General features: G+C 45.9%; 48 protein-coding genes (2 of these 48 only partly in view). 14 read left to right on the top strand and 34 right to left on the bottom strand.

Annotated elements, in window-relative coordinates:
* On the bottom strand, positions 1 to 710 hold the 5' portion of the coding sequence (locus A8709_RS22415; protein WP_065855338.1) for an ABC transporter permease. Its footprint begins 175 nt before the window's first position; 710 of the gene's 885 nt are visible here — the first part of the coding sequence; its start codon is at positions 708 to 710; the stop codon falls past the left edge of the window.
* 295 nt (positions 711 to 1,005) lie between these two features.
* A complete protein-coding gene (locus tag A8709_RS22410; protein ID WP_065855336.1) occupies positions 1,006 to 2,553 on the bottom strand; it encodes an ABC transporter substrate-binding protein in 1,548 nt (515 codons plus the stop codon).
* Between the two features lie 229 nt (positions 2,554 to 2,782).
* Here A8709_RS22410 and A8709_RS22405 point away from each other — a divergent pair, with 229 nt between their 5' ends.
* The 4 genes from A8709_RS22405 (at position 2,783) to A8709_RS22390 (ending at position 8,198) form a co-directional block, all read left to right on the top strand.
* Positions 2,783 to 5,137: a helix-turn-helix domain-containing protein gene (locus tag A8709_RS22405; protein ID WP_065855335.1), complete on the top strand. Its 2,355-nt coding sequence runs from the start codon at positions 2,783 to 2,785 to the stop codon at positions 5,135 to 5,137.
* Between the two features lie 246 nt (positions 5,138 to 5,383).
* A complete protein-coding gene (locus A8709_RS22400; protein ID WP_065855333.1) occupies positions 5,384 to 6,427 on the top strand; it encodes a GntR family transcriptional regulator in 1,044 nt (347 codons plus the stop codon).
* The gene (locus A8709_RS22395) at positions 6,420 to 7,898 is read left to right on the top strand and encodes an alpha-N-arabinofuranosidase (protein WP_065855331.1); all 1,479 of its coding nucleotides are present in this window, start codon (positions 6,420 to 6,422) and stop codon (positions 7,896 to 7,898) included. The genes A8709_RS22400 and A8709_RS22395 overlap by 8 nt, the downstream gene beginning before the upstream one ends.
* Before the next feature lie 75 nt (positions 7,899 to 7,973).
* Positions 7,974 to 8,198, top strand: a complete 225-nt coding sequence (locus A8709_RS22390; protein ID WP_244163289.1) for a DUF6171 family protein — start codon at positions 7,974 to 7,976, stop codon at positions 8,196 to 8,198.
* Between the two features lie 74 nt (positions 8,199 to 8,272).
* Here the strand turns inward: A8709_RS22390 and A8709_RS22385 are convergent, their stop codons facing one another.
* The gene (locus A8709_RS22385) at positions 8,273 to 9,115 is read right to left on the bottom strand and encodes a phytanoyl-CoA dioxygenase family protein (protein ID WP_065855327.1); all 843 of its coding nucleotides are present in this window, start codon (positions 9,113 to 9,115) and stop codon (positions 8,273 to 8,275) included.
* 196 nt (positions 9,116 to 9,311) lie between these two features.
* On the opposite strand from A8709_RS22385, the gene A8709_RS22380 reads away from it, so the two are divergent.
* The gene (locus tag A8709_RS22380) at positions 9,312 to 10,190 is read left to right on the top strand and encodes a helix-turn-helix domain-containing protein (RefSeq protein ID WP_065855325.1); all 879 of its coding nucleotides are present in this window, start codon (positions 9,312 to 9,314) and stop codon (positions 10,188 to 10,190) included.
* A gap of 91 nt (positions 10,191 to 10,281) precedes the next feature.
* Here the strand turns inward: A8709_RS22380 and A8709_RS22375 are convergent, their stop codons facing one another.
* The 4 genes from A8709_RS22375 to A8709_RS22360 all read right to left on the bottom strand — a co-directional run bounded on the left by A8709_RS22375 (position 10,282) and on the right by A8709_RS22360 (position 15,877).
* Positions 10,282 to 11,364 carry a Gfo/Idh/MocA family protein gene (locus A8709_RS22375; protein ID WP_065855322.1) on the bottom strand — a complete coding sequence of 361 codons (1,083 nt, stop codon included), beginning with the start codon at positions 11,362 to 11,364 and terminating at the stop codon, positions 10,282 to 10,284.
* A gap of 191 nt (positions 11,365 to 11,555) precedes the next feature.
* On the bottom strand, positions 11,556 to 12,272 hold the full coding sequence (locus A8709_RS22370) for a response regulator transcription factor (protein WP_065855320.1): 717 nt from the start codon (positions 12,270 to 12,272) through the stop codon (positions 11,556 to 11,558).
* Between the two features lie 119 nt (positions 12,273 to 12,391).
* Complete coding sequence (gene pnpS, locus A8709_RS22365) at positions 12,392 to 14,188, bottom strand: two-component system histidine kinase PnpS (protein ID WP_065855319.1); 1,797 nt, start codon at positions 14,186 to 14,188, stop codon at positions 12,392 to 12,394.
* 138 nt (positions 14,189 to 14,326) lie between these two features.
* Complete coding sequence (locus tag A8709_RS22360; protein ID WP_065855317.1) at positions 14,327 to 15,877, bottom strand: fumarate hydratase; 1,551 nt, start codon at positions 15,875 to 15,877, stop codon at positions 14,327 to 14,329.
* A 117-nt stretch (positions 15,878 to 15,994) separates the two neighbouring features.
* On the opposite strand from A8709_RS22360, the gene A8709_RS22355 reads away from it, so the two are divergent.
* A complete protein-coding gene (locus A8709_RS22355; protein WP_065855315.1) occupies positions 15,995 to 17,131 on the top strand; it encodes a polysaccharide deacetylase family protein in 1,137 nt (378 codons plus the stop codon).
* A gap of 180 nt (positions 17,132 to 17,311) precedes the next feature.
* Here the strand turns inward: A8709_RS22355 and A8709_RS34725 are convergent, their stop codons facing one another.
* The 5 genes from A8709_RS34725 to A8709_RS22335 form a co-directional block, all read right to left on the bottom strand.
* A complete protein-coding gene (locus A8709_RS34725) occupies positions 17,312 to 17,452 on the bottom strand; it encodes a hypothetical protein (RefSeq protein WP_208607731.1) in 141 nt (46 codons plus the stop codon).
* 1,333 nt (positions 17,453 to 18,785) lie between these two features.
* Positions 18,786 to 20,894 (bottom strand): 3-keto-alpha-glucoside-1,2-lyase-like domain-containing protein, encoded by a 2,109-nt coding sequence (locus A8709_RS22350; RefSeq protein ID WP_065855313.1) that lies wholly within the window; start codon positions 20,892 to 20,894, stop codon positions 18,786 to 18,788.
* Between the two features lie 181 nt (positions 20,895 to 21,075).
* Positions 21,076 to 21,948 carry a carbohydrate ABC transporter permease gene (locus A8709_RS22345; protein ID WP_065855311.1) on the bottom strand — a complete coding sequence of 291 codons (873 nt, stop codon included), beginning with the start codon at positions 21,946 to 21,948 and terminating at the stop codon, positions 21,076 to 21,078.
* On the bottom strand, positions 21,945 to 23,534 hold the full coding sequence (locus tag A8709_RS22340; protein WP_065855309.1) for an extracellular solute-binding protein: 1,590 nt from the start codon (positions 23,532 to 23,534) through the stop codon (positions 21,945 to 21,947). Before A8709_RS22340 ends, A8709_RS22345 begins: the two co-directional genes overlap by 4 nt.
* Before the next feature lie 29 nt (positions 23,535 to 23,563).
* Positions 23,564 to 24,490 carry an ABC transporter permease gene (locus tag A8709_RS22335; protein ID WP_065855307.1) on the bottom strand — a complete coding sequence of 309 codons (927 nt, stop codon included), beginning with the start codon at positions 24,488 to 24,490 and terminating at the stop codon, positions 23,564 to 23,566.
* A 276-nt stretch (positions 24,491 to 24,766) separates the two neighbouring features.
* Between A8709_RS22335 and A8709_RS22330 the strand changes: the two genes are divergently transcribed.
* A complete protein-coding gene (locus A8709_RS22330; protein ID WP_065855305.1) occupies positions 24,767 to 27,076 on the top strand; it encodes an AraC family transcriptional regulator in 2,310 nt (769 codons plus the stop codon).
* Positions 27,077 to 27,221: 145 nt separating this feature from the next.
* Complete coding sequence (gene yfbR, locus A8709_RS22325) at positions 27,222 to 27,818, top strand: 5'-deoxynucleotidase (RefSeq protein ID WP_065855303.1); 597 nt, start codon at positions 27,222 to 27,224, stop codon at positions 27,816 to 27,818.
* A 580-nt stretch (positions 27,819 to 28,398) separates the two neighbouring features.
* Here the strand turns inward: yfbR and A8709_RS34965 are convergent.
* From A8709_RS34965 to citZ, 6 genes are all read right to left on the bottom strand, one after another.
* The gene (locus A8709_RS34965; protein ID WP_141692626.1) at positions 28,399 to 28,623 is read right to left on the bottom strand and encodes a hypothetical protein; all 225 of its coding nucleotides are present in this window, start codon (positions 28,621 to 28,623) and stop codon (positions 28,399 to 28,401) included.
* A 41-nt stretch (positions 28,624 to 28,664) separates the two neighbouring features.
* On the bottom strand, positions 28,665 to 29,099 hold the full coding sequence (locus A8709_RS22320; protein ID WP_065855301.1) for a hypothetical protein: 435 nt from the start codon (positions 29,097 to 29,099) through the stop codon (positions 28,665 to 28,667).
* 271 nt (positions 29,100 to 29,370) lie between these two features.
* Positions 29,371 to 30,945 carry a DNA-binding protein gene (locus A8709_RS22315; protein ID WP_141692625.1) on the bottom strand — a complete coding sequence of 525 codons (1,575 nt, stop codon included), beginning with the start codon at positions 30,943 to 30,945 and terminating at the stop codon, positions 29,371 to 29,373.
* 185 nt (positions 30,946 to 31,130) lie between these two features.
* The gene (gene mdh, locus A8709_RS22310; RefSeq protein ID WP_065855299.1) at positions 31,131 to 32,072 is read right to left on the bottom strand and encodes a malate dehydrogenase; all 942 of its coding nucleotides are present in this window, start codon (positions 32,070 to 32,072) and stop codon (positions 31,131 to 31,133) included.
* A 48-nt stretch (positions 32,073 to 32,120) separates the two neighbouring features.
* Positions 32,121 to 33,419, bottom strand: coding sequence for an NADP-dependent isocitrate dehydrogenase (gene icd, locus A8709_RS22305; RefSeq protein WP_065855298.1), 1,299 nt, complete (start codon positions 33,417 to 33,419; stop codon positions 32,121 to 32,123).
* A gap of 154 nt (positions 33,420 to 33,573) precedes the next feature.
* Positions 33,574 to 34,686 (bottom strand): citrate synthase, encoded by a 1,113-nt coding sequence (gene citZ / locus A8709_RS22300; protein ID WP_065855296.1) that lies wholly within the window; start codon positions 34,684 to 34,686, stop codon positions 33,574 to 33,576.
* Positions 34,687 to 34,985: 299 nt separating this feature from the next.
* Between citZ and A8709_RS22295 the strand changes: the two genes are divergently transcribed.
* Positions 34,986 to 36,524 (top strand): Ppx/GppA phosphatase family protein, encoded by a 1,539-nt coding sequence (locus A8709_RS22295; RefSeq protein WP_065855294.1) that lies wholly within the window; start codon positions 34,986 to 34,988, stop codon positions 36,522 to 36,524.
* On the opposite strand, the gene A8709_RS22290 is transcribed toward A8709_RS22295, so the two are convergent.
* Positions 36,490 to 38,649 carry an RNA degradosome polyphosphate kinase gene (locus tag A8709_RS22290; protein ID WP_084225307.1) on the bottom strand — a complete coding sequence of 720 codons (2,160 nt, stop codon included), beginning with the start codon at positions 38,647 to 38,649 and terminating at the stop codon, positions 36,490 to 36,492. The genes A8709_RS22295 and A8709_RS22290 overlap by 35 nt on opposite strands.
* A gap of 184 nt (positions 38,650 to 38,833) precedes the next feature.
* Between A8709_RS22290 and ytvI the strand changes: the two genes are divergently transcribed.
* Positions 38,834 to 39,970 (top strand): sporulation integral membrane protein YtvI, encoded by a 1,137-nt coding sequence (gene ytvI / locus A8709_RS22285; RefSeq protein WP_065855292.1) that lies wholly within the window; start codon positions 38,834 to 38,836, stop codon positions 39,968 to 39,970.
* A 45-nt stretch (positions 39,971 to 40,015) separates the two neighbouring features.
* Here ytvI and A8709_RS22280 read toward each other — a convergent pair whose 3' ends face one another.
* From A8709_RS22280 to A8709_RS22245, 8 genes are all read right to left on the bottom strand, one after another.
* Entirely contained in the window at positions 40,016 to 40,408 is a 393-nt protein-coding gene (locus A8709_RS22280; protein WP_065855290.1) for an FxsA family protein, read from the bottom strand.
* 3 nt (positions 40,409 to 40,411) lie between these two features.
* Positions 40,412 to 40,861, bottom strand: coding sequence for an acyl-CoA thioesterase (locus tag A8709_RS22275; protein WP_065855288.1), 450 nt, complete (start codon positions 40,859 to 40,861; stop codon positions 40,412 to 40,414).
* A gap of 130 nt (positions 40,862 to 40,991) precedes the next feature.
* The gene (gene pyk, locus A8709_RS22270; RefSeq protein WP_065855286.1) at positions 40,992 to 42,746 is read right to left on the bottom strand and encodes a pyruvate kinase; all 1,755 of its coding nucleotides are present in this window, start codon (positions 42,744 to 42,746) and stop codon (positions 40,992 to 40,994) included.
* Positions 42,739 to 43,719, bottom strand: coding sequence for an acetyl-CoA carboxylase carboxyltransferase subunit alpha (locus tag A8709_RS22265; protein WP_065855284.1), 981 nt, complete (start codon positions 43,717 to 43,719; stop codon positions 42,739 to 42,741). The genes pyk and A8709_RS22265 overlap by 8 nt, the downstream gene beginning before the upstream one ends.
* Positions 43,709 to 44,575 carry an acetyl-CoA carboxylase, carboxyltransferase subunit beta gene (accD, locus tag A8709_RS22260; RefSeq protein WP_065855282.1) on the bottom strand — a complete coding sequence of 289 codons (867 nt, stop codon included), beginning with the start codon at positions 44,573 to 44,575 and terminating at the stop codon, positions 43,709 to 43,711. The genes A8709_RS22265 and accD overlap by 11 nt, the downstream gene beginning before the upstream one ends.
* Before the next feature lie 66 nt (positions 44,576 to 44,641).
* Positions 44,642 to 44,830 (bottom strand): hypothetical protein, encoded by a 189-nt coding sequence (locus tag A8709_RS22255; RefSeq protein ID WP_028554922.1) that lies wholly within the window; start codon positions 44,828 to 44,830, stop codon positions 44,642 to 44,644.
* A 261-nt stretch (positions 44,831 to 45,091) separates the two neighbouring features.
* Positions 45,092 to 45,592: a phosphatidylglycerophosphatase A family protein gene (locus A8709_RS22250; protein WP_065855280.1), complete on the bottom strand. Its 501-nt coding sequence runs from the start codon at positions 45,590 to 45,592 to the stop codon at positions 45,092 to 45,094.
* A gap of 121 nt (positions 45,593 to 45,713) precedes the next feature.
* The gene (locus tag A8709_RS22245; RefSeq protein ID WP_065855278.1) at positions 45,714 to 49,346 is read right to left on the bottom strand and encodes a DNA polymerase III subunit alpha; all 3,633 of its coding nucleotides are present in this window, start codon (positions 49,344 to 49,346) and stop codon (positions 45,714 to 45,716) included.
* A 125-nt stretch (positions 49,347 to 49,471) separates the two neighbouring features.
* Between A8709_RS22245 and A8709_RS22240 the strand changes: the two genes are divergently transcribed.
* The 3 genes from A8709_RS22240 to A8709_RS22230 all read left to right on the top strand — a co-directional run bounded on the left by A8709_RS22240 (position 49,472) and on the right by A8709_RS22230 (position 50,669).
* Positions 49,472 to 49,804: a YtrH family sporulation protein gene (locus A8709_RS22240; RefSeq protein WP_065855277.1), complete on the top strand. Its 333-nt coding sequence runs from the start codon at positions 49,472 to 49,474 to the stop codon at positions 49,802 to 49,804.
* Complete coding sequence (locus A8709_RS22235) at positions 49,801 to 50,292, top strand: sporulation membrane protein YtrI (RefSeq protein WP_065855275.1); 492 nt, start codon at positions 49,801 to 49,803, stop codon at positions 50,290 to 50,292. Before A8709_RS22240 ends, A8709_RS22235 begins: the two co-directional genes overlap by 4 nt.
* 83 nt (positions 50,293 to 50,375) lie before the next feature.
* Complete coding sequence (locus tag A8709_RS22230; RefSeq protein WP_065855273.1) at positions 50,376 to 50,669, top strand: YtpI family protein; 294 nt, start codon at positions 50,376 to 50,378, stop codon at positions 50,667 to 50,669.
* On the opposite strand, the gene A8709_RS22225 is transcribed toward A8709_RS22230, so the two are convergent.
* From A8709_RS22225 to A8709_RS22195, 7 genes are all read right to left on the bottom strand, one after another.
* Positions 50,666 to 51,994: a DRTGG domain-containing protein gene (locus tag A8709_RS22225; protein ID WP_065855271.1), complete on the bottom strand. Its 1,329-nt coding sequence runs from the start codon at positions 51,992 to 51,994 to the stop codon at positions 50,666 to 50,668. The two genes, A8709_RS22230 and A8709_RS22225, sit on opposite strands and share 4 nt — an antisense overlap.
* 191 nt (positions 51,995 to 52,185) lie before the next feature.
* Positions 52,186 to 52,464, bottom strand: a complete 279-nt coding sequence (locus A8709_RS22220; RefSeq protein ID WP_065855269.1) for a hypothetical protein — start codon at positions 52,462 to 52,464, stop codon at positions 52,186 to 52,188.
* A gap of 126 nt (positions 52,465 to 52,590) precedes the next feature.
* Complete coding sequence (nfsA, locus tag A8709_RS22215; RefSeq protein ID WP_065855268.1) at positions 52,591 to 53,319, bottom strand: oxygen-insensitive NADPH nitroreductase; 729 nt, start codon at positions 53,317 to 53,319, stop codon at positions 52,591 to 52,593.
* 839 nt (positions 53,320 to 54,158) lie between these two features.
* Positions 54,159 to 55,214, bottom strand: coding sequence for an acyltransferase (locus tag A8709_RS22210; protein ID WP_167357152.1), 1,056 nt, complete (start codon positions 55,212 to 55,214; stop codon positions 54,159 to 54,161).
* Between the two features lie 165 nt (positions 55,215 to 55,379).
* Entirely contained in the window at positions 55,380 to 55,949 is a 570-nt protein-coding gene (locus tag A8709_RS22205; protein ID WP_065855264.1) for a ferric reductase-like transmembrane domain-containing protein, read from the bottom strand.
* Positions 55,946 to 56,917 carry an FAD:protein FMN transferase gene (locus A8709_RS22200; RefSeq protein WP_065855262.1) on the bottom strand — a complete coding sequence of 324 codons (972 nt, stop codon included), beginning with the start codon at positions 56,915 to 56,917 and terminating at the stop codon, positions 55,946 to 55,948. Before A8709_RS22200 ends, A8709_RS22205 begins: the two co-directional genes overlap by 4 nt.
* Positions 56,918 to 56,943: 26 nt before the next feature.
* Entirely contained in the window at positions 56,944 to 57,303 is a 360-nt protein-coding gene (locus tag A8709_RS22195; RefSeq protein WP_065855260.1) for a hypothetical protein, read from the bottom strand.
* 236 nt (positions 57,304 to 57,539) lie between these two features.
* On the opposite strand from A8709_RS22195, the gene A8709_RS22190 reads away from it, so the two are divergent.
* On the top strand, positions 57,540 to 57,671 hold the 5' portion of the coding sequence (locus tag A8709_RS22190) for a YheC/YheD family endospore coat-associated protein (RefSeq protein WP_065855258.1). The gene runs 1,257 nt beyond the window's last position; 132 of the gene's 1,389 nt are visible here — the first part of the coding sequence; its start codon is at positions 57,540 to 57,542; its stop codon lies off the right edge, out of view.

Here is a 57,671-nt window from a genome sequence, read left to right as displayed (position 1 = left end):
ATGCCTGATTCACGCGGCAGGTTGTAAAATAATCCCCAGTCTCCAAATGCGGCATAAAATATTTTCCCCGCCTGCAAAAGCAGCAGAGTCAGTGTGATCGGAGCAAGCAATGGAACCGTAATCTTGAGCGCTTGCTGGAATCTGTTTGCGCCATCCATCTTGGCCGCTTCGTAATAATCGCTGGATATTCCGGTGATACCTGCAGCAAATATAACCGCAAAGTAACCGACGTTCTTCCAGACATAAGCTGCGGGAAGAATAAACCGCCAATACATAGGCTCCGCATACCATTGAACAGGTTCGATTCCGAAAAATTGAAGCAATTGATTAATAATTCCTTTATCCATACTCAGAAAGGAAAACAGCAAGTATTCAGCTACTACCCATGACAACAAATACGGAAGCAAGATAATGCTTTTGTAGGCGCCAGCCAGAAAGCGATTGCCTATTTCATTAATCAGAATGGCAACAACTAACGCGAGACCTAGGCCAAGAATAATAAAAATCAGATTATAAAATAGCGTATTAAACGTAATTTGAAACACAGCATCCGATTGAAAGAGGAACTTGAAATTTGTGAAGCCGATCCACTTGCCTCCTAGGATGCCTTTGATTGGGTTGTACTCTTGAAAAGCGATGACAACCCCAAACATAGGAAGATAGTAGATGACGAGGATAAACAAAAGGCCGGGTAACATCATGGCGTACATGATTTTGTTCCTAATAAGTTCACTTATAATAGGTATAGAGCGACGAGTTGCAATTGATTGGCGTGATGGTGTTTTTTTCCTCTGCTTTGCTTGTAAGTTTAGTTCATTCATGGGTATTCTCCCTTGCTTGTTGGTGTAAGCCGATCATAAATCTGCATCCTGTCCAAAGAAACAACAAAAATGAAAGATACCTTTAATTTCTTAATAATCCGCTTCATCAAAAAATGTTTGATCTCTAGAAAATGAAAAAAGTCTCCAAATCCCATATGGGTTTGAAGACTTTTTTCGCCTTAACTCATTTTCCGTTAGCTTTACGCCATTCATCCAACTGCTTCTGCTTCTCGGCGATCACCTTGTCGAGACCGGACTTCTTCAGCTTGTCAATAAATTCTGGCTGAATTTTGTCAGGATCGGCTGTTCCAGATGTCAATGCCGATAAATATTGATCGATCACGAGCTGGCACTGCGCGATTTCCGATTTGACAGCTTCCATATTAAAAGTAAACCCGAGGATCGGAGACAAGTCGGATGATTTATTCAATTGATCCCATTTTGCATTCGCATCCGATACATCGCTCTCCGTGTTCCATAGGATCAAATTATTCCCGAATACCCATGGAAAGTTCGGAGCATATCCGCTATCCTTGATCCGCTCTATACGGGTATCGGATATCTTCTTATAATGTTTGCCTTCTATCCCGTAGTTTAATAAATTGGCAACTTGCGGATCGCTGTTCATCAGTTCAATAAACATCATAGCACGTTCCGGATTTTTGGACGTTCTAGAAATCGAAGTGATGGTCGACGCGGCACGGTCCGTCGTAATGATTGGCTTGGTAAACCGTTTTCTATACCATTCCACTCCCGTTATTGCCTTAAGCCCCCCGTCATTCAAAGGATCTTCCAGTGAATCCGTCGATTGATATGCTGGCATCGCCATCGCGTATCTGGCGGCTTTTCTATCGGCCGCTATCTCTTTCGTTGTAGCCGCATCTTTTCGAAAGTCCCCTTTTTCGTACCATTTTCTGGTTTGAGCGATGAGATTCTTGAACTCCGGGCTATCGTATTGATCGACTACTTTCAACTCTTTATCCTTTAAATGAACCCAACCTGGCATTTTCTGATCACCGATCGTATCGAAACCGTACAAAGGTGCAGCACCTACAAATATGTCTGCAGTCGTCGAGTATTCCAGCGGAATTTTGTCGGGCTCCCCTTTTTTCACAGCATCCAGAAAGGGCTCTAGATCTTCAAAGGTTTTTGCATGTTTCCAATCAAAGTTATACTTATCAGCGAGTTCTTTTTGCACATCGAATCCATAACTAGTAGCCATCACCTGGTAGTTAATTACACCGTACAGCTTCCCGTTCACTTTAGCGGCATTCCATATATTATCCGGAACACCAGCTTTTGTTTGCGGGCCAAACTTCCCAAGTAAATCGTCAATTGGAATATAGGCTCCCTTCGCAACATTTTGGAAGTAGTTGTTGATCCAAGTCGATGTGAAAGCCAAATCGAATGATTCCCCCGAAGCGATCATAAAGTTCATCTTCTGATCGTAATTCCCAAGGTCAATCATGTTCAACTTAACGGTTGCATGAATTTTGGGCCCAATGATCCGGTTCAACTCATCATTAACTGCTTTCAAGTCACGTTGAGGAGGGGAAGGGAAATAATAGACCAATTCTACCTGAGGCAAATCATTCTGGCTTGGACGGCTGGCTTCTTGGTCTTGTTCAACAGGCTTTGCTTTGGCGGAATCCTTGGCATTACATCCTGATATGAAGGATGCCACTGCGAACAAGATTGCTATAAGTAACTGAGAACGCGCTGACTTTATCATCAAACTGAAGCCTCCAATAACTGATAATAAGGATCTATGTGCGAGTATTCTACATTTTTTAGTGTAAGTAAGCAATACATGAAACCAGCATGGTTGACCATCAAAAAATGTACTTTCCTTCAAAATGTATAGTTATTCATGCTTCTCGAACACGCTCAGAAGGAGAAAACAGATGCCTTAGAGAAGTGTGAAGTAGCAGCAAACTATCTTTAAGGAGGGCAACTCAGAAATGGCATTCTTGCTTAAATCTCCTCGCAAGACCTTATTTGCGAAAATGCTATTAACACTTACAATAACGGTTACTTTATTGATAATTGGACTATCTTCGCTTCTATATCGAAACTTCTTTGCGACATCTTTGGACAATATCAATCGAATGAATACTTCGATCCTATCTCAAACCAGTTACAGTATGAAATACATGGATACTTTAGTTAGTAAATTTACGAATACCGTCATTATGAGCCCCTATACTTCCGTTTTACTGCATAATCAGGAAAACGATATGTATACACTTGGTGAAGCATTGCGCAATTTGGATAACCTTTCTCTGCCGCACGACTATGTATACTCGGTATACACGATTAATCTTGCTTTGAATCGTATCACCTCGACAGAGACCGGAAATTTTTACACCAAAGATAATTTCTACGATCAAGACGTGCTCTCTTTATTACAATCGACGGACATGAATACGCTTGCTGAAATGCCAATTTCCAGAAAAATCCCAAACCCGCAAGACGTTACAGCTTCAGAGGCTGCTAATGTGTATACCTATATCATGCCTGACAATCCCGAAACGAAACCATCCCAACGCATTGCAACTGTCATCAATGTCAAAGCAAGCGTGCTCCGTGATTTAATCGCATCTTTGAATGCCAAAATGGCGGGGACCAACAACGAAATTATCGTCATTGACTCCAAAGGGACAATTGTGAACCATACTTCGGAAAGCATGTTTCTGCAAAACGCTAGCCAAGAACCGTATATTCAAGCTTTACTTGCAGCCGATCAAGACTCGGGAAGCTTTAAAACAAAACTAGGCGGTCTTGATTATCAGGTTACCTATGTTTCTTCCGATAAACCAAAATGGAAATTTATTAGTTTAACATCCTATTCAACATTTATCGGCACCGTGGATTCCATCAAAACCTCTACGCTCTGGATATGCCTAACGATCCTTGGGTTCGGTTTATTTTTATCGTACTTTATGTCTAGATCGCTTTATATTCCTGTCGGCAGGCTTGTAGAAACCGTGAAAGGGCATCTCACAAGCTCCCCTCAGAAGGAACATCAGACGAATGATATCTATTTTCTGCAAGATGTTTTCACGGAAATGATTACAAAAAACAATGAATGGGAACATAAACAAAGAGAGCAGCTCCCTCCACTAAAAAACAAATGGCTTCAGGATATACTGCTCGGAATCAGATATGTCGATCAAAAAGAGATGAAAGCTCATCAAAAAGAGCTTGGTATCCATTTGAATATGAATGGTAAACTTCGATTGCTGCTTCTTCGCTTAGATAACTACCGCTTTTTCCTTAATCAATATAGTGAAAAGGACCGTTGGCTTTTAAAATTCGGCCTCGCTAACATCGCAAATGAAATCGTGTCAGAGGAATTTAAACTGGAGACTATTTACCTGGAAAACGACCAGCTCATGCTGCTATTGGAAATTAGCCCCTCAGATCATGTAGATACTACAGAATCTACCCTGAAGCGGCTCATTGAAATCGCACAAAACGCTTCAAAACAGTATATGAAGCTCTCGTTTTCCGCGACGCTAAGCATCCCGGTTGATTCCTACTTGCAGCTTAACGAGGCTTATTCCGATACATTGGCCCTCTCTTCGTATCGAATTATCGCAGGTCATGGCAGTTACCTGACACCAACGTTCCGAAATTCCATCAACGAAACACTGATCTCTTTCCCCGAGAGTAAAGCTAAACTATTACTTGATTCCTTGAAATTGGGACATTTGGAAAGATCAAAGGAAGCTTACAGCGACTTCATTAGCCAGCTTTCCGGAACGACCTATGAAAACTTACTATCGTCCATTATGCAGCTCAGCTTCATGCTAAAAACTACGTTTAATATTATATTGGAAAGCCCTGATTTTCAAAAATCCGATCTATTTCAAATCATTTCCAGAAACATAGAGCAATTTGAAACGATCGAGGAGATTCATGAAAACCTCTCAATCATATTCACGGAAATCATCCGAGTCATGGAACAAAATAAACAGAGTAAACACAGTTCGATCATTACAAGAATCATGAAAATCGTAGAGGATCAATATCGTGATAAGAACTTAAGTCTGCGCCTCATCGCCGACGAGTTTCAAATGTCCAACGTTTACTTAGGAAAATTATTTAAGGAAGCAACAGGCAAATCTGTTTCCGAGTATATTACAGACGTTCGAATGAATCATATTAAAGACCTGTTGGACAACAGTAATCTATCAACTAAGCAAATTTTAGATCAATGCGGTCTGGAAGAGACCAACTATTTTTATACCATTTTCAAGAAACGTTTCGGCGTATCTTTATCGCAATATAAACTCGAGAAAAATAAGACGTGACGCGGCTCCACAGAAAAACAAAAAGGTATATTCCCTCTTTTGAGTAGGGAATATACCTTTCTTATACAACAACAAACAACATTTAGAATTCATAAATAACCCCATCACTGAAATTTGACTTGGCCTTACCTGAGGAGGAGGAGAGGAGAGGTGGAAAAAAATCTAGACACCCCCGCACCCAAAATGGTATGTTATTGGTATTACATAGATTAAAAATGGTCTCGCCCAGATTGGTGGTTTATTCCCATGGAGAAATCTCCACTTATCAAAGAAAAATTAATCGAACAGCTCCGCCTTCAAATCCAATCGTTACAAAAGGACCAACTCGTCAAAATCCCGTCTGAACGCGATTTAGCTGAGCACTTCGCGAATAGCCGAGTAAGCGTCCGCGCAGCGATCAAGACCTTAGTCCAAGAAGGCCTTCTTGTCCAATTGCAAGGCAAAGGCACCTACATCGTACCAGCTGTTCTCCTGGACACCTTGTATGTGATGTGCTCGCCCGACATCAAAGGAAATGATCCCTACTACACGAATTTCCTTGTTGAAATTACGAATTTAGCTGCCAAGCAAGCGATCAAGATTGCGATGGTGAATCCAGATCAACCCGATGCAACATCTCTTCCTAGCCCGCTCATTCTGATCGGACAGATGGATGATGCACAACTTGATCGTCTCAACCTGGCATCGGGCCAGCTTTTCTCCATTCAGCGCTATGCGCACCGGGAGGATATCATCCAAATTTATTTTGATGATTATCGGATCGGCAGCAAAGCAGCCAAAACACTTTACGATGCTGGGCATCGCACATTTACACTGTTAGCCGGACCAGATAAGTACGATTCCTCTCGGTTACGTAAACAAGGCTTTCTAGCTTTTTGTCAGCAGCACGACACGAACGTTCAAATCATTACGGAGAAAATGAACTGGGAAGGCGGCCGCCGTACGGCCGATCTGCTTCTCGCCTCCGAGCTGCCGCATGCGATCTTCGCCGTAAATGATTGGATGGCCGCTGGTTGCATACAAGGCCTCCGCGAAAACAACCGGTCCGTTCCGGGCGATGTTTCGATCATTGGTGTCGATGATATCCCGCTTGCGTCCCAAATATCACCGCGGTTAACGACGTTCAGCTTGGATGCCAAGCATCTCGTCGAGGAATTACTTTCTGCGATTCATCGCCATCACGCACAGGAATTGAACACGAAGGAACAAATCATACTTTCGGCTGCTCTCATCAGTCGAGAGTCGGTCGCCAATATGAACCACGAAGGAGCAGATCCCACTCATGGCTAAGTTGACTATTCATGCGGATTCACCGCTGCACACGATTAACCGAAATATTTATGGTCATTTCTCCGAGCATCTGGGGCGCTGCATCTATGAAGGAATCTGGGTCGGACTCGACTCTCCAATCCCGAACACAGAGGGTATGCGTAACGACGTACTCGACGCTCTGAAAAAGCTGCAAATCCCAGTCCTGCGCTGGCCTGGCGGTTGTTTTGCAGACGAATATCATTGGAAAGATGGCGTAGGTCCCGCCGAGAAACGCAAACGGATGATCAATACGCACTGGGGCGGCGTGCTGGAGAATAACCATTTTGGAACGCATGAATTTCTACGTCTTTGCGAATTAATCGGTGCTGAGCCGTATATCAGCGGCAATGTTGGAAGCGGTACCGTGGCCGAAATGTCCGAATGGGTTGAATATATAACCTTCGATGGTGAGTCCCCGATGGCGAACTGGCGGCAAGAGAACGGCCGTGAGAAGCCTTGGAAGTTAACTTATTTTGGCGTAGGAAACGAAAATTGGGGCTGCGGGGGCGATATGCGTCCCGAATATTACGCCGACTTGTATCGCAGATACGCTTGCTATGTGAGGAACTACGGGGATAATAAGGTTTTCAAAATCGCTTGTGGCGCCAACGGTGCTGACTACAAGTGGACCGAAGTCTTGATGCGCGAAGCGACCAAATATATGGATGGCATTTCGCTTCATCATTACACGATTCCAACGGGTGTCTGGAAGGATAAAGGATCTGCAACTGATTTTAGTGAACAAGAATGGTTTAATACCTTCTCCAACACGCTAATCATGGATGAACTTTTGACTCGTCATTCGGCCATTATGGACACCTATGATCCTGATAAAAGAGTCGCCTTAATCGTAGACGAATGGGGTACTTGGTACAATGTCGAGCCTGGCACGAATCCTGGCTTCCTCTATCAGCAAAACACCATTCGCGATGCGCTCATCGCCGGTATTAATCTCAATCTTTTTCATCACCATAGTGATCGTGTTCGTATGGCCAACATCGCCCAGGTCGTGAATGTGCTGCAAGCTGTTATTCTCACAGAAGGTGCAGACATGCTGCTTACGCCGACTTATCACGTCTTCGATATGTACAAGGTGCATCAAGATGCCAGCTACATTCCCGTTGAAACTGACAGCCCTGCCTACGAAATGGATGGCAAACAAATCACGCAACTTAGTGCTTCCGCTTCGAAAAACGCACAAGGACAATTGCATATCTCACTCTGTAATTTGCATCATTCAGAGCCGCTTGTCGTTCAATGTGATATGAAGGGACAACATACTAATACAATTTCAGGACTCATCATTACCGCTGATACGATGTACGACCATAACACCTTCGAGGAGCCAGAAGCAGTAAAGACAGTAACTTTTACAGATTATCATTTCGAAAATGACCAACTGTTCGTTACCCTTCCAGCCCGCTCCGTGGTCACACTTTGTCTTAACTAGGGGCACTAAGAGATGGATAAATTAGCTGAAAATAGAATTGACTCCGGCTCCGATTGCAAAGGATGCTCAGCCACCGTGCATGTGACGCCGGAGGAGATCGCCAAGCTTTTCGGCGAAACGCTTCGCGTTCGCAACCTGAAGCTAACCACGGAAGCTGAATATGACCGTCGCGTGGCTGTCTGCGCAAGCTGCAGCGATTATCAATGGGGCACAACATGCCGCTACTGCGGCTGTTTGATGGGTGTGAAAGCGAAGCTTAGCAGCGCACGCTGCCCTAATCCACATGGTAGCAAGTGGTAACGCCACCTGAATGCATCTGATCTACATGCGAAAAAATCGCTCCCCACATACGATAAAGTGGGCGAGCGATTTTTTTACTCACGGCTATACAATAACGGATTCAACACAGAAGCTGCTACATCGCCCGGCTTCATGTCTGGAAACCAACGCTTCAAGTCATTCTCGCGCGCTTTGCTATCTGGCTCCGCGACCCGCGAACCATCCGCATAATAGATGATCGTCATCACCTTGCGCATCGTATCTGTCGGATTGCCAGGCGCACTGTGCAGCGTCCAACCTGCATGGAATGTAGCATCTCCTGCTTGCATCGCGCCATGTGACACCGTCTTGAAGCCTTTCCCCTCGATATAGCCAGCCAACGTGCGGTGCGATTCATCCGAAATGAGCAACCTATTGATATACCCGATCAGATGCGATTCGGAAGCAAAGGTCATCGACCCGACCTCTTCCGAAATCGGAACGAGCGGCATCCACATTGTAATCGTCTTATCTGTATCCAGCGGCCAAAAGTTTTGATCCTGATGCCACGGGGTATGACCGCCATGTGGCTCCTTGAATAGCGCTTGATCATGATAAATCCGAACGCCATCTACACCCATTAAGTCAGCAGCAATTTGGGCAAAACGCTTCGCGAACACAAACCGCTGTATCTCTTCACTCTTTTCCCATAAATTCGAGATCTGAATAAACGCCTTTCCATACGTATCTCGCTGCTCCAGCGGCTTATCTTGCTCATTCAGTGACTTCACCCAGTCCGTAATAATAGGTTCATAACTCGCTATTTCCGCATCACTGGCCACCCCTCGAAGTACGATATGACCATCGCGTTGATAGCTTTCTCTTTGCTCTATTGATAGTGGATAATTCTCTGCCAACAAAGGTAATTCATTCACTTGATTGTCTTCGACATGGCTCATTCGCGCAGCACCTCGTATTGTATATTTATAGCTTTATTATAAGGAGCTGCCATGTAATAATCTTTGTCAAAGCCGTTTATTGATTTGTCAAAAACAACTGGATTTTCTTCCTCACCTTAACTACAATGAGAAGCATACATCCCCCAACTAAGCTTGCGAGAGCTGCTCTTCGCACTACGGAAAGTGAGGCACAATCATGCGCAATGAATTGTTGAATGCTGCTCCTATCGTCCCTTACATTCGGGAATGTGACTTTGCCGTTCGTAAGCCCTGGAACTATCCCGAGCGGCGACTGCTCGATTACTTATTGGTTTTCATTCAAGAAGGCACTTGTTGCTTTTGGGTGGACGATCAGAAATATATGTTGGTCCCTGGTCAATTCTGCCTCGTGCAGCCTGGTAGTCTGCTTTCCTTAGAGGGCCTTACGAATACGGTTACCCCGTACCTTCATTTTGACATTGCCTACAACCAAGAACGTGAAGACAGCCTCCCCACCCGGCCAGGACAAATTGATTTATCTGCTTTTACTCATCTGATGCAGCCTACGCTCCTTGACCTATTCGGCATAGGTGTACCTGTAGAAGTAGAGCCTTTAAACCCGACACGACTCAAAGAAACCCTTCTCCAGACCATTGAGCTCACCAATTTGCATAGTCCCATTGCCACAATTCGCGTTCAGCATCTTATGATGGATATCATTCTATCCCTTATAGAGCCCTATGTACGAGACGTTCCAGCACCTGTTCCCAGCTTAAATTGGATTACATCTTACTTCTCCAACCATATGAGCCAACCCATTTCTGTGGAGGAGATGGCGAATCGCTCCAATTTATCCGTCTCCCGATTCAGCTTCCTTTTCAAACAACGCTATGGGGTAGCGCCTCACCAATATTTATTAAACATGCGGGTTAATCACGCCAAGGAATTACTTGCGAATACAGAACTCACCCATGACGAGATTGCGGTTTATTGTGGGTTCGCAGATTTACATCATTTTTCTAAAATGTTCAAACAACGCACAGGCACCACGCCTGGTGAGCACCGTAGAACAACGAAAAATCCCTCCCTCCGCTAAACTTAGCAGAAGAAGGGATCGCTCACAGCCATAACTATTTCCCAGGAAATTGGTTTACTTACATGCCTTTTACCTATTTCCTATTTATCTATTACTCAAAATAAACAGCTTTACCTGTTCTCGCCGACTCATAAATAGCTTCCAAAATTTCAGATACCACACAGGCTTGCTCTGGTGTTACGACAGGATCTGTATCATTTTCAATCGCGGCAATCCACAATTTCATTTCCAGATCTGACGCACTCTCTGCCTTGCCATCATAAAAGGCAACTCCGCCAGCGTTCAATTCTACCTCTGTCGTGAACAAACGGCTGTGCTTCTCGCCGTTGATGCGAAGTCCGCCTTTCATGTCAGCTCCGCCTTCAGTACCGGAAAGCGTACATTTGGCTTCATCTACTTCCAATGTATTTAACGCCCAGCTTGATTCAAGAATAATTGTAGCGCCATTTTTCATTGTAATCATGCCAAATGCCGAGTCTTCAACCGTGAACTTAGCTGGATCCCACGGACCCCAAGCATTTGCTGCATTTTCGCGTTGCGACAGCTTATGATAGGAAGTACCGAGCACAACCGCTGGCTCATAGTTATTCATCATCCACATCGTTAGATCCAGTGCATGCGTACCGATATCGATCAACGGGCCTCCGCCTTGTTTCTCTTCATCGAGGAATACGCCCCATGTCGGAACTGCGCGGCGGCGAATCGCATGTGCTTTCGCGAAATAGATCTCACCTAGCTCGCCTTCGGAGCAAACTTTATATAAATGCTGGCTATCGCCGCGGAATCGGTTGTTATAACCAACGGTTAATTTCTTGCCCGTACGTTTCGCTGCTTCAACCATACGTCTTGCATCTGCTGCTGTTTTCGCCATTGGCTTCTCGGACATGACGTGTTTGCCAGCTTCAAGCGCAGCGATCGTAATCTCTGCATGTGAATCATTTGGTGTACACACATGAACGATATCAATTGAGCTATCTTGCAGTAACTCGCGATAATCCTCATACACACGTGCTTCACCTTTGCCATACTTCGCAGCCGCTTCTTGGGCTTTCTCCGAAACGATATCGCAGAATGCTACCATTTCTACATTGTCCAACTTGCTTAGACTTGGCATGTGCTTGCCATTGGCAATGCCTCCACACCCGATAATCGCAATACGGTACTTCGTTGACATGATGTTCCTCCTTATATGTTACCCTAGTAAATGTTGTTAGTTCATGTAACCGCTTGTATAACTTCATTATACCCAATGCCTCGGTGAAAAGAATTCTCGATTTAGCGAAAATTGTATGCGATTGTGCTATGGAAGGCGGATCAGCTAGCGGCAAAAAAGCATGGCCGCCGCGTTACCAGCACCCATGCTTCTTATTTTTTGATCATTGTGGCAACCAACTTATAGCCAACACCGCGAATCGAGTCAATCTGTACCGATTGTTGATTCATCTCCAGCTTCTTACGCAAGGAACTCACATGAACATCCACCGTACGCTGTCCTCCGATGTAATCGAAGCCCCAGACGATATTCATGAGATCATCCCGCGTCACTACAACACCTGGCCGCTGTACAAGGTACAGCAGAACTTCAAATTCTTTCGGTCTTAGCGGAATGGACTCTCCATTCAACACCACTTCGTATTTCTCCGGATAAATCCGCAGCTCACCCGCTTGAATGACTTTCTCATTCGATTTGTTCATATCGGCAGCCGCTTCATCCGACTGAGTGCGCCGTAAGACCGCCGCTACACGGGCAAGCAGCTCAGCTACCCCGAATGGTTTCGTGATATAATCATCTGCACCGTGCTTTAACCCTTGTACGACTTCATCCTCAGCGTTGCGAGCCGTTAGAATGATAACAGGCGTACGATTCCCCTTTTGTCTAAGCTTGGCCAAAACTTCGAATCCGCTTAACCCGGGAAGCATAATATCCAAAATAATAAGGTCATACGACTGTTGTAACGCCTCTTGCAGGCCGTCTCCACCATGATCGATCACCTTCGTGTCATACGATTCCTGGGAGAGATTATAAGAAAGTAATCGAGCTAATGTCGGCTCATCTTCAATAACTAGTATCTTTTGTGCCATGGGATCCCCCGTATTTACAGTTTATTAACATTGCACAAGTTGAGTGTACCACATATTTGTAAAAACATTGTAAAGACTTCATCATCGTAGTGTAAATACGCACCAATTTCACTCTTTTTTTAATGAATAACGGGTAATTCAATGGTGAATTTCGTTCCAATCCCGACTTCGCTTTCAACGCGAATCGTACCTTTGTGCATCTCAACGAGATGCTTTACAATTGACAAGCCAAGTCCTGTTCCGCCTGAACTGCGGGATCGTGCTTTATCCACGCGATAAAATCTTTCAAAAATACGCGGTAAATCCTTTTTAGGAATACCCATCCCCGTATCCGTTACGATAATGCGTAAACGTTCATAATCCCCGTCAGCGTTAGGATCTAGAGGTTCAACACGCAGCCTGACTTTACCGCCATCTTGCGTGTAAGCTATCCCATTCGAGAGAAGGTTAATGATGATTTGACGCAGTCTGTCCTCGTCCGCTTCAATATACATATCTTCTTCCACTAACATGCTCAGCTCAATATGCTTCTTCTCCGCCTCTTTGCGCAAGACACTAAACGATCTTTCTAGAAACTCTGGCAAATAAATAGGCGAGAAATTCATCGGAATCCGCTTCGACTCAATCTTCGATAATTCTAGGATATCACCAATCAACCGGTTTAAACGCTCACTCTCATCAAAAATGATATGAAGGAACGACACAGCCGTTTCCTTATCATTCAAAGCGCCTGCCAGCAGCGTCTCAGCAAATCCTTTAACAGCGGCGATCGGCGTTTTGAGCTCATGTGAGACATTCGCTACGAATTCACTTCGCATCCGTTCCAGTCTTCGAACCGCCGTTATGTCATGCAGCACTATGAGTACACCTGACCATTCCTCATCCTCATGGGCGATAGGACTCAAATGGATATCCAAAATACGTTCTGCCGGATAATAAAACATCATCTCATCCGAAATGGGCTCCTGCAGCTCGATGCATTCTTGAATCAACTTCGTAAACTCGTATTGCTGCTTCGCTTCATTGTATTTCTTGCCTAGCAGTTCCTGAGAGGAGAACCCAAGAATCGTTTCTGCTGAGGGATTGAGCAGCATAATCCGCTCTTCGCGATCAATCATCATGATCCCGCTCATCATATTTTCCATGACACCCTGCAGCCGGCGTTCATTCTCCTGAATTCGCGCCATCTGTCCTTGTAAGCTTTCGGACATCCGATTAATCGCCAATCCTAATTGCCCAACTTCATCATTGCTGTACGAGGGAACGCGAGATTCATAATTCAAATTCGTGATCTGCTGCGCGACCTTTGTCATTTTCTCAATCGGATGTGTAATCCCCTTGGCAATGCGATAACTGACAATGCCCGCGATGAGAAATAAAATAATCAGACCTAGAATAAGGAAATACCATAAACTTCGAATCGATTTATCTACTTGCTCCAAACTCATTGATATACGCAAATACCCAATCGTAACCTTGGCTGCATTTTTTACCGGAATGGCCGCATACAGCATCTTCTCTTTCAACGTATCGCTATAACGCGTCGTATAACCAATGCCATTTGCAGCTGCTGCCACAATTTCGGGTCGTGTTAGATGGTTGTCCATTTGCTCGGGCAATTGATCCGAATCGCCAAGCACTTTGCCATCTGCACGAACGTAAGTCATACGCGAATTCGTTGCTTCTTTCAGCTTATGGGCTTGTGTTGTGTAATATTTGACGAGTTCTTCATCTGTTCCTTGATAATCCCAATTACCGCTTAAGGCAATGACATGAAGCTCACGCTCCATATTCTCCTTCAAAGACTTCACATGCGAGTTCTCCAACACCTGCGCCATGAAAATACCAGCAACCAGCATCGAACATCCAATTAACAAGATTAAAATAAAGGTAAGCTTTGCACGGAACTTCGTCATGGATGCGTAAACCTCCAAAAGGATTGTGTGCCGATTACTATGTCATTCACATAAGAAAAAGGGCTACTCTAAATAGTAACCCTAATTTCCATGTCTAATCCAGTATTTTTTTTGTAAACGCAGCGAAAGCTTACATTCTTATTTAAAAACAGGCTCTTTCAGCGCAGCCAGCTTCTCTAATGAGTTCTTCTCAACGTCTGCATGCAAACTGTTACCATGTGAATCCATGGTTACAATCGCTGCGAAGCCTTCTGTCTCCAAGTGCCACATCGCTTCTGGAATTCCGAATTCCATGTAATCGACGCCTTCAACCTTTTTGAAACACTGTGCGTAGTACTGTGCAGCACCACCAATTGCATTCAAATACACACCGCCGTGCTCTTTCAAGGCTGCTAACGTTTTCGGACCCATGCCGCCTTTACCGATGACAGCGCGAATACCGAACTTTTTAATAATATCGCCTTGGTAAGGCTCCTCACGAATACTCGTTGTCGGTCCTGCCGCCTTCACGTGCCACTCGCCCGCTTCATCCTTTGCCATAACTGGACCACAGTGATAAATAGCCGCACCATTCAGATCGATCGGAGCATCGTGATCCATCAAGTATTTGTGCAGAGCATCACGACCTGTGTGCATCGTTCCGTTAATCACAACCACGTCGCCAACTTTCAAGCTGCGAATTTGCTCTTCCGAAATCGGAGTCGTAAGTACAATCTCGCGTCGCTCTTCTTGCGGTGTGTTTCTAGCTTCTTCTGCACTTGCCTCAAAAGCTTCTTGGAAAGAAACTTCCGTGCCTCGCGGATAGGACCAGCCATTGATTTCACCCGTTTCGGCATTCAAAATCACGCCTTGACGGCGGAACGCCCAACAGTTATAAGCAACGGACACGAAGAAACTAGCAGGCAAACGGTTCATCACGCCAACTTTACAACCAAGTAGAGTCACTTGTCCGCCGAAGCCCATCGTACCTATACCTAGCGTATTGGCATGTTCCATCACGTACTCTTCCACTTTACGAAGATCCGGATGCGGGTTCACATCATCTACATGACGGAATAATTGATGCTTCGCCAGCTCATAGCCGCTTGTCCGGTCGCCGCCGATTCCAACGCCAATAAAGCCTGCGCTGCACCCTTGTCCTTGTGCTTGGTAGACCGCATGCATCACGCATTTGCGAATACCGTCGAGGTCACGTCCTGCTTTGCCAACGCCTTCAAGCTCAGCCGGTAGACTGTATTGAATGTTTTTGTTCTCACAGCCGCCGCCCTTTAGGATCAGCTTCACTTCAACATCTTCACGTTCCCATTGTTCAAAATGGATGACAGGCGTTCCTGGTCCGAGGTTATCCCCGCTATTTGCACCCGTAAGCGAATCTACGGAATTCGTCCGAAGTTTAGAAGCTTTCGTCGCGTTCGCAACGGCCTCAAGAATATGTTTCTTCATAACAATTTGGTTTGCCCCAACTGGACAGTGTATAATAAACGTTGGCATTCCTGTATCCTGACAAATCGGGGATACATTGGTTTCCGCCATATGAATGTTATCAGCAATTCTAGAAAGAGATAACGCGGAACGCGTGCCATTATCCTCTTTGATTTGAGCGGCTTGTACCGCACGACGAACATCACCTGGTAAATTCGTGGATGTTTCCACAATTAAATCATAAACACTTTGATAAAAATGTTGCATAACGACTTCTAGCTCCTCTCAATTACCCGCATAATCTTAAAGAATATATACCATTATATCATACCTCATAGGAACAGTTCGACGGTTCTTGTGAGCAAAACAAGGAGATTCGCTGACATGTATAAAAGAATTGCTATTTCGATTCTCGTAAGCTTGATAGGACTCACCCTGCTCCTGACGCCCTTACAGGCTAAGAAGTCCGAAACGATTTACTATCAGGATCAGGTCGCCGTCCTTATGTATCATCACATTCATGATAAGGATACAAGCTCAAGTACGATTACGAGTGCCTTATTTCAGAGTCAATTGGAGACGCTGCTCAGTAAAGGCTATCATTTTATTTCTTTAGATGAGTTCAAAAAGTATATGGCTGGCGCGACTGTTCCTTCGAATGCGGTTCTCGTCACTTTCGATGATGGCTATCAAAGCTTCTATACATCGGCCTATCCGATTCTGAAAAGCTTACGCATACCCGCTGTCAACTTCGTCATTACAACTGACTTAGCCGCCCCTTTAGCATCGTATATACCATCGATGTCCAAGGAACAGCTTAGTGAAATGACACACGCGACGAATTTCATCGATATCGGTTGCCATACGGACAACCTTCACCATAAAAATCCGGATGGACAAGCGGCACTCGTTGGCAAGCTTGATGGCGAGAACGATGAGGCCTACAGGCAGCGTGTATCGGCTGATGCGCAAGCGTGCGTCAGCAAGCTTGCTCCGCTTACGGATGCGCCGCTCGACACGATGGCGTACCCGTACGGCATCGTGTCGCCTGAGGCGACAGAGCTTGTAGCGAAGGCGGGCATCCGCTACGCCTTCACGATCTCGCCGGAGATGGCAACGCGCGGCGACGATCTCATGCTGCTCCCGCGGATCAACGCGGGCAGCCCGAACATCACGCCGGAGCTGCTGCTGCGCTCGATCCAGCGCCGGGTGTTGGCGCAGCCGAATAGCGCGCCGCTGCGCGTGGACGCCGCCGCTGCTGCTGTGCAGCTTGGCGGCAGCGCAACGGCGGATGGCGGAGAGCTTCGCCTCCGCCTCGGGCAAGAGGCATTCACCCTGCAGGTGAATGCGAAGACGGCGACGCGCGGCGATGCGCGCGTCCGGCTGCAGCAGCCCGTGCTGCGTGAGCACGGGCAGATCACGATCGCGCTTGATGATCTGCAAGCGCTGATCGGGCAGCCGCTCGTCTACACCCCGGCCACCGGCAAGGTGGCTGCGCGGGTGACGCCGAGCGTGAAGTAGCGCTCGCGGCGCTCGTTGCAGCCGCTGCGCACAAAGGTCCGCCATTAAGTAGGATTAACTGCTTAATGGCGGCTTTTTTTTATATGCTCTTACTTCATGCATGCTAGTCGAGTTTCAGAAAACTCCGGCCTCTCTAGCGGCCCCTAAGTCGATTATATCGACTTGCACTTGCATTCCGGCCTATCTGACAGCCCCTAAGTCGATTATATCGACTTGCACTCGCTCTCCAGCCTCTCTGACGACCCCTAAGTCGAATATATCGACTTTCACTCGCTCTCCGGCCTCTCTGACAGTCCCTAAGTCGATTAAATCGACTTGCACTCGCGCTCTAGTCCCCCTATCCAGCCGGATGTATAATATATCTGACACCCTTAACTATCTCTACTCTTGTCCCGCTTCTGCCCCCCAGTTACTCGGCATTTCCGTCTATCTCTACTCTTTCCCCTGCTCCTCCACCCCAGTTACTCGACATTCCCGTCTATCTCCACTCTTTTCCCTCCTCCTCCACCCCAGTTACTCGACTTTTCCATCTATCTCCACTCTTTTCCACTCTCCTACACTCGAGTTACTCGACATTTCCATCTATCTCCACTCTTTTCCTCTCTCCTCCACCCCAGTTACTCGACATTCCCGACTATCCCACTCTTTTCCACTCTCCCACAACCCAGTTACTCGACATTTCCGACTATCTCCACTCTTTTCCTCTCTCCTCCACCCCAGTTACTCGACATTTCCGTCTATCTCCACTCTTTTCCCCTCTCCCACACCCCAGTTACTCGACATTTCCGTCTATCTCCACTCTTTTCCCCTCTCCCACACCCCAGTTACTCGACATTTCCATCTATCTCCACTCTTTTCACCTCTCCTCCACCCCAGTTACTCGACTTTTCCATCTATCTCCACTCTTTTCCACTCTCCTCCACCCCAGTTACTCGACATTTCCATCTATCTCCACTCTTTTCCTCTCTCCTCCACCCCAGTTACTCGACATTCCCGACTATCTCCACTCTTTTCCACTCTCCCACAACCCAGTTACTCGACATTTCCGACTATCTCCACTCTTTTCCTCTCTCCTCCACCCCAGTTACTCGACATTTCCGTCTATCTCCACTCTTTTCCCCTCTCCCACACCCCAGTTACTCGACATTTCCGTCTATCTCCACTCTTTTCCCCTCTCCTCCACCCCAGTTACTCGACATTCCCGTCTATCTCCACTCTTTTCCCTCCTCCTCCACCCCAGTTACTCGACATTTCCGTCTATCTCCACTCTTTCCCCCTTCTCCTCCACCCCAGTTACTCGACATTTCCATCTATCTCCACTCTTTTCACCTCTCCTGCACCCCAGTTACTCGACATTTCCGACTATCTCCACTCTTCTCACCTCTTCCTCCACCCCAGTTACTCGACATTCCAGTCTATTTCCACTCTTTTCCCCTATCCCACACCCCAGTTACTCGACATTCCCGTCTATCTCCACTCTTCACCTCCGCCCTCCACTCCATTTACTCCCCCCTCCGCAACTAAAACAAAAACGCCACCAACTCCAATAAAAAGGAGCTAGCAGCGCATTCTTCACACGTACAATCATTCCTACTACTTGATAGTCATGGCTTCCACGTCTCGCGTTCCGCCTTGCAACCCGATCCTGTATTCCCTACTGTACAGTCACATCATCGAATTTCGCATTAGCGCGATGTGCATTCAGTCCTATTTTACCTGAGCTGAAACTAGCATCGGTTGCCGACAATTCCAAATTGCCGTTGACCCAGAATTCGAGATTCCCGCCATTCAGGACAGCCTTCATGTTGTACCATGTACCTGTCGAGAACGCATAGTTTTTGGTGGCTAGCGTTGTGAACACGCCGGCGACCTTTTTCTGGATTTTCAACTCTCCGGTCAATTTGTAATATTGAAAGCTATAATTGTTGTTCGCATCTTGATAGCGGGCGTCGATTCCCACACCAGCGTAGCCGCCGGCATCAAATGCGTCTACTTTCACTTTGGCATTCACGGTGTAATTGGTCCAAGCTGTATTCCCATTCAACGCATGCGTATCTGCTGTCGCCGAATTGCTTTGTTGATATACTTTGGACCCATCGGTGACCACTGCCCAAGTCCCGGCTGTCGTCGTCCAGCCACTTGCCGTGCCAGATTCGAAATTGTCACTGAATGTCGCTGGAGGCGGCGGAGTTGTTGTCGTATTTACTAGTTTTATCACATCAAAATACAATTGATATCCCGTACTTGCTGCATTTTTACCCGTGACCGTGTACTTGAAGGTATGATTGCCAGCTGTTGCAAATGTCACAGTTCCCATATCTGTTTTCTTGTAACCAAGACCATTCTGAGGATGAGCTGGTGCCGCTTCGAACAAGGATACGCTGCTGCCCTGATTCACGCCATCAATCGCGAGTTGGAAATCCCCAGCACCCGGGCCCGTTGCATTGTAGCTGTATAATTTATACGTCCCGGCCGTTGGCACATTCACATTTAGTTGTACATAATCACCCACTGCTGTGGAGGTCATCCGCATACCGAACCCATAGTTGACGGAATATGGCACCGTATAATCCGAATAGAAGCCTATGCCAGCTGTATGTGTCTGATACGGCCATTGATACGAAATGATATACGTGAGAGGTTTCGGTGCTGGCGTCCCCGTGAAATTCCAATCCCAGCCGTAATTGTTATCCGGAACAGATTCCGCTGGATAGGTAGGTTCAATTACCGTCCGATTCGTGACCGTATTGGTGACTGTTAATGGCGCTGAACGCCGACGCGTCAATTCGAGATAAATCGCATTACTTCCGATAATATAAGGGCTGTAAGTATCCATATCGAGTGCCGAAGCGTAATAGAACCAAGTCAAATCCGGATTCGTATACAGAGGTGTCCAGTCTTGCAGCGTCAAACTTGTTGCTGAGGCAATTGTGTTGTTATACACCATCAGGTATTTCCCAATGACAGAGCTGTAGAACACATAGCCATTCGTACCATCTGCCAAATCCGACGCATTTCCGCCTCGGCCTGGCTCATTCCATGCCCCTAAATAAAAGTTCTTCCAGGCATTCGGGTCACCGAGTTGACTGATTGGGGCACGTGCCACCCGCTCACTTTTAAACATCCCATCCGCAAAAGCTTGTGATCTCAAATCCGCCCATGCATGCGCATAGAAAATGTAGGCATAGCCCCCTGCTTCATCCACATAGAAATTGTGATCGCCTGCACCGAAATCATAGTAATTTCCTGTGTAGTCCACATAGCCATGGATGTCAGAGTTGTCGCTGGTAATGATATCGCCGACTTTTGTAACCGTCGCTAGTCCATCCGTCGATTTATACATCTTGATCTTCCGATAATGATGCGCACCAACGCTGCCCAAGAAATAATCATACTCCACATGTGCCGTCACATAGAAGGTACTGGTAGCGTTATCATAATACAGGCCAACAACCCAATCCGCCGCATCCATTCCTGTCACTGTATTTTCTGTCGCTGTAGCAAGACCCGTATAAGTAGTTGCTTTTCTCATTTTAAAAGCATTACCCCGGCCCCACACCGAGTATAAGTAACCATTCGCTGTGGCAAATCCCGGTCTTGCGTCACCGCCGCCCCAGGTCATATTAGTGACGGTGCCCATGGTCGTTTTATAAGGCGTATTCGCTGTGGTTGCATGTGCCGTACCGGCCTCGAACGTAAACAAGCCAATTAGTAAAGTACATAAGATAAAACTTGACCAGATACTGATTGCCTTTTTCCTCACATTACATTCCTCCTAATTTTTCAAATCAACAACCATGCCGTACAGTATGTCTTTCCCACTCCATTTCTTCATTCCCTTTGTACACGCGTGCTCATCAGGAATTCCTCCCGTACATGTCTGAATATGGACGATATACAAGGAGGAGTTCCAACGATGAGACTCGAGCAGGGTATCTATTTTCTTATCCTTTTACAGCCCCTAACGACAACCCTTTCACAAAATAACGCTGCAAAAAGGGGTACAACACTACGATCGGCGCTGATGCCAATACGACCGTAGCCATTTGCGTTGAAACCGGCATCGGTAAAGCTTCGCCTGCACTTAATTGGGAGTAGATATCACTCTGCCCTATAAGAACGACCTGTCGCAAAAGAATTTGCAACGGCCATAACGACGATTTGTTTAAATACAGTATTGCTGAGAAGTATTGATTCCAGTTGCTCACCGCATAAAATAACGTAAACGTCGCAAGCGATGGAATCGAGAGTGGCAGTACGATTTTGAAAAAGATACCGAGATCATTACACCCGTCAATGGTGGCTGACTCAATAATACTTTCATGTATCGATTCGAAAAATTCTCGCATCACCAATAAATTAAAAGCGGAAACAGCTGTTGGAATGACTAGCGCCCATAAGGTGTTCATTAATCCTGTTGCTTTGACGACCAGATAGGTTGGGATCATCCCACCGCTGAATAGCATCGAGAACAACACCATGAACAGCAGCATGCGTCTTCCACTAAAACGCTGCCTCGAACAGACATAGGCTAACAAGGAGGTGACTGCTAAATTCACAATCGTACCTACCACTGTTATCCAAACCGTATTTCGAAGGGACGAGAAGAACACACCCGTATTAAAAATGTAGTGGTAGGCCTTCCAATCCAACTGTTTCGGCCACAGAATGAAATTGCCTGATACAATCTCATTCAATGAGGCAAATGACATCGCTACAACATTTACAATCGGCATCAGACACAGGAGCGTCAGCAGCGTCAAGATCACAATGACGATTGTATCCATCAGCCTATTGGAAAGGTTTGACGTTCTCATTTTCTTGCTTTCCAAGCATCGTTCATTTCGGCTAAGGCATCTTTACCGCCTCTTGCTTTCCAATCTTCGAACATTTGATCCAAATAGTCGACTGGCTTCTCACCCACGATGATTTTCACAACGCCATCAACTGTGTTTTTGTAGAGCTCTGCTCCTTTATCTGCATACGTTTTGGAGAATAAACCAACGTCTTGGGAGGAATACGGTTTACCCTTCATCGCATTAGTGAAGGAATCTTGTTTCAATTTCGTAGTTTCTGGCGTATCCGAAGCACTTAGAATCCATTCGCCTTCTTGGGCATGATTCGTTAATTGATATTTGTTAGGACCTTCGGTTTTGCCTAGATCCGTAGCAACCTTCGCGCCATTTTCCGTTTTGAAATGAACGCCGTCAACGCCCCATTTGAAGAAGTTAGCCCCATCATCACCTATTTGATCATCCAAAATTTTCAGCATTTTCTCAAGCTTGCCTGTATCCTTCAGCAGATCTTTATTCAAGGCGAATACACCGAAGAAACCTGCGCTTTTCACATAACCGCCCTCAGAACCATCCGGTGCTTTCAACGGTGGAATCGCAATCAATTGGAATTTAGGATCTGCTGCTCTCGCTTTCGTTAAACGCTCTGGCGTGAAGCCCGTATAACCCCAGCTGGCAACCACACCTGCCTTACCAAGCAAGAAGTCATCTTCCACTTGTTGATCCTTTTTAATCGCAAAATCCTTCGCAATGAGTCCATCTTTATATAATTTGGCTAAATAGCCGATCGCTTGCTTGTTATTTGGCGCAAATTCTCCTGGTACGATGCCGCCTTTGCCATCTTCCACCCAGCCTACGCTCGGACCGGCTTTCATACTGGCCATGAGGGATACGAATGGATAAGCACCATTCACTCCCGCTCCACTATTCACACCAGCAGCTAACCCGAACGTATCATCCTTGCCGTTACCATCTGGATCCCTCTCTTTAAATGCTTTCATTACTGTGTACAGCTCATCATAGGTCGTCGGTACTTGCAAGCCCAGCTTATCTAGCCAATCTTTACGCATCACGATTGTAGCGCCTGGAATAGCACGTAAACGAGGAATACCATAGATATGTCCTTTGTACTTAAGCGTATCCATGACATCTTTCGGCAATTTAGCCAAATTCGGATATTTCGCGCTGTCAGACAAATAGGATTCCAAAGGCAGGAATTGGTCACTGCTGATCGCATTGAAGTAAACAGCGTCTAAGTAAGGGAATAATACGGTATCTGGAACATCACCTGATGCCAAGGTAACCCCCATCTTGTTGTTGTACTCCCCTGAAGCGACCGGTAAATATTCAAATTCAATATTATAGCGATCTTCAATCGCCTTCTTGCCCGTGCTTGTGTCTGGCGGAGCCGCTCCGTACAAAATATTCATCGCACGAATTTTATATTTTTTGTCCACCTTCGGTGTTGCTGACGCTTGCTGGGATGGCTGAGCCGTCGCTGCCGCATCTGTTGATTGTGCTGTTTCCGTACCCTTGCTGCATGCTGCAACCAATGAGCTTACCATCACTACTGCTGTTGCTACGGTTAGAATTTTTCCAATGCTTTTCATATTGAAACCAGCCTCTCGCTTGTTATTTTCTAATACACGCCTTTTTCACCGAATGATCGCGCTAATTTGTTTGCTGTCACGATCAGTATCATACCGACGATCCCTTTGAGTAATCCCACTGCGGTTGTAAAACTGAAATTCCCGTTCACAACGCCCATCCTATATACATAGGTATCTAGGACTTCCCCGACTTCTGAAACGTTGGAATTGAGCATTAAATACACTTGTTCGAATCCGACATCAAGCACCGTGCCTAAACGAAGGATAAACAACAGGATGATCGTTGAGCGAATCCCTGGCAGAGTCACATGATAAATTTGACGAAGTCGGCCGGCGCCATCGATTTTTGCAGCCTCATACAGCTCTGGATCAATCCCCGTTAACGCTGCCAAATAGATAATCGTGCCCCAACCGGACTCTTTCCAAATAACCTGCAGGACAAGCATGCCTCGGAAATTATGTTCATTGGATAAAATATTGATGGGATCTAATCCCCAACTCATGAGTAGATGATTCACTTGCCCATCACTCTGAAATAATAAATAGAAGATACCTGCAACTACGACCCAAGATAAGAAATGAGGCAAATAGAGCAGCGTTTGTACAATCTTTTTGAAAAACTCAAACTTGAGTTCATTCAATAATATCGCGATGAGGATAGGGACTGTGAAAGCGAATACAATCTGATAAAAGCTAATTATAACGGTGTTCATGAAATATCGTCCAATTTCCGGTGAATCAAATATATGTTGGAAATTGTCTAGCCCCACCCAATCACTTTTGAGAAATCCTTTGGAAGGGATATATTTCTGAAAAGCAATGACGATTCCTAGCATGGGGATATACTTATAGATTAAGAAATAAACGATTCCTGGTAAAGCCATCAGCCATAAATATCTTTCTTTTAATAATCGGTGCCCCCATACATGCTTACGCCTTTCTTTCTGAATCTCCATGTTGTTTGCGTTGCTCCTCTCCACTTTATCATCTGTTCGTCACCCCCTTGGACCCAATCATAGGCAAATAGGAGTTAGCGAGCAATCAACCATTTTTACGCAAAAAAAGCATATGAAATCGTGGTGAATTGGGTTAGATGAACCCGTTCATACACTATTTTTGCAGGAAAACGAGGTTTCGGTAAAAAGTGTGTACCACTGATCATCCAAGAGAACCACCGATCTGTGATATACTAATTTCAAAAAAGTGAATCGTAAATGACAAGGAGATTGGTTATGGATACTCACTCTTGGCGTCGACTTAAACATTTCCTCGAAATGAAAAAGCCTGGCTGGAAACTGAAAAATCGGCTTCTCATTTCACTTATCCTTCTCTCCAGTATTCCGATTGCTATTATGGCGCTATCTTCTTCCTTCATTAGTAACCGCATCCTCAGTGACCAGACCGATCAGATGCATCAAGTATTTCTGAATCAGGTTGAGAAGGAAATGAACAGTCAGTTTAAAAAGTTCGATGAACTCATGCTGCAATATACCTATGATAATTCAGCTCTCAGCCGTTTTACGAAAGATGACTTAACGTATCAAAACTTTCAACTGGTCAATGATCTATTCACCGTATTAACGAATTTGCGAAGCGGTATGGAAAATGTCGTTGAGATCGATTTTTTCAGCACTTCCTATAATAAGATTGTTACTTCTAGTGGACTGCTGCTTCAGCCAGAAGAATTTCAGGATCCTCTAGCTATTGATAAATCACATACGTTGACCAAATATGGCGGGTGGCTGGATACAAGGAAGCATTTGAATACGCGCTTGGATCGCCCTGTCATCACTTACATCAGACCGATGAACAGCGCAGGCTCCAATGTGGTGAACAGCTTCTTTATCGTGTATTTGGATGCCGCTTCCTTAAGCAGCAATTTGAAAGCAAATGTAAGCGATCCCGCGACCTACTTGGTACTCAATTCGGATGGAAATGCCGTCATGCACTCGGATCCAACCAAGGTGGGCAGTTTTATTGACTCTCCGGAATTCAGAGCTGAGCTTACGAAGGGTAAAAATATGCCCAACTATCGCTTCACGATGAATTTGGACGGCAAGCCGTCGCTCATTAATACCGTCTATTCGGCGAATCGGGATTGGTATTACGTGTCGATCCTGCCGACGGCCTTGGTCGCGAAGGAAACGAATCAACTGCGAAATATTTTATTCGGCGTCAGTTTCGCCTTTATTTTACTCGCGATTATTATTGCGATTCGCACCTCTCAAAGCATCTATCAGCCCGTACATAAGCTAACGCAGCGTGTATTCCATGACAAGGATACATCGACATCGAAGGACGAAATTCATTACATCACCGAACATATCCAACATGTCGAAGAGCACAATGACTTTTTGCAAAAAAACCTAAAGCAATATCAGACGCACGCTGAGCAGTACAGCCTCATGAGCTTGTTGATTGGAAATTCGAGTGATACGACCTTACAACAGGATACGTTTCAAAATAAGCCCATCTGCTTGTTCCTGCTGGAAACAGATCCGATTTATATGAAGTCGCAATACTCGCGTAACGATCAATTTCTCATGTATTATGCGATTGACAACATTGTGGATGAAATTCTGAGCACCAAAGGCATTACCCGCATCATGATGATTCAGCCAGGTTTATTTGCAATTCTTCATCAACCTGAGCAAGCTGGTTTCCAACAGTCTCGTATCTATGCCAATGAGTTACTGCAAGCAGTTCGTACTTATTTAAAGTTGAATTTCGTCATCTCAGCTGGTTATTCGGAATCAGGCTTACCTGGGATTCATGATGTTTTCACCCAAGCCAAACACGCGCTTCGTTACAGTTTTTCTCTGGGTGCTAATCAAGTAATTATCAGCGACGAGCTGGATCCATCCATATCCGATCAAGCAGATGCTTTAGTCGAGGTGGAAAATCTCATTCTGCAATCGCTCCATGCAACAAATTATCGTGAGGCTCAGGAGCTATTCACGCAAATCATACAACTATTAAAGGATGACAGTTCGCTTACTTCGGAGTTAGTCAAAACCTATTGCTCACAGCTTCTGGGGGCGATGATGCATACCGTGGGGAAGGATTATCATGCGGATAAAGAATCGGTGAATATGAAACAGTTAACGATGGAATTAGAGCGTCAGCGAAATTTACAAGAGATCGAAAGTTTTTTCACTAATCAATTTTTCGATAAATTAATTGTATCACAGCCAGAGAAGGCTTCGTTTGAGCGTCAACAAATTGATGAAGTCGTCGCTTATATCCGTGCTCACTACGATCAGGATATCTCGCTGCAGCTGTGTGCAGATCTTGTTAATCTCAGCAGCTCTCAGCTCAGCCGCTCTTTCAAGAAAATCATGGGCATCAACTTCGTCGATTATGTCATTCAGTTTCGGGTAGGGATTGCCAAAGAATTGCTTGGTGATCCGAAGAACTCCATACAGGCAGTGACCGATAAGTTGAGATATACATCCGTCAATAGCTTTATCCGTATTTTCAAAAAAATCACCGGCACCACACCAGGCAATTACCGCAAAGATACACAAGAATTACGGTTATGATATTGCATTGCATCCGTTATTCGGATGTGCCTCGTCGCGGTCAAGTTGACTTCGATTAGGTGAGGTGTTATACCTGTTAGGGTAGATTATTTGGCGGCATTTTTGCGAAGACTTCCAGTCCGCTAGTCCGTCCTAGGAGGAACTTATGAATCATCACTTTTTTGCCTACTTATATCGTCTCAAATATATCGATCGCTGGAGCCTCATGTGGAACATGCGCCGCGAAAACGTCGCCGAGCATTCCTTCTATGTCGCTTCGATCGCGCATATGCTGTGCACCATCTCCAACGAAGTCTATGGCGGGAATGTACCGACAGATCGCGTGGTATCTATCGCCCTATTCCACGATGCGTCCGAGGTCTTGACGGGAGATATCCCTCAGCCTGTCAAACACAACAACGAGCAAATTCTGCGGAATTTCCGTGAAATTGAAGATGTCGCGGTAGAACGCCTGATTGGCACGATTCCGCCAGCCTTGAGCAGCATTTACCGCGGTCTCATTCAAGACCCTGACCCTGAGCTCTACCGCTGGGTCAAAGCCGCTGATTTGATCGAAGCTTATATCAAATGTTTAACCGAGCTTTCCACCGGCAACCGTGAATTCGTCGTTGCGAAGCAGCAAGTGCTGGAGAGCCTGAAGAAGATGAACATGCCCGAAGTCGATTACTTCCTCGAGCATATGAGCGCCTCCTTCGAGAAAACGTTGGATGAGATTACGTTGGATATTGCGGATCCTAGTTAGGTTTAGAGATAGAGATAGAACAAGTACCTGTTCTTGATAAAGATACACAACCTGATACAGATACAGATACAGATACAGATTCAGATTCAGAACCAGAAACAAGACTAGATCCAGAACCAAGACCAGATCCAGAACCGAGACCAGAGCTAGAGCTAGAGCTATAGCTAGAGCTAGAGTCAGATCCAGAACCAAGACCCGATCCAGAACCAGAATCAAGACCAGATCCAGATCCAACTAACCACACCAGACGCGTTAACTGGAAAACCTCCAGCTATTTTTAGTGTTTTCCCAATAAAATTACGTTTAAATGGATTTCATGTAGGTAATTGGTCCAATTTTCATTAAACCGACTCAGAAGTCCGAAATTAACTGTAGAAAATCCATCTATTTCGTAATTTCCCAGCTTTCCTCTAATATTACCTACATATAATCCATCTATTTGGTGGCGGGGGTGGTCGTGGGTCACAGAGTCAAGTCAATGACAGGTGCTGGTCGCGAAGTCAATGACGGTCGTGATCGTCGTGTTAGAGCGGGTGTGCTCACCGTGCTCACGGAGCAGGTAATGGTCATGCTCGTGAAGTCATGGTAGTAGTGCTAGCCGAGTCGGTCTCGGGGTGGGAACGGAGGCGAAGCCGGTAATCTTCGTGAAGTCAGTGATGATTGCGGAGCCTGTGAGCGTGGTCGTCATGTAGTCAATGGTAGTCATAGTAAAGTTAATGGCCAAATTAGCTGCAACAGTTACACTAACCACCGCAATACCGGGAATCCCAGCTCCTGCATGAACATCAAAGAACCTCCCTTCCATATCACAATGGAAGGGAGGTTCTTTACATTTCGAAACTGCGTTTATGAGAATATTTGAGGATTTGTCATAATCAAGACAGCAGCTATTACTGCGATTGCGCCAATCCAGCTGAACGTTTTGATTTTTGCAGCATCGGATGCTGTGTTTTTGCCTGCTGAGCTGTTCGCTTTCAGCTTTTTAATTCTACCACCGATCATACCTTGAATGGCTCCAACAATGACTAGTAGGACGATTGCCAATACCATCCAGATTACTGGCGGTTTAGGGTCCATATCGCCAATCATCGCACCACCGGAAATGAAGGTAACAATTAACGAAAATTGAGCAATTCGGTTAATCGTAGACAGCAATCCCATAAAGCTTTCTTGCGCCGCGCCGGATAAGCTAGCAGCTCGTCCCACAATGAAAGGGAAAATCACATAAGCGCCAAGCAATAGAGCACTAATTACGTGTAAAAAAATCATAACATGGTACATTGAGTCGACCTCCGCAATTTTAATTAGAATCGTTCTCTTTTAGTATACAGAATAGGATTGGTTGTAACAAGAAAGCGATGCCAACTATTGGGCAAATTCACGATATCTCCATATAAATGTGACCAATTACGCAGAAAACACCCCCAGCTCCCAGTGACTTGCTTTGAGCAAATGGATCGGAGCCTCTTTAGGGATCTCCAATCCGTGCTCAACGACTCATCACTTTTCACGGAAGTGGGGGTGCTTATAAACGCACTTTCCAACTACAATCTTATGGCAGCGGCACTGCAGCTACATCCGCAATAGTAACCGCTTCGGTGAATTTGTTCGTTGTATTTAATCTCAAACGCATACTTGCCGCACCAGAAGCTGTTGTATTGATCTGTACATTCACGATCTTCTCTGCGTGTCCGCTTGCATTAGCTGTCATTGAGAAGCTCGTGCTATATCCATAAGCCGATGGCCAAGTGCCATCACTGTTCTGAATTTTGGCAACTTGCGTACCGGATCCGTTATATATACCTAAATTATAGCCTGCGGTTGTTGAATTTGCCGCTAAACCATTAAGAATGATCTTGACTTGGAACACGTAATGATTCGGCAGCTGCGCTTGATGAACAAAAGCCACGGGGTCCGACGTATTGGTCGAAGTCGAAACACCGTAAGCACCTGTTTTGAACGTCGTCGGATCCCACCACTTGTAACCCGATGCTGGCGTCGCCCACGGCTCAGCCTGCGGCTCTGTCGTATTGGCTGGCTGCTCCCATGTATACAACGTTGTTGCCGTGTCTAACGTCAATCCAGACACCTGAGATAAGCTCGTATAGCTTTCCTTGGTGGCCAACCAATTGACCATATTGACCAGCAATGTGGCATCGTTCTGTTCTTGAAAACCGGCATACGTCGTCTTTGCTCCGCCAGTCTCCTCTTTCATATACTTCGGCGTCGCATCCTCCACCGGGGATGAATCCCCAATGAAGCCAGCCTTACCCGCGCTTACTTTCGAAACCGCTACGAACGGCCCTTCTGCAACGCCGCCGCCATTGTACACACCCTGATCCACTGCACTCGACCAACTCGTCGTCGTTGAAGGCAAATAGACAATGCCCTTCGCCTTATTCGGATCTGTAATCGCAAGTGTAGAACCCGCATGCATCGCAACAGTCGAAACACCGCTCGTAATACCAAATCCTTGCGCGCCTGTCACGATATTGTTAGCGGTAATGTCACCTAACGCGTTGTATCTGAAGCGAACTCCAAAGTTCGTTGCTAACCAATCTGAGCTTGAAACCCCTGACATCGCCGCGGATCCCGCTTCTTCCGTACTCATCCCTAAGGCAGGATTCGTCCAAGCGCCACGGCGATAACCATTGAATACCTCGGAAGCATCCCAACGGTTCTTATTACGGTCCGCATTATAATGATCGGCTATGAAAAAAATACTGCCACCGCCTTGCACATACTGTAGCATAGCAGTCTGCTCTGACGTCTTATACGGAATATTCGCTTCACCAATGACGAATACATCATAAGCTGATAAATCCGCGAGTGTAATCGCTGAGCTTTTACGCAATTCTTTGACATAATAACCGGCGTTGCCTAACGCATTCGCAAAATCCGAAAAACCGCCGTCAATCACCCAGTCGGCTGCACCAGCCGTTTGACCATGGGTATTGTCAAATAATATTTTTTTGCCATTCGCTGATGTTGGGGTAATAGTTGGGGCTGGGTCACTCGGTCCTTCTGCCCATGCTTGTGGAACAATGCCTATCAAGGTACTGGATATAGCCGCGGTCACACAGATACTTCGCCAGTTTCTCTTTCCAAACAAACGTTGTCTCAACATCAAATCCCACCATCCTATGGAAGTATTAACCAATTCATATTGGCTATACACATCGTATCATAGGCCATGTCCATGGGATAGAGATTGGAAATTAATTTACAAAAACAACAACTTTTTGTGCATTCTCACAATAAAAGAGCCGACCTCCTATATCCTAGGAAATCGACTCTTCTGTTAGGGATATATTAACCTGCTACAACTTTAATAACGTTGCGCACGGATTCAGCTGTTTTATCCAAAGCAGCTTTTTCTTGCTCAGTCAATTCGATATCCATGATTTTCTCAATGCCGTTCGCACCAAGAACCGTCAGAACACCCATGAACAAGTTTTCATAGCCAAATTCGCCTTCAAGAAGAGCGATAGTAGGAATGATCCGTTTCTTATCTTTCAGGATCGCTTCTGTCATTTGCACAAGGGAAGCTGCTGGTGCGTAGTATGCACTACCGTTACCAAGCAGATTGACGATTTCGCCGCCGCCAGTACGTGTCCGTTGAACAATTGCTTCAATACGATCCGCTGGAATCAGCTTCTCAATTGGCACACCGCCAGCGTATGTGTAACGTACAAGAGGAACCATGTCATCGCCGTGTCCGCCAATAACAACACCTTTCACATCCTCAACAGACACGTTTAATTCTTGGGAGATAAACGTCAGGTAACGTGCCGTATCAAGAACACCGGATTGACCGATTACGCGGTTCTTAGGAAAGCCAAGCGCTTGGTAAGCTACGTACGTCATCGCATCAACAGGGTTACTCAAGATGATCACGATGGAATCAGGAGCAACTTCTTTTACGTTCTCACAAACGGACTTCACGATGCCCGCGTTCGTGTTAACGAGATCGTCGCGGCTCATGCCCGGTTTACGAGCAATACCTGCCGTGATAATCACGATGTCCGAACCCGCTGCATCCGCATAGTTGGATGTACCCGTGATTTGAGCATCAAAGCCTTGAACCGGACCTGCTTCAAGCATGTCTAGCGCTTTACCCTTAGTTGGGTTCTCAAGCTGTGGGATGTCCAGAAGAACAACGTCACCAAGTTCTTTTTGAGCCAACATAAGTGCAGTAGTAGCTCCTGTGAATCCAGCGCCGACAACGGTAATCTTATTACGTCGAATTGCCATTCAGTTATACCTCCTATTTATTTAGTTAAACGCATCTATTTGAACAAATTAAGCCATGTTTTTGATGATTTCGTTCGCGAACTCGGAGCACTTAATTTCTTTCGCGCCTTCCATCAAACGTGCGAAGTCATAAGTTACTGTTTTGTTGTTGATAGAAGTTTCCAAGCCTTTGTAGATTAGCTCAGCTGCTTCCAACCATCCAAGGTGCTCAAGCAACATTACACCGGAAAGAATAACGGAACCTGGGTTAACAACATCAAGACCAGCATATTTTGGAGCTGTTCCGTGAGTTGCTTCGAAGATTGCGTGACCAGTCAAGTAGTTGATGTTAGCTCCTGGAGCGATACCGATACCGCCAACTTGTGCAGCTAGTGCATCAGACAGGTAGTCACCGTTCAGGTTCAATGTAGCGATTACGTCGAAATCAGTAGGACGTGTCAATACTTGTTGAAGAGCGATGTCAGCAATCGCATCTTTTACGATGATTTTGCCAGCTGCTTCAGCGTCTTTTTGTGCTTTGTTAGCTGCTTCTGCGCCTTCTGCTTCTTTAATGCGGTCGTATTGTGCCCATGTAAATGTTTTATCTGCATATTCACGCTCAGCCAACTCGTAACCCCAGTTTTTGAACGCGCCTTCTGTGAACTTCATGATGTTGCCTTTGTGTACCAACGTTAATGTTTTACGACCATGTTTGATTGCATACTCGATAGCCGCGCGAACCAAACGCTCTGTACCTTCGGAAGAAACTGGCTTAACACCGATACCAGAAGTTTCTGGGAAACGGATTTTGTTAACGCCCATTTCATTTTGCAAGAAGGAGATTACTTTCTTAACTGCTTCAGAACCAGCTTCCCACTCGATACCAGCGTAGATATCTTCTGTGTTTTCACGGAAAATCACCATGTCAACTAGCTCAGGACGTTTAACTGGGGATGGAACACCATCGAAGTAACGAACTGGACGGGAGCAAACATAAAGATCAAGCTCTTGGCGAAGTGCCACGTTCAGGGAACGGATACCGCCACCGATTGGTGTAGTTAGAGGTCCTTTGATGGATACGATGTATTCTTTCATAGCTGTCAATGTATCGTTCGGCAACCAGCTGTTGAATTTGTTGAATGCTTTCTCACCAGCGTATACTTCGTACCAAGCGATTTTTTTCTCGCCTTTGTATGCTTTCTCAACCGCTGCATCAAGTACACGTACGGAAGCTGCCCAGATATCAGGACCTGTACCGTCACCCTCGATGAAAGGGATAATTGGGTTGTTAGGGACTTGAAGTACACCGTTTTCGATCGTGATTTTTTGACCTTCTGTTGGTAGCTCATAAGATTCGAATTGTGGCATGATAGTTCCTCCTGAAATTGGTTAGTATGGTTTCTTTATATAAGCCATTTGCATGGCTAGGCACACAAAAAGTGACGGGAGTTACAGTACTCCCCCAAAATCAATTGGGGTCCAGTACCGAACTACCCGCACCTGGAGCTTGTAGCATGAACAATTAGCGTTGGCCAATTGGGATATATTTTTGGTTAACTGGACCTGTGTACTCTGCGCGAGGACGGATCAAACGGTTGTTTTCGTACTGCTCAAGAATATGAGCGGCCCAACCGGAAGTACGGCTGATCGCGAAGATCGGCGTGAACAAGTCACGTGGGATTTCTAGTGTTGTGTATACGGATGCTGAGTAGAAATCAACGTTAGGTTTCAAACCTTTAAGGCTAGTTACCAACTCGTCTGCTTTAATGGACATTTCGTACCATTTCAAGTTCCCAGTCAATTTACCAAGCTCATAAGACATTTTTTGCAAGTGCTTCGCACGCGGATCGCCGTTTTTGTATACGCGGTGACCGAAGCCCATGATTTTGTCTTTACGCTCTAATTTATCGTTAATGTAAGGAACAACGTTCTCAACAGTACCGATCTCTTCTAGCATCACCATAACCGCTTCATTCGCACCGCCGTGAAGAGGTCCTTTGAGCGTGCCGATTGCGGAAGTAATACCGGAGTAGATATCTGTCAGTGTTGCTACAGTGACACGTGCTGCAAATGTCGATGCATTCAACTCGTGGTCTGCATGAAGAACTAAGGCTTTATCTAATGCTTCAATTGCCACTTTATCCGGTTCGTTTCCTGTTAGTTGGAACAAGAAGTTAGCAGCTACAGAAGAATATCCTGGAGAAGCTACAGGCTCTTTGCCTTCACGAATACGAGCGAAAGCTGCGATAATGCCTGGAATTTGTGCTTGCAGCTTGATCGCTTTACGCACATTGGATTCCGTGCTCGCATCATTAGCTTCTTCGTCATATAGCGCAAGTGCAGAAACCGCTGTACGAAGCGCTGCCATGGAGTTAACACCTTGTGGGAATGTACGAATAAGGTCAATTACCGCAGTTGGTACCGTGCTGTATGCATTCAGGTCGCTTTGCAATTTCTCAAGCTCAGCTTGTGTAGGCAGTTTACCGAACCATAGTAGGTAAATTACTTCTTCAAAAGTCGCATTTTCTGCGAGGTCATCAATATCAATCCCGCGATACGTAAGCACGCCATCTACAATGGAGCTGATCGACGAGGTTGTGGCTACAATTCCTTCTAAACCTTTGGTTGCAGACATGGGAATCTCTCCTTAGCTACTCTATTAGCATAATATTGCTGTTTTCTACTCTTAATAATAAAGTATTTTACGCGGTAAGTGAACAAAAGAGGGCATAAAACTTTATTTTCACTACCATAGAAATTCTTTTTGGCGTCATTTTCACACCATTTTACTTCGATAACTTCCAAACACACGATACAAGTTTTTGTTAATTTCCCCGAATTATTCAGCACGCGAGGAAAAATTTGTAGACATAGGTCTAGATTGATACAATGTAACCAATGCATACGTGAAATTGGCTAAAGAGGAGCGACACTATGAGCAACCACACAACCAGGATTGGCATCATTGATATCGGATCCAACTCCATCCGACTTGTCATTTATGAAATAAATGCCCAAGGGGCTTATCGCGTCGTGAGTGAGCATAAAGATTCTGCAAGACTAAGCGAGCGAATGGATCACAATGGCGTTTTACATAACAAAGATATGATTTCCATCGTACCCATCTTGACGCATTACGCCATGCTTTGTCAATCTCAAGCCGTTACAACTGTGCGAGCTGTTGCCACAGCAGCCGTACGCAACGCCGCCAACACCGTAGAAATCGTCCGCTTCCTGCAGGAGCAAACCGGACTACAGATTGAGGTTTTGAGCGGGTATGAGGAAGCACGTTTTGGCTATCTTGGCGTGATCAATTCAATGGACATCCGCGATGGGATGATCATTGATATTGGCGGTGGCAGCACGGAGGTTACCTTATTGAAGGATCGTCAGCTACTTCAAAGTTTCTCTTTTCCTTTCGGTGCCGTAAACACCACGCGCCAACATATGAAGGGTGCTAATTTGACCGTACAGGAGATCGCGGATATTCGCAAAATGGTCCAGGACGCCCTAGCGTCACATCCATGGATCTCGAATTCCCCTGGGCTCCCTATGGTTGGATTAGGAGGCACGATCCGTGCATTGGGTAAAATGAGCCGTAAACGGAACAAATATCCGCTGCAATTAGCTCATAATTATGTGATGCAGCCTGGTGAGCTTCAGGAATTTTCATCTCTTTTATCCGCGTTACCTATTGATAAAAGAAAAAAAGTCGATGGTCTCGCGAAAGAGCGAGCCGATATTATGGTACCGGGTTTACTCATTCTGGAAACGATCTTCGACGCGGCGAAAGCTTCGTCATGTATCATTAGCGGATCTGGCTTGCGCGATGGGCTTTTCTTCGAGACCTACAATCCCAAACAACCCATCAAGCCGGATGTTTTGGAAGCAAGCCTTCAGAACATTCTCACCCTGCATCCAAATGCTTCAGAAAAGCATGTGCGCCATGTTGATAGCTTAGCAATGCGGCTTTATGATGTGCTGGCACCTTCGACGGAAATGGAAGCACGCGGCCGTCTCTTACTTCATACAGCAGCTTTACTCTATCGCATAGGTGTCAGTGTGCACTACTATCAGTACCTAAAGCATACGGAATATATGATTCAAGAAGCTCATATCGATGGGCTAAGCCATCGGGAAATCATTATCGCTTCCCTGATCGCGACGTTCAAAACAAAAAATCGGACCCAACAGCAGGCACTTGCGTACAAGGACCTATTGCAGGAATCCGATTTGGCTTTAATAGTGAAGTTAGGTACGTTACTTCGATTGGCCATCGCCATGGATTTTAGCGAGATACAACCGATACAATCCCTGCAAATTCACCTTGGTAACAAGGTGATCGGTTTGAAACTCCAATGCGTGAATACTCCCCATTTGGAGCTCAAAGAACTTCAAGCTCAATCCAAAGAATTCGAAAAAACGTGGGGGCTCAAGCTTACTGCTCAAGCCGAAGTTTTTTCCATGAAGTAATCCGCATCGCCTCGAACTGGCTCCGATAAGGGGTCAGTTCATTTTTTATGCGTGTGTACATCCCATTGGACATCAGTTCTCTTGCTTTGACATTGTCATGAAGTGTCACATTAAGAATCTGAATCATCATTTTTTTCATTTCATGATCCAGCACCGGACACATCAACTCGATCCGGCGTGTTAAATTACGCGTCATCCAATCCGCGGAAGAAAGATAGACATCGACATGGCCGCCATTTTCAAAATAATAAATACGCGAATGTTCCAAGTATCGGTCTACAATGCTTCGCACCGTAATATTCTCACTGAGACCAGGTACCCCCGGCCGCAAGCAGCAAACACCACGAATGATCAGCTCGATTTTCACACCGGCCTGCGACGCCGCGTATAGCGCATCCACCATTTCTTGATTGGATAATGAGTTCATTTTAGCAATAATCTGCGCAGGTCTGCCTGCTCTTGCATGTGCCGCTTCGCGTTCAATAAGCTCGAATAGCTTATCTTTTAGATCCGTTGGCGCGACGGCAAAGGACTGCCAATCATGGGGCGCCGAATAGCCCGTAATCTCGTTGAAAAGCGCCGACGCATCTTCACCAATGACACTGTTGCAAGTAAATAGACCCACATCCGTGTATAGGCGTGCCGTACTGTCATTATAATTACCCGTTCCCACATGGACGTATCGCCGAAGTGTTTGCTCCTCTTGACGAACAACGAGCGTAATCTTCGCATGAGTTTTGAGTCCTACGAGTCCGTACACGACGTGACAGCCCGATTTCTCCAGCATTCTCGCCCACGCGATATTTCGCTCCTCATCAAACCTTGCTTTCAGTTCAACGACGACTGTGACTTGCTTGCCGGACTCAGCGGCTCTTGCCAAGGCTTGAATAATCGGTGATTTACCACTTGCTCTATAAAGTGTCATTTTGATCGCTAAAACGTGTGCATCGTACGCTGCATGGACAATAAAGTCTGTTACCGCGTCGAACGTTTCGTACGGGTGATGCACGAGGACGTCTTTGGCCTTGAGAACATCGAAGAATTCAGCGGAATTGGCTGTATCTTCAAACTCTACTGGATACTTCGGCGAGATCCGCGGAAAACGCAGATTATCAAAGCCATTTAGCGTATTGGCCAGCTTCATAAAGTACGTAATATCCAGAGGTCCATCTATTTCGAAAATTTGCTCCTCAATCTCGAACTCTTCCTGTAATTGCGCAAGTGCGTAAGGATGAATCCCCTCTTGTACCTCTAATCTCACAGGAGCGCCCCAACGTCTGCGTCTAAGCTCTTTCTCGATCTCTTCCAGTAAATCCTCCGCACCTTCTTCATTAAGCGTTAGATCCGCATTGCGGGTCACACGGAAGCCATGTACGGAAATTGGGATATATCCACTGAACAGCGATTGAATATGATGCTCAATTAACTCTTCAAGCAGAATAAACTCCGTTTTCTTACTGTTGGAACGGGTAGGAACAGGGATGCAGCGAGATAAATTACTCGGTATTTGAACAATGGCGAAATAAGGCTCCTCATCGAGATCTTCACCATCACGAACAAGCAGTACAGCTAAATATAAGGATTGATTATGTACAAGTGGAAACGGCCGGCTTTGATCCACTGCCATCGGTGTTAATACGGGAAAAATAATATCATGATAGTAGGAGTCCATGGCTTTCTTCTGAGACGCATTCAGATCTTCGTATTCCGTGAAAACGATGCCTTCCTTGATCAAAAGACGCGTTACTTCGCGGTACGTTTTGTATTGCTCATGAACCATTTTCGCCGTGCGCTTCATGATTCGTTTAATAAGTCCTGCTGGCGTATAACCCGTAAAATCTTTTTTCGTATAGCCCGCTTTAATTTGATCCTTGAGTCCTGCGACACGAACACTCATGAATTCATCGAGGTTGCTGGAAACAATCGACAGAAATTTCACACGCTCTAGCAGTGGCGTACTTGCATCTTGCGCTTCTTCAAGTACACGCCAATTGAACTCGATCCAGCTCAGATCACGATTTAGGTACTTGGTTGAAATCTCTTTAATCTCTTTAATCTCTTTGATCTCTTTGAGGTCCTTGAGGTCTTTAACTTCTTTCAGCTCTGGTTCGCGCGCAATACTCATAAATCCTCCAATATTTTCCCAATTTTAGTCATCTTCTATCTTCATTGTACTATGGGGGATAGGGGGCGACAATCCAAATTCCCGCATTTCATTATATTAAGATTTTGTAAATATCATGATATTTCCGTATTTATCCATGTTCTGCTACAATGAAAAGGACTTGATACAAGGAGTGATTCCTACCATGGGTATCTTAAATCCGCGTTTGGTTCACCAAATTTTTAGAGGTATCTGGGTGGCATTGATCGTTTTTTTGTTGGCTCTTGCCTTTTATTATATCATCCCACTGATTTACCCCTTTATTTTCGGTTGGATTATTGCACTTATGCTGAATCCGGTTGTTAATTTTTTTCAATTCAAGTTAAAACTACCCAGATGGTTATCCGTTGCCTTGTCTATGCTCTTATTCCTAGGCGCGATGGTCACAGCCATTACCTTACTAGTAGCCAATATCGTTGTCGAGTTAGGTTCTCTGGCGGACACGATTCAATTGCAAATCAACCGATGGGTAGAGCAATTCAATGTATTTATTAACTCGGTTACTTTCCAACAATGGATTGAGAGGGTCAATGAGTTTTTTGAAAATAACCCGAAGTATCAGGAAACCGTCAACACAAATCTTTCCTCAACAGCAGGCTCTATTGCCGATGTGAGCAAATTGGTCATTTCCTATACCTTCTCAGCACTTAAAGGATTCCTAACTTCTCTGCCTAACATTGCAACGATTACGATTATTGTCATGCTGGCCTCGTTCTTCATCAGTAAAGATTGGTACGGCTTGATCAAACGGTATAAAGGCATTTTCTCCGATATGATTGTCAAAACGACAAAGTTGATTCGAACGGATCTGCAGAAAGCGCTGTTCGGTTACATAAGAGCTCAATTGATCCTGGTTTCCCTGACGGCCCTCGTGGTGATCATAGGCTTACTCGTACTTCGTGTTGATTATGCCATAACGATCGGTCTACTTACAGGCTTAGCGGACTTGATGCCCTATCTGGGAACAGGCGCAGTCATGGTGCCGTGGATCATCTATGTCTTCTTTGCACAAGGCAATATTGCGCTCGGCATCGGGCTTAGTGTTCTATATGGGGTCATCGTAATCGCAAGACAAATCATGGAACCTAAGGTACTCGCTTCATCCGTTGGTTTAGATCCGCTAGCTACATTGATTGCCATGTTCGTAGGTTTAAAGCTGTTCGGCTTGTTGGGGCTTATCATAGGCCCTGTCTCTCTCATCCTCATCACTGCCTTCTACCGCGCAAGAATTTTCCATGATATCGCGGCTTACATCAAGAAAGGCTCGGCACCTCCGGAATAGGAGGATGACCGAGCCTTTCTTTTGCATATGCGTAAAAAAATCATCTTATCTGCGGATAATGTGCATATTGCCTTTCCCGATTTGTTTACGAATAAGGGCAAGAAGCAATACCTTAAAGATAGGCCTCGTATAAGGGAAGACGAACAAGAAGCCCACAATATCTGTGATGAACCCTGGTGTAATCAGCAAAATACCGCCAATAAATATACAGATCCCATCTAAAATTTGCTGAGCTGGCAATTGACCCTGCGACCACTCAAACTTCGCATACTCCATCACTTTCCGACCCTCACGCTTCGCAAAGTATGCACCCAAGAAGCCGCTGGCGATCAGGATCGCAAAAGTGAGCCAACCTCCAATTAAATGCCCAAGCATAATGAGCAGCGTAATTTCTATCACAGGCACGAGAATAACAATCGCAATAATCCAACGTAACATAGCTCAGTCTCCCTCCGAATAGGTAGCGATTAGCTGCCACAATTCTGGCGCTTCCTTTTCTATACGTACTGGCTTCCAAGAAGGATTCACCCAAACATGCCCTGTTGTTCCTGTCACCAGTAATTCTTCTGGTAATTCCGGATTTTCGATACTAATTCTGCGAATTTCATAAGCAAATTGCAGCCGTACGCTGCTCATTAGCGACACACGTGTATAAATACCCACCTGATCGTCGTAGCGAGCTGGCTTCTTGAACTTGAGATCCGCTTCCGTCACGGGAAGCAGCAGCCCTTTCTCCTCTATTTTCCGATAGGGGTAACCTAGGGATCTAATGAGCTCCGTTCGTCCAATCTCAAACCACGTCAAATAGTTCGCATGATACACAACCCCCATTTGATCCGTTTCTTGATAGCGCACACGCAGCTGATGCTGATGCCAACGTTCCTGACTCATGTGATGAATCCTCCTGCGATTACTTTGTGATTCAAGTATAACATAGGTGGTGAGACAGACCTGCATGGAGGTGCGTGGAAAAAGAAAAAAGAGTGAAGCAAGATACGCTCGCTTCACTCTTCGTTATGTCTTACAGAACGCTCGCTTGTCCAGAGTAGATAACGCCTACTTCAGGATAGATCGACACTTCTGTTCCGTCTTTGATTAGTTCTACAGCATTCTCAACGCCTACGATAACTGGGATACCAAGGCTTAACGCAACTACTGCCGCGTGAGATGTGATACCGCCAACTTCTGTAATCAACGCTGAAGCTCTTTGTACAGCCGGCATGTATTCTTTATCTGTTGAAATGGTGACTAGTACAGCACCGTCAACCATTTTCTCATTCGCTTCTTCTGGTGTACGAGCTGTTACGACGATGCCCGTTGCCGTTTGCATCCCGATCCCCGTACCCTTGGCAATCATTTCACCAACGTGATGAACTTTGATCAGGTTTGTTGTTCCAGAGCGGCCAACTGGCACACCTGCTGTGATGACAACGATGTCGCCTAGAGATACGATGCCTGTTTTGATGGAGCTATCCACAGCAAGGTTGAACAACTCGTCCGTTGTTTTCGCTTCAGTGCCCATCACCGGAATAACACCCCATACAAGGGACAAACGGCGAATGACTTGCTCGCTAGGTGTAACCGCGATGATTGGTGCTTTTGGACGGTATTTGGACACCATACGCGCTGTGTAGCCACTTTCCGTAGCTGTTAGAATCGCTTTCGCGCCCAACTCCAACGCGGAGTTAGCAACTGCTTGTGAAATCGCTTCTGTCACAGTCACTTGTTGTGCTTGCGCTTGGCGAAGGAAAATTTCTTTATATTCCAAAGCAGATTCTGCACGCTCAGCAATACGAGCCATCGTTTCAACAGATTCAACTGGATATTTCCCAGCAGCTGTCTCACCTGACAACATTACTGCATCTGTTCCGTCGAATACTGCATTCGCAACGTCACTTGCTTCCGCACGTGTAGGACGTGGGTTGCGTTGCATGGAATCAAGCATCATCGTAGCGGTAATAACCGGTTTACCTACGATGTTACACTTTTTGATCATTTGCTTTTGAACAACAGGAACATCTTCAGCTGGAATCTCAACACCCAGATCTCCACGAGCAACCATCAAACCGTCGGAAACTTCAAGAATTTCGTCAAGGTTATCAACGCCTTCTTGGTTTTCGATTTTGGAGATGATTTGGATATGTGAAGCATTGTGACGCTCCAGCAATTCACGAATTTCCATAACGTCGCTTGCTTTACGAACGAAAGAAGCTGCGATGAAATCTACGCCTTGTTCGATACCGAACACGATATCATTCGCATCTTTTTCAGTGATACCTGGAAGGCTGATTTTCACGCCTGGTACGTTAACACCTTTTTTACTTTTGATCGTTCCACCATTGACGATACGGCACTCGATCTCCGTTCCACGAATATCAACAACCGTAAGACCAATCAAACCGTCATCGATCAGGATCGTTGATCCAACTGCAACGTCACGCGGAAGGTCGGAATACGTAACAGAGATACGGTCTGTATCCCCTAGAATTTCTTCTGTAGTCAAAATGATGTGCTTGTCCTGAACAAGCTCAATTGGCTCTTCTTTTAATTTCCCTGTACGGATTTCCGGACCTTTGGTATCAAGCAAAATTGCAGCTACTTTACCTGTTTCAGCGGAAGCTGCGCGAAGGTTACGGATACGTGCGCCATGCTCCTCAAAATCACCGTGGGAGAAGTTAAGACGAGCGACGTTCATGCCCGCCAATAGTAGTTTCTTTAAATTTTCTTGTGATTCACTAGCTGGTCCAATCGTACAGACAATTTTCGTTTTACGCATGGTTAGTGTTACCCTCCTGATTGAATGTGAACCGACCGATCTCTCTAAATTTACGGTAACGGTCATCGAGCAGCTCTTGTTCGTTCATACTTAGCAATTGCTGAAGCTGTTCCCAGATCGCTGATTTAATATGTTCGGCTTGTGTTGCCAAATCGCGGTGTGCACCGCCCTTTGGTTCCGGTATAATCCCGTCGATCACGCCAAGTTCAAGAATATGATCGGCTGTAATCTTCATAGCTTCTGCTGCGTGTAATGCTTTGGAAGCATCTTTATAAAGAATTGAAGCCGCGCCTTCTGGGCTAATAACCGAGTAGATCGCGTTCTCCAACATTAACACCTTATTCCCTAAACCTAATGCCAAAGCGCCGCCGCTGCCGCCTTCTCCAATGACAATACAAATGATCGGCACACGAAAAGAGGCCATTTCCAGTAGATTTCTGGCAATCGCTTCTCCTTGACCGCGCTCCTCAGCAGCATTCCCAGGGAATGCCCCTTTGGTATCAATAAAAGTCACGATCGGACGTTTGAACTTGTTCGCTTGACGCATCAAACGAAGTGCTTTACGAAATCCTTCCGGATGCGGACAGCCAAAATTGCGGGCAATATTGTCCTTCGTATCTTTCCCTTTTTGGTGGCCAACAACCGTCACGGGTACTCCGTTCAGCTTCGCTAGTCCGCCAACAATGGCTAAATCATCGCCATACAAGCGATCTCCATGAAACTCGATGAAATCTGTGAAAATCGTGCCAATATAATCAATCGTCGTCGGTCTTTGCGGATGACGAGCTAATTGCATCTTCTCTGCCGAACTCATCGAGGCATATAATTCATCCTCGAGCTCTGCGTATCTTTCTTCCAAACGGCGAATTTCTTCTGAAAAATCGATCTGCTTCTCTGCGCCAAATTTACGCAGCTCAGCGATCTTACTTTTTAGTTCCGCCAGTGGCTGTTCAAACGGCATTTCACCCGCCATAAGTCGCCTCCTCCTTCGTTCCGTGCATGTCTAGCAGCTTAATTAACGTCGGTCTCATATCCTTGCGGCAGACGACCTTGTCGAGCTGGCCATGCTCGAGATTGAATTCAGATGTTTGGAAATTCTCAGGTAATTTCTGTTTAATCGTTTGCTCGATAACGCGGCGGCCTGTGAATCCAAACGATGCCGCTGGCTCCGCAATAATAATATCACCAAGCATCGCAAAACTAGCCGAAACTCCACCGAAAGTCGGATCAGTAATAATGGATATGAATAGTCCGCCTTCTTCGTTAAGCTTGGACAGCGCTGCGCTTGTTTTGGCCATTTGCATAAGACTAAGAATACTTTCTTGCATACGTGCGCCACCAGATGTGGAATAAATGAGAATCGGAAGCTTTTTCTCAATCGCTACTTCGACGGCTCTTGTCATTTTCTCACCAACAACGGAACCTAGTGAGCCACCCATAAAATCAAAGCTCATTGCAGCAATAATAACCGGATATCCGCCAATCGTTCCTTGACCCGTCAGAATCGCATCTTGCAACTTCGTGACGTTCTTCGCTTTGTCCAATTTCTCGACGTAATCAGGAAACTGCAAGGGATCCTCAGAAATCATGTCTGCATCAAATTCAACAAATTGACCTTCATCGAGTGTAAGTTGAATTCGTTCTGACGCGCTTAATCGATAATGATAGCCGCAAGCCGTACACACTTTCAGATTCTTTTCAAGCTCTTTGCTTGTTTGAATCGTGCCACACTTCGGGCATTTATTCATTAAACCTTCAGGAATATCTCGTTTTGTTCTCTCGGAAGGAATCGTTGCATATTTTCGCTTTTGAAATAAATCCTTTAGCACATTTCCACCTCTACTTGGCTATGATCTGCATTCCCTGACAAGCCACGGTTCTTAGTTCATCTTTCACTATCTATGTAAAATAGAATTGAGCACTTCTTGAACTTCTTCCAGCTCCCCTTCGGGAACAACAATTTCGAATTGATTTTTGGATAAAGAGATGCCTCGAACTTGTACGAGAAAACCTTCTTCCGTCAGCCTCTGTTTAATCCGCTCTGCAATTTTCGCAGTAGGAGCTATATAGATCACCGTCCACATGAATAAACCTCCTATGACGTGCAACTACTAACACTAGGGCAAGTAAGCAATGACGATTATGACATCCTTTATACGCATAGGCACACACAATGCAATAATGATAGCATAATTTCACTTTTGCCCGCAACAGAGCACATCCATGAAAAAAAATAAACGGCTGCACGTTCCGCTTAGAACGAGAGCGTTTATCAAGGAATATAGTCGATTTATCATGGGAAACATGTAAATTCTTCTAGGTATCGTAAGTCTGATCAACCACACTTAGTCCAGACGGTGTTTAGCGCTATAATCAGGCGCATGCTCATTCTGATGAGCAATTCTAGCAGAGGCAGCAGCAGCCAATCCACAAATTAAGTCATCCAGAAAAACATGCACAGAACTTCTGTCGTCATTCAACGCTCGAATAATGCCTATCTTTTCCTTATCCAAATATCCAAAACTTGTTAGTCCAATCATACCGTATACATGCACAATCCCTAAGGCAAGTGTCTCATCAACGCCGTACAGGGGTTCATCTACCTCAAGAATGGACTGCAAGGGCTCTGGCAGCATCTTCTTCTCTGCTAATTCATCCAGCGCTATCCCCGTGTAGAGGGTATACTGCACTTCGCGTTTGGAAAGCACCGCCATGACACTGTCTGCGCATTCCTCAAGCGTAAGCTGATCGTTATACGGCTTCTGCAGCTTGTATACGATTTCGGAGACTTGTTCCACGGACACGCCGCGTTTCTGGAGTAATTGGATCATGTGTTGTTCGGTCATAAATCCTCCTCCTAGCATGGGATGCTTTATGAATTGTCGGGTTCCTATTCATATGCGGAGGAAGTCGTTTTTACCACAATAGAAAGAAGTTTTCGGAAGCCGAAACCTTCTTTCGTTATTCTTATTTCACTCGAACAGAATCTGTACCCATGATCGTCTCAATCATTCGGAGCAGATCTTTCGACGGATCGACCCGATACTGGTCGCTCAAGGCCAAAAGCTTGTTGCTGCTTTCATAGAAAAGCGCAACCGCGAGCTGGCCCTTATGCAGCTTGAGCAGCGCCTTCAGCTGCAGCAGCTTATCCGGCTGCTCACAGCCAGCCGAGATCTTGACGAACACCCGCTGCGGCTTCGCCTCAGCAGCGGGGTTGGTGCGCGCTGGCTCTGCGCCAGCGCGGGGTGCTGGGCGGCCCGCTGCGGGGGCCGCCGCAGTTAGCGGAGCGGCGCTGCGCGCGCCGCTCTGAGGGGCAGCCGAGCGCGGCGTACGATCCCTGACATCGTCAGGGGATCGTCTTGACGCCGCAGGCTGCCGGCGAAGCCGCTGGACGGCCTCTGGGTCGTCCAGGGCAGCGAGCTGCTCCGCGAGCAGCTTCGGCGGATCCTCGTCCTGGAGCTGCAGCTTCGCGCGGACGAGGACGAGTCTGCCCTTTTGCACGAGCGAAACAGCTTTCTTCCAGGTCTCGGGGAACAAGACCACCTCGACTTTATCGATGCGATCCTCCAGCTCCATGAAAGCCATCGGATCGCCTTTTTTCGTAACGATCGTCTTCTGAGACAGGATCATCCCTGCGACGAGCACATCGCTATGATCAGGCAACTCCGTTAGCTGATGCAGCATCACCGCATCCAGCTCTGCCAGCTGCTCCGCATAGGCATCCAGCGGATGACCAGAAATATACATGCCGAGCAGTTCCTTCTCAAGCTCCAGCTGTTTACTTTGCGGCATTGGCGGGATATTCGGCACTTCGACCTCCCAGTTCGGCTCTTCCACAAAACCGAAAAGATGAAGCTGCAAATCATCCCGCTCCTTGCGCCATTTCGTAGCAGAGGCAATCGTTTCATCCAGGATAGCGAGATGCTGAGCACGATGCCCTCCGAGTGAATCGAAAGCGCCTCCTTGAATAAGCGATTCAACGACTCTTTTATTAACTACGCGAAGATCAACTCGGCGGCAGAAATCTAACAAGCTCTCGAAAGGAGCCTTCTTTCTCTCGGAGAGAATCGCATCAATCGCCTGTGTGCCTACGTTCTTAATGGCGGCTAGTCCGAATCGGATCGCTCCAGCAGCTGAGTCTGGCGTAAACACCGTTCCACTGCCATTGACATCTGGCGGCAATACTGCCAGCTTCACACGGCGGCACTCATCTACATATTCCGCCACTTTTCGGTGATTCCCCATAACCGCAGTTAACATGGAAGCCATGAAATAGATTGGATAATGTGCTTTGAGATAGGCAGTTTGGAATGCAAGCACACCATACGCCGTCGCATGCGCACGCGGGAAGCCGTAGTCTGCGAATCGTACGATCATATCGTACACATGATTCGCCTCATCCGCGTTAAAGCCTTGCCGTAAGCTGCCTGATACGAAATGGGTACGCTCTTCATCGAGCACTTCCCGTTTCTTTTTGGAAACGGCTCTACGCAGTAGATCTGCTTCGCCTAAGCTGAAGCCTGCCATTGACGAGGCAATCTGCATAATTTGCTCTTGATACACAATAATGCCGTACGTATCGCGCAAAATCGGTTCCAACGTTGGATGTGGATAGACCACATCGACTTGCCCATGCTTACCCGCAATGTATTTCGGAATAAATTCCATGGGACCCGGCCGATATAAGGCAAGGACCGAAATAATGTCTTCAAATTCAGAGGGCTTCAAATCCTTCAGAACTTTACGAACACCAGTCGACTCCAATTGGAAAACACCGGTTGTTTCCCCTCGGCTGAGCATCTCATAGGTCATATCGTCGGAATCCATATCGAGGAGGTCGAAGTTAATATGGACCTCTTCCATTTGCGCAAGCCAGTCCACCGTTCGTTCAATGATGGATAGGGTCCGAAGACCCAGGAAATCCATCTTAAGGAGGCCAATCGCCTCCAAATGCTCCATTGTATACTGCGTGAGCGCTGTTTGTGTCGTTCCTTCTTGCAGCGGAACATAATGGGTCAGTGGTTCACGGGAAATAACAACACCCGCTGCGTGTGTAGAAGCATGACGCGGCATCCCTTCCACACGCATCGCCATCTCCAGTAGTTCTGCAGTCTTAGGCTGTCTGGCTACCATCCCTTTCAAGTCTGAACTCACTTGAAGGGCTTCCTTCAGCGTCATACCCAATTGATTCGGAATCGCCTTAGCCGCCCGATCTACATCCCCATACGGCACATTAAGAACACGTCCAACATCTCGGACAGCTGCCTTAGCCGCCATCGTTCCGAAGGTAATAATCTGAGCAACATGCTCATGCCCATATTTGGCAACCACATAATCAATGACTTCATCCCGGCGTTCATCGCTAAAATCGATATCGATATCCGGCATGGAAATCCGTTCTGGATTCAAAAAACGCTCAAAAAGCAGTTTATATTGCAGCGGATCAACATTCGTTATCCGAAGGACATAGGCGACTAAGCTTCCAGCGGAGGATCCTCGTCCTGGGCCTGTCATAATCCGTTTCTCATGGGCAAAACGAATGAAATCCCACACGATTAAGAAATAATCGGAGAATCCCATTTTCTCAATAACACCAAGCTCATACGCTAGCCGCTCTTCGGCCTGCTTTCTCACTGGATGGTTCCTGTCATCCCAACCTGGCTTGCTGCCATAACGCTGATCCAAACCTTTTTTGCAGAGCTCCTGTAGGTATTCGCCAGCTGTTAGCCGCTCAGGGATCGGTCTAAAGCTTGGCAAAATCGACTTACCGAACGTCAGTTCGAGATCACAACGGTCAGCCACCACAGCTGTATTCGTCATCGCTTCGGGAACATGAACGAATAAACGCCGCATTTCCTCTTCGCTTTTCAAATACATCTGACTTGTTCCCATTTTGAGACGATCCGTATCATCTACGGTTTTACCTGTACCGATACAAATCAGAATATCCTGCATCACATGATCGGGTTCGGTCACATAGTGCACATCGTTCGTGGCAATTAACGGTATACCGGTATCTTTGCTCAATTCGATCATCGAAACCATGACTTTTTTCTGCTCAATCATGCCGTGGTCTTGAATTTCCAAGAAGAAATCATCGCCGAAAATATCACGATAGCGTTCAGCCGCTTTCCGAGCTTCTTCGTAGCGATTATGAAGCAAATGTTGGGAGACCTCGCTGCCTAAGCATGAACTTAAACAGATTAGTCCCTCTGAATACTGAGCCAAATGTTCTAGATCGATACGCGGTTTATAGTGAAAGCCCTGTAAATGGGCAATCGACGTGAGCTTCATGAGATTTTGATAGCCTTGGAAATTCTTAGCGAGCAAAAGGAGATGATAGATCGGCTGTTCCTGCCGGGTCCCTTTATCGCGAATAGAACCTGCCGTGAAGTAGACCTCGCAACCAATAATGGGTTTGATGCCTCGCTGTTTGCACGCTTTATAGAAAGCAATCGCCCCATACATGACACCATGATCCGTCAAAGCCAGAGAGGTCATGCCAAGATCAGCCGCTTGTGCTACAAGCTCCTCCATGCGTGCTGCTCCGTCTAATAAGCTATATTCACTATGCACATGCAGATGTACAAACGAACTCATCCGCAATTCCCCCCTTCTTTCTTGAATTATTCCTTACATTTTATCATATTGAAGCCAAGCAGTCCCATACAGTAGATAGAGAGAGTTTGTCCTCCTAACTCAGGTAGAAAGGAAGCGATGGTTGCATGGCTGGTTTCTGGGCAAGTATTATCATGTATTTCTGCATTGCATTTGGGGTCGTATTCGGAGGCAGTATGTTAAGTGGCATCGCAGCCGTATTTACACTTCAATCCCCAACGGAGAAAATGCTCACCATTTCTGAAAATATTAAGATCTGGGCCATGGTTGCTGCGGTTGGCGGCACGATTGATCCGATCCGCTATATTGAAAGTCACGTGGCTCTCGGTCAGATCAATCCAGCTATCAAGCAGATTATTTATATCATTGTCGCCTTTACGGGAGCACAGTTCGGGACTTCCCTCATTCAAATGATCTGCAAAGGGGGCCATCAACCTTGAGAATCCCGCCTTTTGCCCGATATCAACGACTCCTTGCGAGCTTCGGAATATTCGTATCGGGCGCGATCGTTGGGAGCGCCGTGTATATGAGCATTCACCAGCATACATATAATGAGTTATATGTACAAATGCATAAATATTTGGAAGAAAACCATGATCTTCGTGCTGATATCGACAATTTAAATAAGACAAAAAATAAGCAAACCTTGATCAATGTCATTAACGTCCATCTCTTACCGAAATCCCAGACAGATCTCATTAGCGAAGATATTCAAAAAGAGATTGAAGGCGATGTGAAAGGTGAGTTAAAGCTCGTTATTGGTCAAAAAGCTACAACCGTGCGAGATTCTCAGGCACTGTATGAGCGTCTGATTACGCAAAGGACCTATTTTCTTCATGATAAAAAATATGTCGTTGAGGTCAAATCGATTATCTTGATTCAGACGGAAATGACGGTATGGATTACGGCCGAAGAAAAGAAAACGTAACATCCGACAAGTCGAATATTGCAATCTAGCGTTAAAATCGCTAAAGTTAATTGTAAATTCACTTAAAGGGACGGATTGTAGCCATGCACGCCATTCAACTCATCTTATTTATTCTTATCTGCCTTTTGCTAGGGTTTACTGTGTACTACAGCATTCGCTCCAGACGTGAGCCTGATGCAGCCAAAAGAGGCTTGTATACGGCCCGTATGAACATCTTCATGGGGTTGATGCTTGTACTCCTCGCCATCACGCAAATCTTTTTCTTCAGTGAATCCAGCTTCCGCCGAATTTTCGGCACGGTTCTTGTTCTCATCGGTGTGTTCAATGTTTTCGTTGGTATTCGCAACCATGGACACTTCGACCGCTTGCTCCGCTAGATCACTTGTGCAGTTAACATCGCTTTGGAAACTAAGCCGCCTGCATGATAAATCTCAACATCGATCTTGCCAAATTTACGGCTCACCTCAATGATGGTGGGTCGTATTTCTATTTTGGAATCGATTTGAAGCGGCTTCAGGAAATAAGTCGACATGTTGTCCATAACGAGATCCCCCTTCTTGTGCTCTTGCACAATCCGGTAGGCAGCCTGTGTCATCAACGTGGTGAGAACCCCTTCTGAAACCGTCCCTAGATGGTTCGTCATCTGCGGCGTAATCACTCCGTGGAACTGCAGCTTGCCTTTCTCATCCCTAACCTCTTCCATTCCCGACCAAATTAAATCTTCAAAGGTTTCACCGTTCTGCGGCTGCTTCTGTATCGACTGCATCGCTTTCAGAATATCGCTGCGATTCAGTACGCCCACAATTTTGCGATTCATATCCACGACTGGCAGCAGCTCAATTCCTTCCCACACCATCATGTGGGCGGCTGAGGCTACCGATGTTTGGGGTGTGACGGTCAAGGGATTTCTCGTCATTAATTTCTCGACAGCTTGTTGCGCGCTCGCACCAACCATATCCTTTGACGTTACCACACCAATGATCCGATTCCATTCATCAACGACCGGGAACCGGCTGTAGCCTGTGTCCTCTGACATACGCTGCCAATCCTTCAAGGTGCTGTTCGCTTTCAAAGCGAAGAGTGCAGCGCCAGAAGCGAGGATATCTTCGACGAGCATGATTTTCTTTTTGATCAGGCGATCGTAGATGGCTCTATTAATCATGGATGCGACCGTAAAGGTATCGTAACTGCTCGAAATAATGGGAAGCTCCAGTTCGTCCGCCAGTACTTTGACCTCGGTACTTGTGTTAAAACCGCCGGTAATGAGCACGCCCGCACCTTGCTCTAAGGCACAAATATGAGCGCGGTTCCTGTTACCCACGATCAGCAGGCTGCCCGCCTCAATGTAGCGCATCATGGCATCCTGTTCCATCGCACCAATGACGAACTTGTGCAGCGTCTTATGAAGCCCTTTCGCCCCGCCTAACACCTGGCCATCCACCATGTTTACCACTTCAGCGAAGGTCAATTTATCAATGTTCTGGCGCAGCTTTTTCTCCACACGCACAGTTCCGATCCGCTCTTTCGTTGAAACGAGTCCTTGATTCTCGGCTTCTTTGATCGCGCGATAAGCTGTGCCTTCGCTGACTTCCATATTTTTGGCAATTTTGCGAACCGAGATCCGACTCCCTAACTTCAAGTCTTCAATATGGCGCAAAATCTGCTCATGCTTCGTTAAATTATCTACGGAATGTGACTCCAACTGTTACACCTCACCCACAAGATCCTGTATTACTCTGTACTACTAGTATAATCGTTCTACCATGTAAGAACAATGAGGATTCCCATGAGAAAAGCATCCAACCCTATTGGATTGAATGCTTTATTTTCATTATACCAAACATACGTTCGAAGTCAAAGGTTCATCATAGGACTGACGATTCCTGCCATACCTTATTTACGGAATTGCAGCAACTTGCGTCTGCCTTGGACAAGCTGCTCCATTTGCCATTTCTTCATCCGGTTGATGCGGAGCTGCTGTTGGCGTTTTTCTTCATCTACACCAAGAATTTGGTGCAAGTGTGCGGCAATGATGAGCAAGGCCATCACAAGCCAGATGACACTAAATATCATCGGCAAAGAACCCAACTCACGAAATTGTAATTGTGGTATGGAATAAAATAACATGCCGACCGCCAGACTCATGTACACGACATTTTTGAAACCTTTCACTCGAATCACACACCTTTCGCTCAAAATAACCTCGAACCTGTCTCTACCTACTTCCATTGTATGAGACAAGTTCTAGTAATATGAACGCGAGTGTCGATTGTAAAAGACAAGTACACTGAAAGTGAGCTATTCTACCTCGTAGCCTTGCCTGCTTAAAAATGCTTTCATATGCTTTCTTGGCCGCAGTGCTTTCGCGGCCATTTCCTTCGACCAGGTCGTATCGGTGCTGCCACCGGTACGCTCTTTCATGTAGTCGCGGATCGTCTCGTCGTACGACTCGACCGCGGCTTGGTTAGGCGTATACCGATTCTCATGGTATACGGCTTCAAGCGGGAGCCGCGGGCGCAGCAGCGGCTCTTGATCCGGCATGCCGATGCACATGCCGAAGACCGGGTACACGAGCTGGGGCAGGCCCAGCAGCTCGGATACTTCAGCGGGCTTGTTGCGCAGCCCGCCAATATAGCAGACGCCGAGACCGAGTGACTCGGCCGCAACGGCTGCATTTTGCGCAGCTAATGCAGCTTCGACTGTGGCAATGATGAGATTCTCAGCATTGCCTGTGATTGGCGTGTCCCCGTGACGGTGGGCCGCCTCCGCGTAGCGGTGCAGGTCTGCGCACCACACGAGGAATAACGGACACTCGCTGACGTAAGCTTGATTGCCAGCGAGCTCGGCGAGCTGGTTCTTCAGCCCAGCATCAGACACGTGAATAACGCTGTAGGCCTGCATATTACTTGACGTTGAAGCAGCTTGGGCGGCTTTCAGGATCGCCTCTCGTTGCTCCGTACTAACGGGCTCATTTGTAAATTTGCGGATAGAGCGATGTCTTTGTAAAAGATCAATGATTTCATTCATTCGTTGTTTCACGCCCTTCTATTGATTTCTTTCAGTATCCTTGAAATGTGGACATTTTTCAAATCCTAGTACTGTTTGAATAGTGCACCCCAGCGACAAAGGCGCTCAAAGATGCAAAAGTACAAGCTTTTTCCTCTTACGGTAACGCCTCAAGTGTGGCGTACTGGGAGATGAAGCTTCCAGAGAATGATTGCTGATAAGTATAAGTAGCTAGCGGAACTGGCCGGGCACTATGCTGAGATAGAGTTTCTTAAAGTGGGATTGTCGATAAGTTTAAGTAGCTAGGAGACCAAGGGTTACACTAGAGGGCAATGGAATTCAATAGTCGGATTGTTGATAAGCATAAGTAGCTAGGAGACCGACGGGGTGAAAGGGGGCGCAGTACTGCGAGATGGGATTTCTTAAGTGGTTTAAGTAGCTAGCGGACGAGAGGTAGCTAGCTACCACCTTTTAGTGTAAATACCGCTCTCAGAGCCGATATCGAGAATGTTCGTTCTAAATAAGAGAGATCTCTGCCTTTTTTACAAATAAGCACATATACGTCCCCCCCAAAGATCTCAAACCTGCAAATCTGCAGGTTTTTACCTGCTAATGCCTCACAGAGGGGAATCCATGCATAATACATCCTTTCCGCGTGAAATCTCCCTTCTAAGAGGAAAACGCTCAGACTACCTGCATATCCGCAGGCATTCTAGCTTTTCAAGTAAAAACTCCGCCAAAAAGCTGCAGTATCGCAGTTTTTGGCGGAGTAGGTTAGGGATGACGCTAGTGATGACTTTACACCTGCTCTTACTCTTACCTTTACCTTTACCCTCTCACTTGCAGCGCTCCAAACATCCCTATTTCAATATAAGTTTCCGACCTTTTCGGTACAGCAACGTAAGCGTCCAAGGAATACCTACAATTAATACAAACACGATGCCATTATATAGGTTAAATAACAGGATGGAGCCCGGCATAGTAACTTTGTACTTCCATAATGACAATAAAGCCGGATGCATCAAGTAGACACCGAATGAAACTAAACCAAGTGAAACGAAAAAGTTCGCCACTCGCTTCCATCGCAATAAAAGCTCTTTAGCCATCCAAATTAAGCTGACACCGATGCCCAAACTGTAGAGGAGCCACATGATTTCGTACCAGGTATTTTCGAAGGAATGTCCCCGTGAGGCTAACAAATACATACCTGCGTACACCAATCCGCTTAATAAAGAAGCAGGAATGACCCATCCCTTATTCCGTTCCAGCCAAGCGCGGAAATTCGCATAGTTCAGGCCGATCGCGCCCCCAACAAGGAAATATCCGAAATATGTAATACACAATTCAGGTTTGTGACCAATTGTACCGAACCAATGGCTGTAGATATATACGCCTGCTTGAACGGCCAACCCCCAGAACGCCAGCGTTTTACGGAACCATGTGGCATTCCTCACACCCCACACGAGCAGCGGGAACAAGAGGTAGAACTGCACAATAATAATCATAAAATACAAATGATAGCCAGAATCCGCCCATTTTAACTGCTTCAGAAATACGCTTAGATCCACTTTTATGGGATGATCCGGCGTCCATAACCACGGGTTATATATATAGTAGAAAAACGACCAGACGATATACGGGACAAGCACTTGACGTACACGTTTCCAATAAAAAATGCCAGCCTGCTTCGCACTCCAATTATCCCCATAAATATAGAACAACACGATACCGCTTAGAAAAATAAATACTGGCACAGCGAAATAAGCGATTTTGTTCAAAAATAAAATAAACAGCTGGGTTGAGCTGCCTTTCAAAGCAGGATCCACTGTCCAGTCCGCCGTCACATGAATGAGAACAACGGCAAGGATGGAAATTGCTCTGACAATATCAAGCTCCGTAATTTTTGCTTTAGCCATATCGATTCCAGTCCTCATTTCTTAATCCATACCTTTTAACTATAGTCATTTTCGACATGTTTCGCAACAAGTTGACGACAATTAAAAGCTGCACGATCCTCCTGGGATAACTGAGTTGAATGAAGAGATAGACAAGCTTCTTTATAAGCTCAAAAAGCCCCAATCCTATAGATTGGAGCTCCTCACTTTCAGTTGACGTTTCCGTGCGGAAAACTGGAATCGAAGTACTGTTAGACTAACAAGGATCGCTGCGGTTCCAAAGTACATCAATATAGCCCAGCCTTGTTTACTATCAGTCCCTATGAGTGTGCCGTGGAGCAAGGACAATGCAAAAATGGGATAAGACAAGAGATGAAAGGCAAGCCAAATTTTTCTTTTTAACTTATTGCGAATATCGGTTGTGAACAGCACCAGCAGTATGCCATACATGGCCAGGGTTCCTATGCCGTTCAATATTGGGTTATGTTTCGCGGTAAAAGGGATTACCAGTTCCGCCCAGTCGAAAGGCATGAAAGTATCTATAATAAGTAGGACTGTATGCAGAAGTGCAAAACAAGTTCCCGTTACATTCGCATACGTATGCCAACGTAATACTTGGCCCTTCTTATGACCTTTTATTTGAGGAAAACTATATATAATCCCTAAAGACATTCCGAGGAACAATGTCAGATAGGAGAGTATGCCAAAGGTACGAATTAACATCCAAGTTGGTAATCCTACGAGAAAATGAATCATAAGTGCCGTGCTCCTTTCAACCCTTTCCATTCGTATGCCAAGTCGTTGGCTGCCGATTTCAGCTGAAATAAATCACCAGATGAGGTATAGAGAATCGCTTCCATTCCCATGCCTTCTGTTCTACGCCTAAAGAGAGGAACGCCCTCATCGATTCCAAGCATGCACAAAACTTTGGCCCACACCTCGCAGGCAATTACATCTTTGCCGACAACCGTGCATTGCACGACGGTAGACGTACTGGGCCTCATCGTACGTGTATCCATGAGATGATGCATCTCACCTTCATTGGTGCGCCACCTTCTGCGAAGCGTGCTGGAAGTGGCAACCGCGCCAATTGCCAATTGCAGTGTAGCTTCATCTGATTCATCGACTGCAAAAGGATTCTCAATACCAACGATCCAGGGCTGATTAATCGCTGCGCCACCCCACACGACAACATCACCACCCGCGCTAATGAGACCTCGTGCAACTTGCCACTCCTTGCGGAGTTGATGAGCTACTTGCTGTGCTGTCCAGCTTTTTACAATGCCTCCGAAGTCCAACTGTTTATGGGACGGGATTCGTATCGATTTCATCCATGGATCCATATGGAGGGCCTCACTTGAAGACGAGATAGGTGAATTATGTTCAACTTGCATCGTACGTCCTTTTATTCTCTCAAAAGATTGTCTATATCCAGCTCGTTGCAGCGCATGTCCTACACAAATGTCAAAAGCGCCATTCGTCTGCTCTTGATAATGCCTCGATAACGTAAGTACCTCCATCATAGAATTAGAAACGATACTTGTCTGCCCGCTCCGCGCATTGAGATAAGAACATTCACTATTAGGGAGAAACCGGCTAAATCGTTCTTCCGCATGGGAAAATCCATCAAGGATAGGGCTTTCTAGCATGACTAATGGTGTTTCCGACTCTACGAGAACCTGCATCCGCGTATTCATTGCTCGAAAGGTAAGCTCGTGGAACATAGGCCTTCCTCTCCTATCAAATAAAGTTAAGATGCGTGACTTCTCGTATGCGTCTGTGTCTGATTCTGGGTTTGATTCTGTGTCGAGTTCTGATTCTGGTTCTGATTCAACGTTCCTGAAGCATCTCCCGATGGGTAGAGTCGTTCTCGACTACTGCCTCTCCGATCCATCCTATCACTTGAATTTCTGTCGAATTGCCTTTCTGAGGAGCGAGAGTCCGTTATTTGGGGAGTCACGCTCGCCGTCACATTCTCTTTGGTCGTAGAAGCCTCACGAACGGCGGATAGAAATTCTGGACTTTGTTTCACTTCCTGAAATAAATAGACCACTATCATTGCGCTAACCAATCCAATTTGCCATTTTGTCCATTTGGAGGATGCCCTCATTCTTATTCCCTCCCAGCGTCAACACCTATAAACCTAAGCTAATTATACGTCTTAATGTCATTAAAATCCTGAGTAATGCCTAAAAAGTAGCTGAATACTCCCTGAAGTATGTTTGAAGAATGGGCGCTTTCCTTCAGAAGCCTAGGCACCAAGGGAAATATGTCCTCATATGATGGAGTAGTTTACTTTGCTTAAACAGCCTTTGCCATTTGTGATGCTGGAAGGAGTGTTCACTATTGACCAGAACGAAAGTTGGCGTATCCATTCAAAGCACCAGCATCTATTTGGATGATCGGACCGTTGTTCTAAGTGAAGCCATTGCAAGAAAATGGAAAGTTCCGTCCAATCAAATGATCACCATGCGATTC

Origin of the sequence: Paenibacillus pectinilyticus (genome assembly GCF_001700435.1) — a bacterium.
GTDB classification, from domain to species: Bacteria; Bacillota; Bacilli; order Paenibacillales; family NBRC-103111; genus Paenibacillus_E; species Paenibacillus_E pectinilyticus.
Note: the sequence above shows the minus strand (reverse complement) of the source record. Positions and strands in the feature narration are given on the sequence as shown.

Bases quoted from the DNA above. Each gene is read 5' to 3' on its own strand.
- A8709_RS22410 (WP_065855336.1), bottom strand. From the start codon at position 2,553: ATGATAAAGTCAGCGCGTTCTCAGTTACTTATAGCAATCTTGTTCGCA.
- A8709_RS22405 (WP_065855335.1), top strand. From the start codon at position 2,783: ATGGCATTCTTGCTTAAATCTCCTCGCAAGACCTTATTTGCGAAAATG.
- A8709_RS22400 (WP_065855333.1), top strand. From the start codon at position 5,384: ATGGAGAAATCTCCACTTATCAAAGAAAAATTAATCGAACAGCTCCGC.
- A8709_RS22395 (WP_065855331.1), top strand. From the start codon at position 6,420: ATGGCTAAGTTGACTATTCATGCGGATTCACCGCTGCACACGATTAAC.
- A8709_RS22385 (WP_065855327.1), bottom strand. From the start codon at position 9,115: ATGAGCCATGTCGAAGACAATCAAGTGAATGAATTACCTTTGTTGGCA.
- A8709_RS22380 (WP_065855325.1), top strand. From the start codon at position 9,312: ATGCGCAATGAATTGTTGAATGCTGCTCCTATCGTCCCTTACATTCGG.
- A8709_RS22375 (WP_065855322.1), bottom strand. From the start codon at position 11,364: ATGTCAACGAAGTACCGTATTGCGATTATCGGGTGTGGAGGCATTGCC.
- A8709_RS22370 (WP_065855320.1), bottom strand. From the start codon at position 12,272: ATGGCACAAAAGATACTAGTTATTGAAGATGAGCCGACATTAGCTCGA.
- pnpS (WP_065855319.1), bottom strand. From the start codon at position 14,188: ATGACGAAGTTCCGTGCAAAGCTTACCTTTATTTTAATCTTGTTAATT.
- A8709_RS22360 (WP_065855317.1), bottom strand. From the start codon at position 15,877: ATGCAACATTTTTATCAAAGTGTTTATGATTTAATTGTGGAAACATCC.
- A8709_RS22355 (WP_065855315.1), top strand. From the start codon at position 15,995: ATGTATAAAAGAATTGCTATTTCGATTCTCGTAAGCTTGATAGGACTC.
- A8709_RS22345 (WP_065855311.1), bottom strand. From the start codon at position 21,948: ATGAGAACGTCAAACCTTTCCAATAGGCTGATGGATACAATCGTCATT.
- A8709_RS22340 (WP_065855309.1), bottom strand. From the start codon at position 23,534: ATGAAAAGCATTGGAAAAATTCTAACCGTAGCAACAGCAGTAGTGATG.
- A8709_RS22335 (WP_065855307.1), bottom strand. From the start codon at position 24,490: ATGGAGATTCAGAAAGAAAGGCGTAAGCATGTATGGGGGCACCGATTA.
- A8709_RS22330 (WP_065855305.1), top strand. From the start codon at position 24,767: ATGGATACTCACTCTTGGCGTCGACTTAAACATTTCCTCGAAATGAAA.
- yfbR (WP_065855303.1), top strand. From the start codon at position 27,222: ATGAATCATCACTTTTTTGCCTACTTATATCGTCTCAAATATATCGAT.
- A8709_RS34965 (WP_141692626.1), bottom strand. From the start codon at position 28,623: ATGGAAGGGAGGTTCTTTGATGTTCATGCAGGAGCTGGGATTCCCGGT.
- A8709_RS22320 (WP_065855301.1), bottom strand. From the start codon at position 29,099: ATGTACCATGTTATGATTTTTTTACACGTAATTAGTGCTCTATTGCTT.
- A8709_RS22315 (WP_141692625.1), bottom strand. From the start codon at position 30,945: ATGTTGAGACAACGTTTGTTTGGAAAGAGAAACTGGCGAAGTATCTGT.
- mdh (WP_065855299.1), bottom strand. From the start codon at position 32,072: ATGGCAATTCGACGTAATAAGATTACCGTTGTCGGCGCTGGATTCACA.
- icd (WP_065855298.1), bottom strand. From the start codon at position 33,419: ATGCCACAATTCGAATCTTATGAGCTACCAACAGAAGGTCAAAAAATC.
- citZ (WP_065855296.1), bottom strand. From the start codon at position 34,686: ATGTCTGCAACCAAAGGTTTAGAAGGAATTGTAGCCACAACCTCGTCG.
- A8709_RS22295 (WP_065855294.1), top strand. From the start codon at position 34,986: ATGAGCAACCACACAACCAGGATTGGCATCATTGATATCGGATCCAAC.
- A8709_RS22290 (WP_084225307.1), bottom strand. From the start codon at position 38,649: ATGAGTATTGCGCGCGAACCAGAGCTGAAAGAAGTTAAAGACCTCAAG.
- ytvI (WP_065855292.1), top strand. From the start codon at position 38,834: ATGGGTATCTTAAATCCGCGTTTGGTTCACCAAATTTTTAGAGGTATC.
- A8709_RS22280 (WP_065855290.1), bottom strand. From the start codon at position 40,408: ATGTTACGTTGGATTATTGCGATTGTTATTCTCGTGCCTGTGATAGAA.
- A8709_RS22275 (WP_065855288.1), bottom strand. From the start codon at position 40,861: ATGAGTCAGGAACGTTGGCATCAGCATCAGCTGCGTGTGCGCTATCAA.
- pyk (WP_065855286.1), bottom strand. From the start codon at position 42,746: ATGCGTAAAACGAAAATTGTCTGTACGATTGGACCAGCTAGTGAATCA.
- A8709_RS22265 (WP_065855284.1), bottom strand. From the start codon at position 43,719: ATGGCGGGTGAAATGCCGTTTGAACAGCCACTGGCGGAACTAAAAAGT.
- A8709_RS22255 (WP_028554922.1), bottom strand. From the start codon at position 44,830: ATGTGGACGGTGATCTATATAGCTCCTACTGCGAAAATTGCAGAGCGG.
- A8709_RS22250 (WP_065855280.1), bottom strand. From the start codon at position 45,592: ATGACCGAACAACACATGATCCAATTACTCCAGAAACGCGGCGTGTCC.
- A8709_RS22245 (WP_065855278.1), bottom strand. From the start codon at position 49,346: ATGAGTTCGTTTGTACATCTGCATGTGCATAGTGAATATAGCTTATTA.
- A8709_RS22240 (WP_065855277.1), top strand. From the start codon at position 49,472: ATGGCTGGTTTCTGGGCAAGTATTATCATGTATTTCTGCATTGCATTT.
- A8709_RS22230 (WP_065855273.1), top strand. From the start codon at position 50,376: ATGCACGCCATTCAACTCATCTTATTTATTCTTATCTGCCTTTTGCTA.
- nfsA (WP_065855268.1), bottom strand. From the start codon at position 53,319: ATGAATGAAATCATTGATCTTTTACAAAGACATCGCTCTATCCGCAAA.
- A8709_RS22210 (WP_167357152.1), bottom strand. From the start codon at position 55,214: ATGGCTAAAGCAAAAATTACGGAGCTTGATATTGTCAGAGCAATTTCC.
- A8709_RS22205 (WP_065855264.1), bottom strand. From the start codon at position 55,949: ATGATTCATTTTCTCGTAGGATTACCAACTTGGATGTTAATTCGTACC.
- A8709_RS22200 (WP_065855262.1), bottom strand. From the start codon at position 56,917: ATGTTCCACGAGCTTACCTTTCGAGCAATGAATACGCGGATGCAGGTT.
- A8709_RS22195 (WP_065855260.1), bottom strand. From the start codon at position 57,303: ATGAGGGCATCCTCCAAATGGACAAAATGGCAAATTGGATTGGTTAGC.